This is a genomic window from Candidatus Nomurabacteria bacterium (assembly GCA_020847275.1).
In the GTDB taxonomy this organism is placed as follows: Bacteria; Patescibacteriota; Minisyncoccia; order Phycocordibacterales; family JACOZG01; genus JADLCI01.
In genome coordinates this window covers 1-54,825 of sequence record JADLCI010000006.1, presented here as the reverse complement: position 1 = coordinate 54,825, position 54,825 = coordinate 1, and the positions used below count along the sequence as shown (strand labels likewise).

Sequence of the window (54,825 nt, the reverse complement as noted above, 5' to 3'; positions counted from 1 at the left end):
CACCACATCTTCCAGCCAGTCAATTTTTAACTCCTGTCCCTCAGGATTAATGTAAACAGAAATCACATCTACCTGCCAATCAATTTTGTCGTCGTCGATATTTTTTTCCAACAAATAAGTCTCGATTACGCGTCGCAAACGAGCGCGTTTCCATGAATGCATATTATCTTCCGGCTCATAATCATCCTTATCTCCCCCCAAGCTTTCACGTGTAACACTGTTTCGTGAGACCGTTTTCACCTCCACAAAACGTAAATCGTTCCCCTTTTGAGCCACAATATCGATTTCACCCCATTTTTTCCAATAATTACGGCTAATTATCGTAAAATTATGTTTCTTAAGAAACAAACAAGCTAAATCCTCCCCTTTTTGACCAACCTCCAACTTAAAGGTCTGTCCTTTATGCACATTGTCCCCAAGGTTATCCACAGTTTTTGGCTTTTATGTCCTAAATACTTAGTGCTCTCGGAGGGATTCGAACCCCCAACGACGGTTCCGAAGACCGTTGTGATATCCATTTCACCACGAGAGCATTACAACGTTGAAACTTCAACATTTTATGATAACATAGAAAAGTTGCGGGTGTAGTTTAGTGGTAAAACACATCCTTGCCAAGGATGAGGCGGGAGTTCGATTCTCCCTACCCGCACAGATTGTTTCTATGTCTCACCAACTCAAGATCCCCGTGGAAGTTTCTAGAATAATCGACACCCTAAAACAAGGTGGTTTTTCTGCCTATCTGGTGGGAGGCTGTGTTCGAGATCTCTTACTAAATAGACCCCCCAAAGACTGGGATATCACCACTAGCGCCAAACCGGAGCAAATTGTGTCCCTATTTCCTAAAACCTTCTACGAGAACCACTTCGGCACGGTTACAGTTGTGGACGAGACGGCGGGGGTCGGGGAAGCACTGAAAAACATCGAGATTACGCCATTTCGTCTGGAGGGAGCATATTCTGATAAGCGCCACCCAGATAGTGTTAAATTTAGCGACAAACTGGAAGACGATCTGCAGCGACGCGACTTCACTATCAATGCACTTGCCCTTGACCCAACTAAAGGACAAGTTGTCGACCTTTTTGGAGGTGAAAGTGACCTAAAGAATCGGACAATCCGTTCTGTAGGACAAGCCGATGAACGTTTCACCGAAGACGCCCTAAGAATACTGCGTTGTGTCCGTCTAGCGGTGGAGCTCGGATTCACGATTGCCGATGAAACCACGAATAGCATAATAAAAAACGGGGCTTTAGTCCGTGAAATTGCGGCGGAAAGGATTCGTGACGAATTATGTCGGATAATTATGTCGGACAACCCCATGGTTGGCCTGGTTCTCTGCCATAAACTAATGATCCTAAAGCATTTTCTACCAGAGTTGGAGGAGGGGGTTCACGTGAAACAGAACGGTGAACACATTTACGATGTATGGGAACATACCCTCCGTGTCCTCCAACACTCCGCCGACAAGAAATACCCCCTAGAAATAAGGCTTTCCGCCCTGTTTCACGATATTGCGAAGCCACGAACACGCGCCTTTAACCAAGATAAGCAAAATTTCACCTTCTACGGCCATGAGGTTGTGGGGGCAAAAATGACAAAGATTATCCTGGCTAGGCTTAAGTTTTCACGTGAAACCAGCGATAGGGTAGTTAACCTGGTGAGAAACCATATGTTCTTCAGCGACACGGAGAAAATCACCTTGTCTGCAGTTCGTCGTATTATTGCTAAAGTTGGACGAGAAAACATCGACGATCTGCTAAAAGTCAGGATGTGTGACCGAATTGGTATGGGTCGCCCCAAGGAACAGCCCTACCGTCTACGCAAATATCAGTCAATGATCGACGAAGCATTACGCCAGCCAACCAGTGTTGGGATGCTAAAGGTAAGAGGAGACGATGTTATTCATGAAACGAAACTTCCGCCAGGACCCAAGATAGGCTTTATTCTTAGCGCTTTATTGGAAGAAGTGCTGGAAAACCCAGAAATAAACGAAAGGGAGTTGCTAATGAAACGTGCCCAAGAACTAGCGAATCTAGATGAAAAAACCCTAAAAGAGCTGGGTGACTCCGGTAAAGAAAAGATTGCTGAACTCGAAGAGGGAATCGTTGACGAAATTCGCAAAAAACATTTCGTAAAATAGTTTTTCCAAAAAACAAACCCCCGGCACGCAGCGCGGGGGTTGATTATCTCTCGGTCTCCAACGGGTGGAGAAAAAATGTCAGAGACAGGAGCTTCATCAGAAAGACCAAATCATCAACTGTCCTTTATGATAATCTAAAGGACATTCAAGGACAAGTGCCTGTCTGTGGATAACTAGGCGTGTATCCCTTGAACACAAAGTTCCCCACCACTCCTAAGCACGATCTTTGCCGTGAAAGCGTTTGTGGACTTCTCTGAGATGCTTGTCTGTAACATGAGTATAAATCTGGGTCGTGGCAATATTGGCATGACCAAGGAGAGCCTGCACCGAGCGAATATCTGCGCCGTTCTGGAGTAGGTCCGTGGCGAAACTATGGCGAATTATGTGTGGTGTCACCTTCTTAGAGATTCCAGCCTTAAGTGCATAGACCTTAATCAGTCGCTCCACACTGCGCGGAGTGAGTCGGTCACCGTCTTTATTTACAAACAAAGCCTCACCAGTAAGATCCTGCCTCTTTGCTAAATAATTCTGTAGCGCCCCACGGGCGGCAGGGGAGAGAAAGACCAGACGAACCTTCTCGCCCTTCCCCCGAACACTGAACTCGTCCTGTTTCAGATCAAAACTGTCTCGGTTGAGACCGCAAAGCTCTGATACACGCAGGCCGGTCGAGAAGAAGAGTTCCAAGATAGCCTTGTCTCGCAAACCTTTTTCATCCTTGTCACTCGGCGCATTTAGTAATCTCTCAAGCTCAACAGCACTGATTAAATCAAGCTCCCGAGCGCCGGTCTTGGCAAGCTCAATGCGATTGGGGGCAAGGGAATCCACTCCGCGCCAAGAAAGATGCTTAAGAAAGGTTCGTAGGGCAATCAAGTGATAATTTTGCGTATTTTTCTTGAGTCCGCGACGATTAAGAGCCAAGCGCCACTCGCGGATCCGTTCATCATCAATCTGTTTAATCGTGTTGATCTTGGAAAAAGTAAAAAAATCGGTGAGATAGCGGTCATAATTTTCTACCGTCTTCAAACTCCGCCCTTTTTCAATTTCCAGATGCTCTAGAAATCGCCGTCGCCAAACTTCAATCTCGCTAGACATCTCTATATTCTAACCCATATCAAATATTGTGCGACTATGATCGATGAAAGGACTGGTCTTGTTTTTTTAATTGATATATGCTATTCTTGGTTGCATATGCTGAAAAGTAAGAAAAAACAGGTTTTAATTAAGAAAAGCCGTGTCCATGAAAAAGATACCGGTTCCTCGGCCGTTCAAGTGGCTATTTTAAATGAGCGAATTGCTGAATTAACAAAACATTTGAAAAAGAACCAGAAAGATGAGCATTCCCGACGAGGTCTCTTGAAAATGGTGGCCAAGCGTCGCACCCACGAGAAGCATCTCGCCAAGCAGAAACCAGTTAAAGCGAAGTAAATGGCGATAATCAAACATAAGGGTCAGAGAGTCGGCGTTTTCATTGATACGCAGAACCTCTATCATTGCGCCAAGAACCTCTACGGCGCGCGAGTGAACTTCGACGCCATCATCAAGGAGGCGGTCTCTGGACGTGATTTAGTACGCGCGGTCGCCTATGTGGTCACGACAGAAAGCGGTGAAGAAAAGAGCTTTTTCGAGGCAATGGAAAAGATGGGGATTGAAATCAAGACCAAAGATTTACAGATCTTTTCTGGTGGCGCCAAGAAGGCTGACTGGGATGTTGGTCTTGCGGTGGACGCAGTGAAAATGGCGCCCCGAGTGGATGCTATTGTCCTGGCAACAGGCGATGGTGACTTCGTTCCTCTCGTAGAATATCTAAAGAACCACAGTGGAAACCAGGTGGAAGTAATGTCGTTCGGACGCAGCACTTCCGGTAAACTAAAAGAAATCGCCGATGACTTCATTGACCTCGGGTCTAACCCGCGGAAATATCTCCTGACGCCAAACAATCGCCGTCGCGCCAAACCTTTGTTATAATGGTTGGTAATGATTGACGACAAAACTCCTAAAGACAATTTAAACGAAAAGAGGACAGAGGCCCAAGCTGCAATGGCTGGTGCCGAATGGACAGCCAAACACGACCGAGAAGAACGTTTGAAGACGCTTCAAACTGAAACAGACTCATTGCGCCAAAAATTAACGGAGATAAATAAAGAGAAGGAACTCCTAGAACTAGACTGGATTGAATTGGACAATCAACGACGAGCATTGCGCACCATACTTAACCCGCTTCTTGACGAAGAAAAAAAAATCGAAAGCGAGGAAATCAGTCTAGAGTCCGAAGAAGCAAGAACTGGTTTAGCCGCCGACAAAAAAATAATAGAAAAGAAGCGCTGGGAAGTGCAAGACAAACGTAAGGAGATTGAGAAAAAAAAGTGGGATGAGGAAGAAAAGCTAGCGAAAATCGAAACAACTGTCCAAGCCAATACCGCAAAATATCGAACTCTTCTTGATGAAGAAGAGAAAATCGACCAAAAATTGCAGGAGTTAAAAATTGAACTAGCGACGATGCAAAATGGCTGAAAAAGACCCCAAAGAAGAGCGCCTGAGGGAGGCCAGGAGCGCTCTCGGTGGCGACAAAATCATCGAGCGGGAAAAGGTTGCAGAAAAACGCCGCCGGGAAGCGATCCTCGCGATGGAAGGGGAGAAGCATCGTGAACGACGCGAGCGAAGCGAGACAGAAAACATCGCTCGGCAAAATATTGCTCAAGCAAAAATTAAAAAAGCGGCAGCGGAAACGGCGGCAGTCCAAGCAGCTTCTGCTAGAGCTAAAGCTGAAAGGGCACAAGCAGAAGAAGACGCACTAGAACAATCCGTTAATCAACGAAACAAAATCAATCAATCAGAAGAATTAACAGAAAAACTGAAGGGGACAACGACAAAACTAAGTGGTTTCCGAACGATAAAAACAGATATGGCACGCGCCGTAAGAGAACGCGGCTTATCTTTGTCTAAAATTGCAACAATATCCGACCGACACAACGGAAAGGACACGCTAGTCAGTACTCGCGGTCGTCTTACCTGGTTGATTTGGCCCTTGATCTTCATCCTCATTGGAACGGCCGGCTACTTCGGTTGGCAATGGTGGCAAACTTCCGTGACGGCAACAAAAGAAACCCCACCCCCAATTTTGGAAAACAGCATCATGCGTGCCGATTTCATTCACCCAATTAGTCTTGATGCCCTGACAAGCGTGAGTCAGGCACGCGAAACTATTGACACAACAGCAAAGCAAAAAAACGAACAGAACGGATTAATTAATATCCAACTAACCAAACTGGGCGCCCCCATAATATTTGGAGATTTTCAAAAGTCACTTGGACTAAACCTACCAGAGGGTCTCACCAGACACCTACGTGATAACTTCTTCTTCGGCGTTTACGATAATGGCGAAACCAGAACCAGTTTTCTTATTCTTCAAACAAGTTTTTTCGACCAAGCGTGGTCGGCGATGTTTGATTGGGAGCGTTACATGGCAAGCGATTTGGGACCAGTTCTTGACAGCGTAAATGTCAATGAATCGATCTGGGTTGACCGTGTGCTCCGCAATAAAGATGCGCGAGAATTAGTGGACAAAACCGACAACTCCATTCTTATATACGGTTTTATAGACGAAAAAACAATCCTGATTACCAGAAATGAGAGTACTTTTGTAAAGGTTTTTGAACGGTTGATAGACCAAATATAGCCTGCTAGACTTAGGGTAAGATTATGTTTGATCTAAAATATTGGCAAGAAAAACTAACGGCTGAAAAAACTGACCTAGAAAGTCAGCTAAGTAAAGTCGGCAGAATTAACCCACAAAACAAGACCGACTGGGAAGTAAAACCGCTTGATGGCAGTGAGACGGCGTTTCGCGATGAAGTGGCAGATGATCTGGAGGAGATGGATGAGAGAGAAGAAATCGAGCGGGGTTTGGAAGAACGCCTACATCAGGTTCTTGAAGCGCTAGATAGAATCGCCAACAACAAATTCGGTATTTGCGAGGTAGGAGGAGAAGCAATTGAGGAAGAGCGCCTAATGACAAACCCAGCAGCCCGCACTTGCAAAGCACATATCGATGCTCGGTAAAGTTCACTCGGCCCAAATTGTGGGCTTGAAACCAGAAATCATTGATATAGAAGTGGACATTGCGAAAGGTCTTCACTCTTTTTCAATCGTCGGCTTACCAGATAAAGCGGTAGAGGAAGCGCGTGATCGAATCAGCGCCGCGATTAAAAATTCTGGTTTTCGTTCGCCGCAAAAGAACAACAAAAAAGTCATTGTCTCTCTCGCTCCAGCAGATATCAAGAAGGAAGGTCCGATCTTTGATCTAGCAATCGCACTGGCTTATCTCAAGGCGTCCGGGGAAATCAAATTTGATTCAGACAAACAACTTTTTCTCGGAGAACTTGGTCTGGATGGAACACTCCGACCCATACGCGGCTCCCTAATGATCGCCGAACACTCACGTAAAAAAGGTTTCACAGAAATTTACTTACCATTTAATAACGCCAGAGAAGCGGCGTTAATTCACGACCTTACTGTTTACGGCATCAGGACACTAAAGGAGTTGGTCCACCACCTCTCAACGGTCACAGACAATGAGGGTAAGGTCGCCCCGGTAGCTACAATCAAATCTTTCCCAACCACCATCGTGGAATTAGAGGAACCAGCTTACCTAAATGACTTAGCAGAAATTAAGGGCCAGGCCACAGCCAAACGTGGACTAGAAATTGCCGCCGCCGGTGGCCACAACCTAGCGATGAGCGGCCCGCCCGGCACAGGGAAAACGATGCTAGCCAAAGCATTTGCCAGCGTCTTGCCCGCACTTGATTTTGAAACAATGTTGGAAGCAACAGGTATCCATTCTTCGGCCGGAACACTTGGAGAAAAATTGATCACCCATCCGCCGTTTCGTTCACCCCACCACACCTCCAGTTATGTTTCGCTTGTCGGTGGTGGCAATATTCCGAAACCTGGAGAAATTACCCTTGCACACCGTGGAGTACTTTTCCTTGATGAGTTCCCAGAATTTGACAAGCGGGTTATTGAATCGCTCCGCCAACCACTAGAAGACCACATCATCCACGTCGCCCGCGCCCGCGGTTCAATGAGTTTCCCGGCCAACTTTATCCTCATCGCCGCGATGAATCCCTGTCCCTGCGGTAACCGTGGATTGAAAAACAAGGAATGCGTTTGTTCCCAGGCGGCACTCTGGCGTTATCAACGAAAAATTTCCGGCCCCATTGCCGACCGAATTGACCTCTGGCTTGACGTCGGGCAAGTAGATCACGCGAAACTGTCAGACACAACAACGAAAGAAGAATCTTCTTCCGTTGTTCGAGAACGGGTGCTCCACGCTCGAGAACTTCAAACAGCGAGATTTAAAAAGACGACCGGTAAACTAAAAACGAATAGCGACTTGGGCGTGAAAGAGCTGAAACAGTTCGCCCCACTCACGGAACCCGCCACCAAACTTCTTAATGACTCAGCAAAACATCTAGACTTATCCGCCCGCGCCTATCATCGTGTTATAAAACTTGCCCGTACCATCGCGGACCTTGCTGGCGACGAAAACATCTCGGAAAAACATTTACTGGAGGCCCTGCAATACCGACCCAAGGCACGGAGCGTCTAAAAACTAAATTATTTAAAACGGATTCTTCGCGCCACGAATCTCAAAGTGGAGATGGATACCCGTCGCCTTTCCGGTTGCACCCATGTAGCCGATCACTTGGCCCTGAACAACCTGCTGACCAACGAAAACAATTGTGTTCTGAAGATGTGAATACAAAGTCTGAGTTCCGTTTGGGTGCCCAATAACCACATAGTTGCCGTAACCACCGTTCCAGCCACCAGACTTAGCGACAAGCACCTTACCAGAAGCGGAGGCGAGAATCTCAGTACCAGCACTCGAAGCTAAGTCGACACCGTTGTAGCCGTGCAAGCCCTGCGTCTTCACACCGCCTGCGATTGGTCGGAGATAGTAGCCAGCATAACTTGGGCCACTTGCGCCCCTAACAAGGGTGGACGATTTTGGACTAGAAGTTTTGGCTGATGTCGGCTCTTCGCCACCAGGAATTAGCACAACTTGACCAATCGCCAGAGGGGCATCGGGAACAAGATCATTGAACTGAACGATTTCTTTCTCATCTCCATTAAATTTCTTAGCAATACTCGCGATTGTTTCGCCCTTCGTTACAACGTGCCTTAAACCATTTATTGGAAGAATGGTAAGTGTTTGACCCTCTCTAATCACAGCATTACTGGGTAAATCATTGGCCCACACAATCGTATTGACCGAAACGTTAAACATTTTAGCAATACCAGAAAGCGAGTCACCAGAACGTACAACATATAAGCTAATCTGATCACTTTGAGGTGTCTCCTCAATATCAGCAGAGGTACCGACAACACCAGAATCGGGGAGGAGAGCATCACCACTAATCGTGATATCCCCACCACCCATATAGTTGTTATTACCTGTCAAGGTAAGCGAGCTTGATAAACCAACATTTTGAGAATTAGACCCAAAGAAACCGGCGTAACTAGTGCGGTGACCGAAAGCGAAAATAAGGCTAGTTACAGCCAGAAATAAACCAAGAGAAAAAAGGAGTCTTTTTAGTTGGGGTAAAATAGGTCTAAGTTAAGCCAAATAAAGGGGTTTTGCGGTATAATAGCTATATTTTAAGCCGTTTTCTACAATTCAACCGTGACCATCATTCTAACGCAAAATAACCCCAATTTCAACTCCACAAGCCCCGCCTGTGGATATGTTAGAATGCCTAAATGTCACTAAATGAAGCACAAAAAACGGCGGTCGAACATTTAGTGGGCCCGCTTTTAATTGTCGCGGGTGCTGGAGCCGGCAAGACAAAAACAATAACCGAGAGAATAGGTCATCTCCTTACGAAAGGAGTGGCCCCAGATCGGATTTTGGCCATCACCTTTACCAACAAGGCGGCACGAGAACTGCGGGAAAGAGTGGGCAATGAACAAGTTTTCGTGAGCACCTTCCATGCGCTTGGCGTCCACATATTACGTGACAACGCCCAAAAACTGGGGCTTAACAGAAATTTTACCATTTTCGACAAAGATGACTCTTCCCGAGAGATAAAGTCAATTCTGCTGGAGCTCGGTTTCGACCCAAAATCGTTGGAGCCGAGACGAGTGCTTGGTGGGATCTCGCGCGCAAAGGGTGACGGCTTAAATCGGACCAGCTATCGCGCAAACACCCACAGTGGATTCTTCACCGACACGGTTTTAAGTGTGTGGCAAAAATATGAAGAAAACCTTCAGAAACAAAAGGCCCTAGACTTCGACGACTTGCTACTAAAAACGACAGAGTTACTGGAACGCGACCCAGACACCCTAAATCACTACCGAGAACGTTGGCACTACTTACACATTGACGAATATCAGGACACCAACCCGATTCAGTATCGCCTGGCTAGACTACTGACGGGGGAACGAAAAAATATCTGCGTGGTGGGAGACGTGGATCAATCAATTTATTCTTGGCGGGGAGCAGACTTCCGTAACCTACTACGTTTCGAGCAAGATTTTCCCGAAGCCAAGGTTGTTTTGCTAGAAGAAAATTATCGTTCCACCCAAAATATTCTCGCAGCGGCAAACGAGGTCATAAAACAAAATCGCGAGAGACATGACAAAAAGTTATTCACCAGAAATCTGGCCGGGGAAAAAATTAGCTTAACAATCACCCTAGACGAAAGAGAGGAGGCGCAACTAGTGGCAGAAAAATGCGCTGAATTAATACGAGCAGGAAAGAATCCAAACGAAATCGCCATACTTTATCGTGCTAATTTCCAATCTCGTGTTCTCGAAGAAGCCTTGCTACGATCTGATATCCCTTATCAGGTACTAGGAACAAAATTCTTGGAGAGACAAGAAATCAAAGATGTGCTGTCTTACCTTCGAGCCGCCTTAAACGAGGAAGATGTTGTGAGCATAAGGCGCGCCATCAATCTACCACCACGCGGTCTCGGCAAGGTGACTCTGGCAAAAATATTTTCTAATCAAGAAGCTGAATTATCGACAAAAGTTAGAGCAAAATTGGCGGAGTTTAGAAAAATTTTACAAACTATCCGCGAGGCGATACCCGCCCAAAAACCTTCTGACCTAATCAGAACAGTTATCGAACAGACCGGTCTGGCAAAAATGTGGCGCGAAGGTGGGCCAGAAGAAGGGGAGCGTTTGGAGAACGCCAAAGAACTTGCGACACTGGCCTTAAAGTACGACCACTTCCCCCCTCAACAAGGGATTGAAAAATTGTTGGACGACGCAACGCTAGCCTCTGACCAAGATAGCCTGGACGAAAAAGACCAGAAAAAAGTGGGGGTGAAATTAATGACGGTTCACGCCGCCAAAGGATTGGAATTCCAAACCGTTTTTATTATCGGACTAGAACAAGATCTTTTTCCCCACCGTGGTCGCGAAAATGAAAACGAAACCCGCGACACCGAAGAAGAAAGGCGACTCTTTTACGTCGCCCTCACACGCGCAAAAGAAAAACTGTCTCTCTCCTACGCACAACTTCGTACCATTTATGGTTCCCGTCAAGTTACCTTGCCTTCTGAATTCCTGAGTGATATTCCATCAGAGCTGTTAGAAACAGAAAACGAACCGACCAGCTTTATCGATTTTTGAAAGTCTATTTGCGGTATAATCTAGGAACAAATGCTAGCGAAAAAATCATTGGGCCAGAATTGGTTGCGTTCGGAAAGAGTCGCGCGCCAAATTATAGCAACGGCAAACTTGGGGCCAGGAGAAACAGTCTTGGAGATTGGTCCGGGTCAAGGTTTCCTCACTAAATTCTTACTAGAAACCGGCGCAAGGGTAATCGCGGTAGAAAAGGACGATCGGCTGATTGAGTTGTTACAAGGAAAATTCGCCGGAAAAAAACTGAACCTAATCCACGGCGATATTCTGGAGTTGGAAATTGATTTACCAAAAAGATACAAGCTGGTTGCCAACTTACCTTACTACATAACCGGACAAGCATTGCGACAATTTCTAGAGTCGGAGAACCAGCCAGAGAAAATGGTACTGATGCTACAAGACGAGGTCGCGAAGCGCATTGTCGCCAAAGACGGCAAGGAGAGCTTACTTTCAATCGCCGTCAAGGCTTTCGGTCAGCCAAAATATGTGGAGAAAGTTCTCGCAAAATGTTTCACCCCCATACCGAAAGTACATTCGGCAATCCTTTCCATCGAGAAGATAAGCAAAGACAACTTCATCAAAGTTGACGAAACAAAATTTTTCGAGATCGTGAAAAGGGGATTCGGGAGTAAACGCAAGATGTTGCGCAACCATTTAAATGTTTCACCGGTAATTTTTACAAAATGTGGTATCAGTGAAACAGGTCGAGCAGAAAACTTGACTCTAGAAAACTGGCTATGCCTCGCCGAGCAAGTTTAGCGGTAACGACTCTTGTGCCACTGATTCTCGCTGCTATCTTTTTTCACCATCCACCGCGACAAACGATAATACTGGACGGAAAGAAAATTGACTTGGAGTTGGCACAAACCCCGGAAGAAATGACGCGAGGCTTATCTGGTCGAGAGGGCTTACCGGAGGACTCTGGCATGCTTTTCGTTTACCCAGAAGATACCGTCCCAGCCTTCTGGATGAAGGACATGCGCTTCCCCATTGATATAATTTGGCTAGATAAAAACTGGATGGTGGTCGGTATAGAAAAAAATCTCTTACCCTCAACTTATCCGCAAACTTTCTCCCCACCCAAACCGATTCGTTATGTTTTGGAAAAAAACCCCAGTTAGAGGTCGGATGTTCCAACCTGGACAATTGTCCCGAAAGTCGGGGAAGGAAAACATTCAAAGAAAAGTTTTTTACAAACTCCTCCCGGAATCGCCGAGCCAACCACATTGGGACCGGGGCTGAAAATATTATAGTGTGAGTAAAGTTGCGAGGTCTCGTCAAACATAAATACGCCGGGACTCGGTGGACCAATTGTGACCGCCACCCCGTTGCAGCAATATTCCACTTCCTCAATCATCCCACCAAAAGTGAAGGGGGTAGCAGCATCAGTTTGTGGCGTCTGTTTTCCAAAGCCAAACCAAACCACACCCACAGATACAATGACCGCTCCGATGATTAGGAAAATAGATTTCATAATTGCAAAAAGAAACGCCCCGGTTCGGCCGTTAAACCATTCGCATTACGAACATAAAACCCAAAGGGCAGTCTCGGGAAACCGTGCTGTTTCAATAATGTTGTATTAGAAGGAAAACCGGGAACAGTAAAATCAAAAGTGATTGTTCTTCCGTCTGATGAAGGGCGAACTACTTCACCATAACCGGTGTAAACCGTGTTCCCGGTGGGCGTGAAGCCGGTGCCGGAAAGGGTAATTGTCTCATGTGGTCCACCAGCAGACGGGCTGACACCAGAAATCGTGGGCGGAACTAGTGGGGCAGGGGAAGATAGCGAGACGGTCGTTTGACTTGCTGGATTTGTGGCTAATTGTGAACCAGAAGCTAAGCCGGAAAGAGATGTCGGGGTTGGCCGACGAACAACAGCCGGCTGTTGATTAACAGCAGGCCTTAAACTAATCTTGCTAATTAGCTCAACTATGCGCTGAATAATCTCAACTAGCCTTGTTACCTCAAATGTGTTGACACTTTGAGATTGCGCTAAAGCGAGCGACGTATTACTAAACAAAATACCACCAAACAACAAAACGATAAGAAGTTTCTTCCTCATAAGTTTTACCCTAGAAGTATAACACGGTTATAGCATATAATTAGGGGGTGAAAAGAAAAATCTTGTGGATTCTCGTTCCGCCATTATTCATCATCGTCATTGTGTTTCTGTTGTGGTGGCGAGGCACAAGAATAATCGAGCAGGAAGAAGCAGAGAAACGTTTGGAAGAAACAGCCCTCGCAAGTGATGCCGATAATGACGGACTAACTGGTTGGGAAGAACGACTCTGGCAAACCGACCCAAACAACCCCGACACCGACGGTGATGGTACTAAAGATGGTGAGGAGGTGGTGCAGAATAGAAACCCCCGTCTCGCCGGGCCAAATGATCCCCTAAACCAGGTGGAAGATCGAGCAATTATCGTGGGCACTCAAGCACTGGTAGATAAACAAGCCCCCCTCGCCAAGCTCGACCCCAAAACACTTGAAAAAAATCAGTACAAATTTACGGATCTTAGACTGACAGATGAGGATACTGTTCAAACGGCCAATGTTTACCGAACAACAATTAAGAAAATCCTCCAAGATTACACCGACGGACTGGTGGGTAATGAAACCACGCTAATGTACAACTTGTTTCAGAATTCAGAAGACACAGGGTCATACGAGATTTTGAAAAGTGCAACTCAGAATATCCAAACCACGATTAGCCGACTCTTGGTTACGCCCGTACCAGTCTCCGCCTCACTTCTCCACCTTTCTCTCATAAACACCTTAGCCAATCTCGGCCAAATAATTTATAATATGGGACAAGTGGCGAGCGAACCGCTCCTCGCCGTGGAGAGTGCCGACCAGAGAACGATTCACTATGGCAAGGTAATTACCGTAATCAACGCTCTAGATCATTACTTCTCCATTTCCCCAAAAATCAAATGACCAAATTTCTCCTTAAAAAACTCCTCCCCATTTTCTTAATTGTCAGCCTAGTCTTACCTCAACTAGCAATGGCGCAAACCTCTAGTGGAGGATTCTGGAGTGCGTTCTATAAACAGTCCACTCAAGAGTTAAAGCAGGAACACAAAGAAGAGGAGGGGGACAAAGACCCCTGCAAACCCGACCAGCAGGGAATCAACTTTGGCAACAACCTTCGTAATGTAATCAGCCGAGGACTTCAGCAGACACTGTCTCAAACCATCGGAAACACGATTAGCAACAACCTCCACAATATTGTTCAACAACAATTAACCCAACAACTACCGAGAATCATTCAGGACGGCCTAAGTCGCCAACTGCCAGCCCTAATTCAACAACGGATGCGGTCGGCCAATGTGACCCAACCCACATCTGGCATGCTTCGTGATTCAATCAGACAACTGCTTCCGCAGATTATCCAAAACGAACTACCAAACGCCCTAGAGACGGGAATCAGCGAGCAACTACGAAATAATCTCACCCCCCAATTCGAGAATCAAATTTACGACGACGCCTCAGAGTCTTCGCCTTTGTTAGCCGCCGATGCTGGCTTCCAAGAAATGATTGGAAGAGTCTTCGGCCCCGGTGGCTCACTCTTTGAAACACTGAACAGTGTTCTTAGCGCCTTGCCACAAATAGTTACATCACAAATTCAAGACGGGGGAGGAATAAACACGACGGCAACCCTTAAGACACTAGCCAATGTTGCCATTCAAATGACGCAACAGCAAATTACCATCATGCTAAGCGACTTAGCTCAAAACATTCAGCGCGGCATCGCCAATGACGCAGCACACGGTATCTCGCAAAGTGGTGGGATAGACAAGCTGGTACAGCAAATGATGCCCACAATTATGCAGGTCGTCCTCCAGGGTGTCTCCGGTCCGGGGGGCCACGCCGGACTGATGGGTCAATTCAACAATACCAATTTCAATAACGCTATCAGTAATGCCAGCGACAGCTTCGACAACTTCAATTTCAATGATTGGGCAGGCAATAACATCACGGCGGCGATTGGTTTCGATCTGGCGCCAGTTTCACAGGCAATTGCCCAACCACTTGCTCTGGCCACTGTTTCCGGACTAGGGATATCTGGTTACGATAGCGCCATCGGTAATCTCGCCGCGATTGGTTATAACGGGCCAGTGACAATCGACACCTTGACCGCCGGCAGTCAGTTGACTCCGCTTGGAATTGACTATGCCCAGAGACTCGGCGGTTTCAGCGGGCAAATGGATGGTTCTGTGGCGCAGTCGCTCAATGCTGGGAACCTGGGTGAAGGCTTTCCTGATTACGAAACCTCTATTCTTGAGGGGGCACCATCAGCAATGGACAATATCGGGTCCGACGCCGCTGACGCGGTTGATTCCCAAACAATTGCCTCAAACTCCACTTTGGGTTGGGGCTCACTTGGTAATCAACTTGGGGTGGGGGTTGTAAGCGGTATTTCTGGCGGCATTGGTGGTCTCGTAGATGGCGTTCCTTATGTCGGGGGCCTACTTTCCCCAATTGCAGAAAATATGGTGAACCTCGCCCTCACCAACGCTTTCGGATTAGAAGAATTGGACCAATTTGGTCTCGCAACACGTGTTCCGGTCAGCGATGCCGCCCAACACAGCGCTACCATCCAGACGATGAAAAATCAGACTAAAACTCTCTTCAAGCCAGCCGCGGGAACAGAGGCGGGAATCAAGCAAAACAACGAACAAAATAAGGCAATTATTAAAACCCAGAATGAACAGAAACAGGTGGCCATCAAAGATTGTTTGAAAAACAAATCCTCACTCTTTACTTTAAAAAACTTAGAAACACTAGGACGCGTACTAAACCCTGCCGCTTGGGCCGGATCAATGGTACTTACCGCCGCCGCCCTTAAAAATTTCCAGAAATTCAAGGTTAATGCCATTCCCGACCGTTTCGGCGGAGGAGACAATAATCAAGGTCACTCAACGACAGCCGATATCAACCAAAACTGGAACGATGCCTCGGAGGAGGCGTTGCTCAAAGCCTCTTACTTGCTTAAACAAAGTGGCAATGAGCAAGATGCGAAAACTGCCCGTTTACTAGAAGCCCTCACACAACAAAACCGTCTACCGGCAGCCACCATGTCACAATCCGAGTGGAACAAATTCAATAGCAACACACCATCACTAAGTAAGCAAGAATTCTGGGATAATTGGCTCAAAGCAATAGATAATGACCCCACCACAAGAACACTAGAGGGTATTGAATACGCCCTAAGTAATGCTAGCCAACAGCGAGAGCAGGCAACAGTCCAGTATCTGGCGAATAACGGAGTAAATGACTTGGTTGAATGTAAGGAGTGGTCAAGCCAAGTAGAACTAAAGCCAACCTGCATCGGTGGCTGGCAGATCAAAACTCGGGGGTCAACAATTAGTCAGCGGGAAAACATCCTCGGCATCGTAGACATCTTGAAGCTGGTCATGGCCAGCAATTACAAGGAAGACTCGGTGGGGCCGCTCGGCAAGTTAATTGAAATGTTTAACGCTAATGGTGGTATTGATCCAAATAGTTTAGTCCTAGAAGGAGATAACCCCTGTCCGGGACTAGAACCATGTAATCCGAACCAGCAATACCAGCAAAGCGGTTACGATGTGACAAATTACAACTTGATTGACCAATATTCTTTCGGGTCCAACTTCACTAATTCACTCAATCAGGCAATAAACACCGGGGTCACCAATCTTGGTAATCAAGCAAGTGGTTGGACATCACAACAAATTGGATCACTTAGCGGCTACCTAGACTCTGGAATTCGCGGTCGCGGTTTTACTAATAGTAATTTCTCCAGCGCGGATAGCTGTAACTTCCAGTGCAGCAACCTTGTACACAATACCGTGGTTGATTCACTTAGTCGGGCCGGGCTGAGCCAAGAACAAAATATTATTCTTGAGATTAAGGCAAGGATTATTGAGCTTCTAATTAATCACGTGAGCGGCAGATAAAATGAAGAATTTCCTCAAAATTTTCATCGTAATCAGTTTCATTTTTCTAGCGGGTCACGCCAGCGCAATAGATATCCGGGGCTTTGATACGCCGGTCGGTCCGGAAAATTTGGTCGACTATTCAGACACTGCCCTGCGAGCCAGCCTAAGTCCAAATCAAAACGCCGAAGATCGAGGGGCAATCCTGTCGGAACTGGCCGTTAGAAATGATTTCAACGAAGGCCGAATAAATTCCTCTCAGGCGAGTGAGAGGAGACAACAATATACAGACGCTTTTTTCCACAGAAATGGGGCGGTATTCAACACCGGAAACTTGGACACCACAACGGGCCTTCCTCCTGGAAATTCTGGTAACACTGGCTCTGGTAATCCCCAGAATGGCGGCCTAGCGGGTGGAGAAGAACCGCTACCGGATTGTGGTTGGAACACCGGCTGTATAATACTCCGTGCTGTTGCCTGGCTACTTTGGTGGGTAGTTCGCCTGTTCGCCCTGCTAGTGATATTGGCCAACCAGATCTTCAATCTAGCAATTGATATCTCGGTGCGCGAATTTAATACTTACGCCGGGCTTGATGGCGTCAAAACGGCTTGGTCAATCTTCCGTGATTTGGTAAATATTTCTTTCATTTTCGTTTTGCTTTATGTCGCTATTGGCACCATCCTTCAGCTCAATTCCGTCCAAGGGAAACACCTTTTAAAAAATGTTATTATCGCCGCCCTTTTGGTTAATTTCAGCTTCTTCTTCACGGGCATAATCATCGACGCCAGCAATGTGGTGGCAAACCAGTTCTACTCCATGGCCGGCGGAGAAAATCCCACTGGCGTAAACGGCGCGCCAGATATCACCACCTCACTAATCGATGGGATGAGGAAAAGTTACTACGAAGATGTTCTGGCTTGGAATGGCAATGATAGTGACAGCACCCTACGACAATTCGGATCAATTCTAACTTCTTACGCTGGTCGAATTGTTCTGATGCTGATCACCGCGACGGTTCTCTTCGCTGGGGCGGTAATGTTCTTCATTCGCACAATTGTCCTCATCTTTGTGCTCGTACTATCACCCGTTGCTTTCCTTGGTTTCGCCATCGGGGGAGACGGTCTGGGAAAACTGGCTAAGAAATGGCAAAGCGCCCTGACAAACCAAGTCATTTTCGCCCCGGTCTATCTCTTGCTTATTCTTATGACGATAAAATTGGTTAACTCTGGTGATCTGGGCGCGGCGGCAAACTCGGGGCCGGTTGGCAGTCTGGTTGTCTTCGCTATCGTAAACGGCCTAATGCTTGGTTCATTGATCATTGCCAAAGAACTTGGCGTCGCTGGCGCCGCACTTGGCACCAAGTTGGGTGGAGGGATCACCGGCTTTGGCGCCAAGTTACTTGGTCGGCCAATCGGTGGAATTATTGGAAGCGGCTATAAAGCGATGGGCAAGAGAGTGGCCCCAGACGGCGGGATCCTAAAAAGAGGTGAGGAGGGTTTCAAGCGTCTCACTCTCCAGGCTAAAAAAATCCCTGGTGTTAAAGAATTTACTGAAACATTGTCTGAGGGTCGAGTAGTCAAACGCGCTGTTGAATCCGTGACCAAGGAACCTGGTCGCCTACTCAATGAGGGTGTGTCCAGCGCCACAGGAATCAAGATATTGGGGCAAACCAAAGACGACGAGAGGGAAGCCGCGAAATATGCCAAGGAAGAAAAGGAGCGTGCGAATGAAAGAAAGGACAAGGAGAAGGGAGTTGAACTTGAACAAATTGCTAACGACACCCCAGTAGAGACAACGACCAAACCGCTAACAGAAGCAGAGAAAAAAACTCAAGAAAAACACGAGATAGCGGTTCAGGAAGTAAGCAATAAAAATATCGTCAAAATCGACCCAGACACACTCGTAAAACTAGCCCACCTACTATCCGAATCGCAAATGACCGCACTATCCGACGGGAAAGACGGTATCGAGCCAAAGAAGTTTGCAAAAATTAAGGAAAAGAGGGAAGAATTATTACGTGAGTCAATAAAGGAGAACAGATCAACTATAATTGAGAGGGAGATTGATAAGATGTCGAACAAAACTCTGGCTAAATTCATCGCTGAACTGAACGAAAAGGATCAAGAACAATACGAAAAAACAATTCAAGCAATTGCTAACAATATTGACAGTAGAATTCTAGGGGAGCTATCTAAGGTGGGTGGCGCCAAGAGAACTCGTCTCGCCCAAATTGCCAGGAGAATGTCCGACCAAGAAACAGTACCTGGAGCGGGCGGTGGTCGAAACCCAACAAATTTACCACCTGAAGAAAACCCAAACCCCGGGAGAATTATCATTCCATAAAAAATGAAAACTTACACGCAAGAAGAGTTAGATAAGCAGTTTGACCAGGCGCCAGCCATCGTGCGCGAGGCTTTGTTTTCCAAAGAAACGTCAGATAGGATCAAACTAATAGGAGACAGACATAAACTACACATTGACCAGATCGGCTCCTTGTCTGACGAGATTGGCCTCGTAATGCTCGGCCTTGAGCCCTCAAATATCTTTGTCTCTAACATCGAGACCCGGCTTGGAATAGAACGTTCACTAGCCGAACAGATTGCCACCAATGTAAACAAAGAAATTTTTCTGAAGATCCGCGAATCCTTAAAACAAATGGAGGAAAACAAGAATACCCCAAAACAAGATGAGCTCTTGCGCGAAATAGAAAACCAGACGGCTTTACCAAAGATTAGTGAGGAAAAACGAACTATTTTTGAACGAAAACTGACGGAAAACTTTCTAACTGGTTCGCCAGATACCCCCACAACCGCCAACAACCCAACACCCATTAAAAAGATTGACCCCTATCTCGAACGACCAGAATAAATATGCTCAACTTTCAGGTCCCACAATTTATTGAGATTGAAGATAAGATTTTCGGACCCCTAACCTTTCGTCAATTCGTCTATGTTGCCGGTGGAGCGGGATTCTCCTTCATGTTTTGGGTTTATCTACCCTATCACTGGCTTGCGGTAATTTTCATTCTTCCGGTATTTGGTCTCGCCTTAGCCCTCGCCTTTTATAAAGTAAATAACCGCTCTTTTATTCTGGTTCTGGAAGCGGTGTTCCGTTATCTTCTTACCCATAAGCTTTATATCTGGAAACACAGCGACCCAACCAAGACAAGCTCCGTGTCCGGGAATAACCAAAAAGCAGACCGCCCGAAAGCGCTGGTAATGCCCAAACTCTCCGAAAGTCGCCTGAAAGATTTGTCCTGGAGTCTGGACATTCGAGAAAAGGTCCAATAATTCTGTTACAATTAAACTATGGCCACGGCAATAAAAAGTGATGGCCGCGCTTCGCAAGATTTCCTACCGATCAAAGAGATTCGTGATGGCGTGGTGATTCTCAAAAACGATTCCCTTCGTGTGGTGTTGATGGTTTCCTCCATCAACTTTGCATTAAAGGGAGAGGACGAACAGACAGCCATTCTTCTCCAGTTCCAAAATTTCCTTAATTCGCTCGATTTCCATGTTCAACTATTTGTTGAATCACGTCGACTTGATATCAAACCGTACATCCGCACCCTAGAAGAACGCTTGGTCTCCCAAAGCAATGACCTGCTGAAAATCCAAACCCGGGAATACATCGATTTCATCAGAAAATTTACCGAATCGACAGATATTATGTCTAAGAGCTTCTTCGTGGTCATCCCTTATTCACCGCCAGTTAATCTGGGACAATCGGGCGGAAGCTTCTTGGCAAGAATTCCAGGTTTTGGTGGGGGACCAAAGCCAGCCCATCATGAATTAAATGAGTTTGAGGAGCACCGTACCCAGCTAGAACAACGCGCAGCCGTGGTAGAACAGGGTTTCGGTCGAATTGGCTTACGCGTAGTCCAACTAGGGACAGAGGAGCTGGTCGAGCTTTATTTCAAAATTTTCAACCCCGGCGAGAGCGATATTCCGAGTATTAATTAACAACCATGACACCATTTGGATTTGGAAAAAAAGAAGAGAAACCTACACCAATGATGGCCCCGGTTTTTCCACAAGACATCTACCAGATGGGGGTGCTCGGCTTGCGTGATATTCTCGCCCCAAGCGCACTCAAGGTAACGCCCCGCCTACTTAACCTGGGAGACAAAGTGGCTCGCACCTTTTATGTCATTTCCTACCCACGTTTTCTTTCTGGAGACTGGTTCTCACCGCTCATAAACTTAGACAAGGTCTTTGATATATCAATTCTGATTCATCCCATTGATACCTCCATCGCCTTACGCCAGTTGGAGAAAAAAGTGGCCGAGGTTCAAAGTCAGATCAGCATTAAGGAAGACCGCGGGCTAGTTCGTGACCCCGTTCTCGATACCGCTTATGCCGACATCGAGACCCTACGTGATTCACTTCAACAAGCCCGCGAAAAGATTTTTGATGTTGGTGTCTATATCACAATCTATGGTGAAACAGAAGATGAGTTAAATAAAACAGAAACCGAAATAAAAGGCATCCTGGACGCCAAGTTGGTTTACCTAAAACCAGCCCTTTTCCAGCAAGCGGAGGGCTTCAAAAGTGTGATCCCCACCGCCGAAGACCTGCTCGCGGTAAACTACAAGCTTAATTCCTCTCCACTTTCCTCGCTCTTCCCTTTTGTCTCGTTCGATTTAACTTCAAATAAAGGAATTCTATATGGAATAAACCGCCACAACTCATCCCTAATCCTGTTTGATCGCTTCTCGCTAGAAAACTATAACTCCGTCACTTTTGCCAAATCTGGCTCTGGAAAATCCTACGCAACTAAGTTGGAAATCTTACGTTCACTAATGTTCGACACAGATGTGCTGGTCATTGACCCAGAGAGGGAATACGAATTCCTAGCTGAAGCCGTCGGTGGACGCTACTTCAACATTTCCCTCACCTCTGAACACCACATCAACCCTTTTGATTTGCCCTTCCCGCGAGAAGACGAGTCGCCGGCTGATGTCTTGCGTTCAAATATTATCAACCTCGTTGGCTTATTCAGATTAATGCTTGGCGGCCTAACCCCTGAAGAAGATGCGATCATGGACAATGCCATCACTGAGACCTATGCCTTGAAGGACATCACAGCCGACGGCGACTTTACCAACAAACCAGCTCCACTTCTCTCTGACTTAGAATTAGTTCTGGTCGGAATGGATGGCGGAGAAGCTCTCGCTCAGCGCCTACTCAAGTACACCCGTGGAACCTGGGCCGGCTTTATCAATAAACCCACGAATGTTGATATTAATAAAAAGTTCGTCGTCTTCTCCGTTCGCGACATGGAAGATGAGCTTAAACCGGTGGCAATGTATATTGTCATGCACAATATCTGGAACGCCATTCGACGCAATATGAAAAAACGCCTGCTCGTCATTGATGAAGCTTGGTGGATGATGAAATCCAAGGACACGGCATCATTCTTATTTTCATTGGTTAAAAGAGGTAGAAAGTATTACTTGGGTGTCGCCACCATCACTCAAGACGTCGGCGACTTCTTGAAAAGTGAGTATGGCACACCAATTATTACCAACTCTTCTATCCAGCTTCTACTGAAACAATCGCCAGCGGCAATTGACCTGGTCCAGCAAACATTCCAACTAACCGACGGTGAGAAGTATCTGTTACTGGAGTCGGCAGTAGGGGAAGGAATCTTTTTCGCGGGATTAAAACATGTGGCTATCAAAATAATCGCCTCCTACACAGAGGATCAAATTATCACTTCCGACCCCTCTCAGATTCTTGCAATAAAACAGGCGAAATTAGACAAAGAAAAACTAGATGGCTGAAGAAAAGAAAACACGAATTAGTCTCGCGTCAATGATTTTCATGCCAGCCTTAGCTTTCGTGTTTGATATTTTTAGTTTAATACCATTAATTAATCTCATCGTTGCTCCAATCACCTGGATTATTTTCACTATTTGGTTTTTCCTCGAAGGAGTTAACCCTTTCAGCGGACGCCGCGCTGCCGTAGCGATAGGTAGTTTTGTTATTGGTTTGATACCCGTACTAAGTATGTTGCCAGAGACTACTATTGGCGTTGTAAGTATTATTTTTATGGTAAAATCAGAAGATGCTCTGGGAATTAAGGTGCCCCTGACAAAATGAAATATTTTATTCTAATTCTCCTAACCTTAGCTCTGCTGACTAGCTCAACTCAAGCTCAAACCAAACCGAGTGTAAATTTGATCTGGTCTGCCGACACCCATAGTCCGCCATTCTACGCTGGGCACAGTATCGCTACACCACAAAGCAAGATCAAAGTACTTGCCCTCGTTGATAGTTGGGCTCAAGCTCCATCCAACCTAGAGTATACCTGGAAGCGCAACGGGCAACTCCTGTTAAAATCGTCTGGGTTCGGTCAAAATATTTTGACCTTCAGTGCTGGAAAAGCGGGGGAAACAGAACGGATAAACGTGGCCGTTAGCGACCCCGCCCAAACCACAAGACAAGAACAAACCATCACGATTCCGGTCACTAATCCTAGTATCAGTATTTACCGAAACGAATCACTAACTGGGATTAACTACGCACAAGCAATCGACGACAATCTAATCCTCGGCCAACCAGAAATTAACCTGTTTGCCGAACCATATTTCTTTCCCAAAACCGACGTGACTAGCGGTAAAATTGATTACCGTTGGCGTCTAAACGACCAAAGGGTCGTGCCTGATCCGCTAGACAGTCGTCTCATCACCTTCGCGGCGCCATCTGGCACTACAGGACAAAACACCATCACCATTAATGCGGAGAGCTTAAACACGGTCTTTCAGTCCGCCAAAAAACAGTTTCAGATCACCTTCGGCGGTACTCAAAATTTTAATTTTTAAAAATCAGTATGGCAGAAAAACAAGTCAATCTATTGGAACCACTAGGAATCGGGCAGGATGCTGTTAGAACAGTTTCGGCTAATGGTGTCGGTGATTACGTCACAACGGCTTTCTCGATTTTTCTCGGTGCTTCTGTCGCGCTAGCCATCGTTGTGATTGCTTGGGGTGGTTTAGAGTATATGTTAAGCAAAATTCCTGGAGCAAAAACGGAGGGAAAAGAGAGGATAAAAAACGCCCTATGGGGACTCTTACTTGCGCTGGCCGCCTGGTTAATTCTAGAAACAATCAACCCCCAGATTAACACTTTTGGCATTTTCGGCGGTCAATAAACATGGCAAGAAAAAAATTAACAATCATTATCGGGGCAGTCATCGTTCTAGTACTTATTGTTGTTCTGGTAACTACGAAAAATAACGAAAAAACAGCCGAACCAGAATTGGATCAAGTCACCGTAAACGATCTCTTTCCCAGTGGAGAAATGAGACCAGGTTTACTGAACGAACAAGGAGTTAGTAGCACGACCATAGCAACCAATATTGATAATGTAGAAAATCTGGCCACCATTGATCGTTCTGGACGATTCTTCCAAGTGACCACGAGACCGATTGGTGGTTTGGTCCGTCTAGGAACCGGTACATCTAGCACCGTCATTGTGGTTGAAAAAGCGACTGGTCATCTCTATCGTGTTTCAACTAATGCCGTCAGTCTTGAACGAATCTCCAACACCACGATCCCAAAAATTTACCGTCTGATTGGTGGGCAAACGGGAACAAGTACTCAAATCATTTTCCAGTATCTCAAGGGAAACCGTATCCAAACTTTCTCTGGGAATCTTGAGCTCACCAGCGCGACAAACGAAGATGGCTTTCTAAATCAGAGTAGGGAATTGGAACCTCTATCGGGGGGCTTCCTCGCTCAAGATATTGAAGATATAGTCACCTCACCTAAGCAAAATAAACTATTCTGGCTAGAAACTGTAAACAAAGAAATGTTGGGCTATCTTGCCAACACAAACGGCGACAAAAAAGAATTAATTTTTCGCTCTCCCTATCCCGAGTGGCGAGCGTCTTGGGCCACCTCTTCCGTTCTTGCCATTCAGACTCGTTCGGCGCAAAGCGTTGATGGCTCGCTCTATTTCATTGATATCGAAACAAAAAAATGGGAACCAATAATTACTGGTGTTCCCGGTCTTACTACACTTGTTAGCCCCAGCCTGAAACACATCATCTATAGTGGTGATAGTGATCGCGGGCTCGTCTTCGGTTTCTACGACGCGAAAAAACATCTGTTTAATCGTCTAAACCTCCAAACTTGGGCCGACAAGTGTGTGTGGAACCAGTCTGGAATAATTGCCTATTGCGCCGCACCAAGCACCTTACCACCCGGACACCAATATCCTGATGATTGGTATCGCGGAGAGGTAAGACTAGCAGACAACATCTGGAAACTTGACGCCTCGAACAACCAGACTGAAATAATCTTCAGCCCCGCAACGGCGAACCTCGGTGAAAAAATTGATGCCAACAACCTACTATTATCGCCGGATGAACGGATACTCTACCTCACCAATCGTAACGACAACAATCTTTGGGCACTTAACCTGGAAACAGGATTCTAGTTCAGAGCCTTTTTCTCTTTCAATTTTTGGTTTACAAAAATCTCGTGACCGATAGCGAACAGGTTACTGGTAAACCAATAGAGCGATATAGCCGCAGGAAGAGAAAAGCCGATAAACATTACCATCACTGGCATAAAATACTGCATTTGAAGGTTGAGTCCCCGTGTGAAATCTGAAGCGAGAGAGTTTTTAGCATTTTTTTCACCAGTAGCAGACTGCGGAGGTAAGACTAGCTTCATTTGGAAAAATTGAGAAAGGCCAACGAGTATCGCTAGAATATAACTTTTAGTGGTGATATCCAGTAGACCAAGGAAGAGCGTGTTGGAGACGGCGGGGGGCGTTACAAATGAGTAGAACCACTCAGGTCTAAGGGTAAAGCTATCTTTAAAAACCCAAAAAAGTGCCAAAAGAACCGGCAACTGTATAAGTAAAATAATGAAACCAGAAAGGGGGTTAACACCGTGCTCGCGGTAAAGAGCCATTAGTTGTTTAGCCTGTTCACTCTTGTCATCGGCATATTTCTCCTTTAATTTTTGCAACTCTGGTTCAAGTTTTTTAAGGGCCGCCTGGGTCTTACTCATTCTGTGTTGAAGCGGAAAAAGGATAACCTTAACAATCAGGGTTAGGATGACGATTGCAAGACCAATATCTCCACCAGGCAGGATACTGCTTAGCCAAATTAGGGCATTATAGAGCGGGAGAAAGAAAACCAAATGAAAAAAATTACCAATCATGACTCTTTTTTAATAAAATCCTTAAGTAAGTCCACAAAACTTTTTTTTAATTCTGCGAATGACCAGTTTACTGTCGCCGAACCACAGAACACAACTATGTGAAAACCAAGTAAAATACGTGGGGCCAAAGACCGAATGACTGAACGGATGCGACGCTTAATCAAATGGCGATCAACTGATTGTTTCATCTCCTTGGCGGGAACTACTATGGCAAAACGGCTAGGGGAGTGACCCACCTTTAAAACCCGCAAACCAAGATCTCGGTTGCCAAACCGGCGACCCCTTGCAACCACTAATTCAATCTCAGGACGATCCAACCGGAGGAAACGAGCGAGCATTTAAACTGTCAATTTATGACGTCCCTTCCGACGACGAGCAACCAGCACCCGCCGGCCAGTTTTGGAACGACTCCGGGTCAAAAAACCGTGTGTAGTCTTACGTTTCCGCTTTTTAGGTTGGTATGTTTGAGACATGGGAGGAGTCTACCATAGTTCATTATAGTAATCCACTGATTATTCACAGATTCGGCTAGTTGGATACTTGGAAAACGAGGCATATAATTCACCTGCGATGTCTGACCACAAAACTCTTTGGGAAAATGCCCTAGTAGATATTGAAATCGAGGTCTCGCGCGCCAATTTCGGAACATGGTTTCGCAACACCAGAATTGTAAAAGACGAGGACGGAGTAATTTTCCTCGGCGTTCCAAACGCTTTTGTGAAAGACTGGCTCTTTAAGAAATATCACAAATCAATTCTCCGCTCTCTCCGACAACTGATGCCAGAGATACGAGCTGTGGAATACACCATCTCCAAGAACGAAAAACCTGAAAACATTAACCTACCCAGTACGGCACCAGCTATTAGTCCACAAATGGATTTGGCTGAAATGTACACAAACCGCGAAGATAACCTTAACCCGAAATATGTCTTTGATTCTTTTATTGTTGGCCCATTCAATGAACTGGCACACGCTGCTACCCAGGCAGTTGTAAAAAAACTGGGGCAAATTTATAACCCCCTCTTTATTTATGGTGGAACGGGACTTGGCAAAACCCACTTGATCCAGTCGGTAGGAAATTATGTCAAAAAAAACAACCCCGGCAAAAAGATTTTCTATGTTACTTCCGAACAGTTCACGGTTGATTACGTGAGCTCAATGCAACATAACCGGATCAACACTTTCAAAGAAAAATATCGAAAATATGACATCCTGATAATGGACGATGTCCAATTCTTTGCCAAGAAAGAAAAGACTCAGGAGGAGCTGTTTCATTTATTTAACCACCTTCACGACAACAATAAACAAATTATTTTTTCCTCTGACAAGGCACCCAAATACATCCCCGACCTTGAGGAACGCCTACGCTCTCGTTTTGAGGGGGGAATGATTGTTGATGTCAGTAAACCAGACTATGAATCACGTCTAGCAATCCTGAACAATAAGATCCACCAAAATCAACTTACTCTAGCACCAGAATCACTAGAGTACATTGCCGAGGTGATTCAAGATAATATCCGCGAACTGGAGGGCTGTCTTAATACCGTTATCTGCCAAAGCCAGCTTAAAAACAGACCGCTAAGTCTGAGTGAAATCAAAACTCTAATTAAAAATAATGTTAAACCAAAGAAAATGGTTTCCGTTAAAGATGTGGCTGACATTGTTGCCAACTTCTACCATATCAACGAGAAAAATCTCTATGAGAAAACAAGGAAGAAAGAGGTAGTAAAACCGCGGCAGGTGATTATGTATCTACTTCGTGAAGACTTCAACACCTCCTATCCCTACATCGGCCAAAAGTTAGGCGGTAGAGATCACACCACAGTCATCCACGCCTACGAGAAAATCAAAAAAGACATCACCAACAACGAGCCCCTAGCTCAGGAAATTGAGCAGATTAGAAACCTAATACTCCAGGGATAACCAGTTGATAAAAAATGGATAACCTCTGGAATAAAATAGGATAAAAATCAAAATGAGAAAGATATTAAAAATAATCCCCAGCCTAAAACACTACCCCGAAGAGACAAACTACCTTATCCCCAGTCATAATTATAATAATGTATTTAGATAAAGATTAATTAAATATTATGAAACTAGAATGCCAACGGGAAAGTTTAAAACAAGCTGTCGGTCTTACGGAAAAAGTGACGAGTAAGAGTTCATCCTTACCTGTTCTTGGTTTTATTCTGTTATCCGCTGAAGGTAAAAATTTGATTATCCGTGGTACGAATCTTGATCTTGGTTGTGAGTGGAAATTACCAGCGAAAGTTATATCCCCCGGGGCGGTTCTTATCTCTGGGGCAGTCTTCTATAACCTGCTTTCTAATATAAACAATGTAGAAAAACTAACTCTAGAAGTGGTGAATAAGAATTTAGTTGTCTCGGTTGGGTCCAGTTCCACCTTAATTAAGGTTCAATCAACCGAAGACTTTCCGACCCTACCTGAATTAGAAGAAACAATGGAGTTAACTCTCCCAATAATTGATTTTGTTTCTGGAGCTAGGGCGGTTGGTTATGCCGCTGCTTTGACCGATATTAAACCGGAAATAGCTAGTTTATATTTCTATACCGACGAATCAAATGCCTATTTTGTGGCAACAGACTCTTTTCGTTTAGCAGAAAAGAAAGTTGATTTAAAGACAGAGGGAGATCAGGTAGTAAAATTAATTATTCCCGTTAGGAATGTGACGGAAATTTTACGGTTACTGGAATCGACTACTGGTACAGCGGTCTGGAAATTTAATCGGCATCAATTAACAGTTATCACTGATCGCCTCCGTTTAACTTCACGTTTGATCGAGGGAGTTTTTCCTGACTACCGTCAAATAATGCCGCTAAACTCAATTAGCCAAGTTGTGTTAAGTCGAGTAGAACTTTTGAATGCCCTCAAACTCTCTCAAATTTTCACCGATCGTCTCAATCATGTGACACTTAAACTTCGACCAGAAGATAGTGTTCTAGAATTAACAAGCCAAAATGGTGATGTGGGGGAAAATACCAGTCTTGTGCCGGCGACGATCAATGGCGAGGAGTTAATTATCAATCTTAATCTGCGTTATTTACTGGACGGTTTGCAATCAATTTCTGATGAAAAGGTTTCACTCCAATTTAACGGTCGGACTAAACCGATTTTACTTACTAGCACTAGTGACGATAGTTTTCGTTACCTAATAATGCCACTTAATCGATAATGAAAGGACTCGGTATTTTTCTGATAAAGTTTCGGGGTATTCTACCAGCGAATCAATTAGTGAAACAGGCGGTACAGGATGTCTTGCACAGGTTGATTGGGGTTGAAGTGGGTCTGGAAATGATAAAAGTTGAAAAGCGCTCACTTTACCTAATGGTTTCTCCGGTAGTAAAAAATCTAGTTTTTCTTAAACGGGAACAAATAGCCGCCGAAATTGCTAAGTTGTTGGGAGAACTGAAAGAGAGAGTGGTGCTTTGATTTCACTACGGTTGCCGACACTGTCGTGAGCCACGATCCTTAGCTCGTTGACTGGCTTGAGAGGAGAGGTATATTTGGGGATAAATGTAAAATCAAATGGGGCCCGTTCACTTTGACCAAGATATTGATCGTTCAAGAAAAATTCCAATTTTCCGATGGGGAAGTGCCCAACATAAGAACCGCGTATGGTAACTTGCTGTTCGGGGGCATAGATTTCTGATGGTGATGGATTAAGAATTTTAATTTTAGGTTCAAATTCTGGTCGGTGAATATCATCTATCGCCGTGGGGATGGCTGAATCTGTTTGTTCGACGATTCCTTTCTCCGAGACCCAACGACGAACTGGTTCTTCCCAAAGGGGAAATTGAGGATCATCTTCTCTGTCTAGCCAATAAAGAATGGAGTGAACTTGTGTCAGGACATGTTCTTCGCGCAGTTCAACTGGCGTATATTCGGTGGCAATTTTGCCCGAAATTTTATCGGTGAAATAGCCGTGGCTACCCTGCCAGAAACCCCGCATTAACGGTAGAGATTCAGTGCTTGCTGGTTCTGGGTCAGGAAAATTTTCTACAGTGGATTTTTCCAGAGCTACATCCATGAAGTTGCGCCACATTGGCACGATAATTAGTCCGGCAACCTTCTTCTCCATTGGGGTATTGTCGTTGTTGCCGGCCCAAGCTCCCACAACTAGACTGGGGGTGTAGCCCACAATCCACGCGTCTTTATAGTCATTCGTTGTACCAGTTTTTGACGCTACTTCGCGGTTCGGAAAAAAGAGTGGAGAGTTAGCGCCGTAGGATGGAATCTTTGCCTTATTATCAGAGAGAACATCTGAGATCAGGCGAGCAATATTTGGTTCAAGTACCTCTCGGGGATGAGGAGTGAATTCTTCCAGAATTCTTCCCGTGTCGTCCTCCACTTTTAGAATGGAGGTGTAGGGTAAACGATTTCCATCGTTTGCGAAAACGCCGTAGGCGCTGGTTAATTCAAGCGGGGAGACTTCGCCACCACCAAGCACAAGTGTTAGTCCGTATTGGTTGGCATTGCCGAGACTGGTGATTCCCATATTCTTCGCAAGAGCTAGGGTGTCGTTAATGCCGGCAAGGTACAAGGTTTTTATTGAGGGGATGTTGATTGATTGGGCTAGAGCTTCGCGCATGCTCATCGGCCCGCGGAACTTGTTATCGTAGTTTACTGGTTTATAACAATTACCACCGTTTTGACAGGCCGTATCAAATTGGGTTTCTAAATCGAAGAGCATCGTTTCGGGGGTGAAGTTTTTCTTGAATGCTTCAGCGTAGGCAAAAGGTTTAAAGGCAGAACCAGGCTGACGGTGAGCGAGAATAATATTGAAGTTACCTTCGTCTTCCGTATTGAAATAGTCTTTAGAACCGACCATCACTAGCACTTGTCCAGTCTTTGGATCAATGGCCACTAGGCCAGCGTTCTTGGCGTTAAACTTTTTTGCATTTTCTTCGGCGGTTTCTGCTACGATTTTTTCGGCAGCCGCTTGTAGTGGCCAGTCGAGCGTGGTGGTTACTTTCAGGCCACGAGAATTTAGGGCCTCAATGCCGTATTTGTTCTCCAGATAATCGCGCACCCAGATCACGAAATGAGGTGCCTTTATCCCACGTTCCGTTGATGACGAGAAGGTAACCTTCTCGGCCAGAGCTTGGCGATGTTCTGCTTCGGTGATAAATCCAAGTTCGGCTAGCCGCGCCAGGACAACATCTTTCCTCTCATCGAGCTTGTCTCTATTCTGACCATACGGTGAATAGAAAGTTGGCGCTTTAGGAATAGCGGCAAGGTAAGCTGCCTCGGCCAAGTTCACATCCAGTGCACTTTTACCGAAGTAAGTTTGGGCGGCTTCTTCCACGCCGTAGATATTGCCGCCGTAGGGAATTTCGTTGAGGTAATGGCCAAGAATTTCATCCTTGCTCATCTTTTTTTCCAGCCGGATAGACAAGACTAGCTCTTTAATTTTTCGTGACCAGCTCTTATCTTGCGTTAGGAGCGAGTTTTTCACCAATTGCTGGGTAATCGTTGATCCGCCTTGCTGTTTTGTCCCAGCGCCCAAATTGGCGAGCAGGGCGCGGAAGATGGCACTGACCTGAATGCCCCCATGTTGATAGAACTGGTCGTCCTCGATGGCGATTGTGGCGTTCTTCACATTCTTCGAGATCTGTTCCAGAGGAACAACGCGTCGTTTCACGGTGTCGTGGATGTCGTAGAGCAAAACTTCACCTGTTCGGTCGTAGATTTTCGTAGATTTGGCCACGATTCGTTCGGAAAAAGCTTCGAAAGAAGGGATTTCTAGATTGGTGGTCCAAAGTAGAAGAACGCCACCGCCGAGGAAGCAGAAAATCAGAAAGAGGAGAATTAACTTAAAAATTAACGATTTGATTTGTTGATTATAACATAGATTCTGGGGAATTTTTGATAAAAAAAGCCCCCGCGAAAAAATTTTCGCGGGGGCTCAAGTATTCAAGAGGTACGAACCCTCAAGGTTGCAAGGATCACTTGAACTTCCGGGCAGAGGACAGGCCGATGCCGTCGAAGCGATAGGCGCCCCAATAGTGGCTGACGAGGAGGCCATCGACATTGAAGTGGCCGACGTAGACGCGACGACCGTTCGAGCCGAGACTGGACGTCCAAACATAGATGTTTTCGAGGAGTCGGACGCCACGAACCTCTAAATAGGTCGTGATGAACCAGCTCATCTCAGCGGCATTCGGCACCTTCTCAAGTGCCAACAGAAGCTTGTTCTGCTCGGTCCAGTTTTTGCTGGTCGAGTTTGCGACTGGAGTTTTCTTGATGGCGAGCCATCCGAACCCTGTCTTGTCTTCGCGAGCGAATTTCTGGTCGGAATACCACCCGCCCGTCTTCGAGTGGAAGTGAGCAAACTGGATCTCCCGAATGTCGAGGGTCGAGCAATCCTGAGGTGGTGTGGGGATGACGGCGTAACCTTTCTCCTTGCACCACATGAGTACCTCTTTCGATGGTAGACTTTCGACGAGTGCCGCGACCCTTTCGTCGGTATAAAAGATGCTCGAGCGAGCCTTTGTGATTTCCTCTGGCGTGATGAAATCTGCGCCAAGGATTGACTGAGCCAAAGATATAGTCCGTATCCTTCGCCGAGAAGCGGATGTGATCGGTTTCGTCGTAATTGTTGTCACTCCTTGTTTGGGGGCCGGATTCGCTCCAGCGACAAGCGACTGGTCTCGGAATGAGACGAGCCATTTAAGGCCGTGTTTAAGCCACAAATGGCTCGTCTCATCTAACAGTACCTCCTTTCAAAGGACTGCCGCTATTATAGTAAATAGGCGAGATTTATCAATTATGCAAACAATGCTCTAAAGTAAACTTATTTCTGATGAGGAAAATCTTGTGATAAAATAGGCAAAATGAATTCGGAGCTACTTACTCGTGGCGTTTCTCACACGTTCCCTTCTTCTGAAGCACTGAAGAAGGAGTTGAGTGGTGGCCGAAAATTGCGGATTTATTGGGGCGTTGACCCAACGGGGCCGACACTTCACCTTGGTCATGTTTCTGTTTTACTTAAACTGCGCGATTGGCAGGGAGAGGGCCATCAGATCGTAGTTCTGTTTGGTGATTTCACGGCGCGTATCGGCGACCCCACAGACAAGAAGGCGGTACGGAAAACTTTATCACCCGAGGAGATAGAGAATAATTTGAAGTTGTACCGCGAACAGATCGGTAAGATTCTAGATTTAGATAAAATAGAATTTCGTCACAATAGTGAATGGCTTGCTAAGCTCTCGTTTGCGGAGGTTCTAGAGCTAGCCTCGCAAGTAACCCTTGCTCAGACCATTAAGCGGGATATGTTTCAGAAACGGATTGCGGAGAATAAGGATCTTTTTTTGCACGAATTTCTCTACCCGCTAATGCAGGGTTATGATTCGGTGGCGTTGGAAGTTGATATGGAAATCGGTGGTAATGACCAGATTTTCAACATGCTGGTTGGTCGCGATCTTCTGAAGAAGATGCGGGGCAAGGAGAAGTTTGTGGTGGCCACCAAACTATTGACCGATTCTGCGGGTTTAAAAATGGGAAAGACAGAGGGGAATATGGTTTCTTTCACCGACACGCCCAGTGATGCTTATGGAAAGATAATGAGTTGGTCCGATGATTTAGTTGCCCCGGGCTTGGAACTTCTAACTCGTCTTACGGATTCGCAAATAAAACATATTTTATCTGGACATCCCAAGGAAGCTAAGATGGAGTTAGCGCGGGAGGTGGTGTCTCTGATTTACGATGAGTCAGAAGCGGATCGGGCCCAGGAAAATTTTATCAATACTTTTCAAAGGGGGGAGGAACCGGAAGAGTGGGAAGAGATCAATGCAAGTTATGGCGAGAAACTGTCAGAAATTTTATCGCGTGCTGGCGCGGTGAAGTCTAAATCTGATTTTCGTCGTCTGGTGGAGGAGGGGGCGGTGACAGAGTGGCCAAATAAAAATCTGACCGTTGTCGATCAGATTTTTACTGCCGAGATTAAACTAAAGGTAGGAAAACGGCGCTTCTTACATGTCGTCAGCCGTTAGATCGTCGCCATCATCACCCAAGTCTTCTCCTCCCAGATTTCCATCCCCAGTTTCCTCCAATTCTTCTTCCTCTCCCCCCATTTCCATATTGTCAAATTCTTCCATAAATATTTTATCTTACTTTATAACGCCTCATTTTTAGCACCAAGGGAAATGTTTGGCAAGACTAATTAAGTGAAACTGTGGATAAAGCTGTAAGGGCAATAGCAATGGCGTCGAATTCATCATCGTGTTTTATCGTTTTGTCGATCTTTAGAAGCTTCGGTAACATGGCGATTATTTGCGCTTTGTCGGCCCGGCCATAACCAGTGGTGGTAAGTTTCACACTGGCTGGCGATATTTCGTAAACCCGTAAATGATGTTTCGCGGCTAAATAGAGAATCAAGCCCCTTGTTTCGGCCACAAGCATCGCCGTTTTTTTATTCTTGGCGAAGAAGAGAGTTTCTAGTGCTAGTAGCTCCGGCCGGAATTCAATGATAATTTTTTCCAGGGCATTTCCTAATTCCAATAACCTTTCTGCAAAAATAAGTTTTTTGTCGGTGGTGAGGCAGTCGGAGAAACTTAGTTCGCTGGCGGATTTTTTTCTTTCTAAAATGGCAATGCCGAGCCGATCGTAACCAGGGTCAATTCCTAGGATTTTCATAAAGGAGATAGGTTAGTTGTTACCTTCTTAATTCCTTGACCACTTTCTAGTGCAAGGATTAGTCCGGTCAGTTGTTCTTGGTCACTTCTTTCCACTTTTTTAGGATTTACCACTCGCCATTCGTCGTCAATTTTTTGGAAAGCCCAAAGTACAGATCCCGGTATGGCAATCTTACCTCCGTGAAGAGAGAGTAGATGTTTGATTTCTTGTGCGGTGCGGTTATTATTGTCGGTCGTGCCCTCAATAATTAAAGCCACTCCGCCTGGGCCATAGGCTTCGTAGATTACCTTAGTTAACTGGCTGTCTTTGTCTTCCGTCGCCCCCCTGATTGCTCGTTCGATATTGTTGTTTGGCATATTGGCGGCACGAGCCTTCAGAATGGCGGCTCGTAATCCTGGCGCGTCTTTATCTCCCCCCGCCTTCCTTGATTCTAGGGAAATGTTTTTACTTAACACACCAAAGAGTTTGCTCCTTTTAGCGTCTTCAGCACCCTTTTGCCGTTTAATTTGGGTCCATTTATTGTGGCCAGCCATGCTTCTGTTTCAGTGTACAAATCAGAGGTTAATTAAACAAATTTGACAATTTTATAAAGTATGCTAGACTCTCCGTCTAAACCCAGTGTTGGGTGGTTTTTGGTCTTTAACAAGAAAGGAGTTATAGATACGCGGAAGGACATTGGGGGATGAGCGTTTGATTTGTTTATGGGGGCAGGGGATCGTAAAAAAGAAAGCAGGGAAGAAAATGAAGAAGTTTTTGGTGATGATTGTTCTACTTGTTTTGATTGGTCTCGTTACAACTCCGGCGCAAGCCGCCAGCGTCCATCAGTCGCTGACCCTCGGTGGTTTCCAGGTTTCACTCAGCGGTCAGGAAGGAGGAGGTCAGGACGGTGATGGCGTTTGGCTATCTGCCCAAGTGGCATCATCAATCCACCTGGTGGATTACGTTTCCGCTACGTTTTATCACCCAAGCGAGGGTGATGAAAACGAGTGGGGCTGGACGGCTTCTTTTGGAGGAATCAAGAACAGTAGCCTTGTTCTGAGTCCTATCTGGAGTTCGTCCGGTCTTTCTGTCGGTGGCGTTTCCTTGAGCCAAATTACTCAGCTGTCTTCGGAGAGTGGGTATGACCGGGGGTGGGCTTCTGTTACTGTCGATCCTTCTCGTCTGGATTTCGCATATATGAACTATGCGGAATGGTATGACGAATATATCGATGGTGTTCGTTGGAATGCCTACTTCATTTTCCGTGGCAATTTTGGCGACGGAGAACTGGGGGAAGCCCGCGGACGTGGGTATTTCGGTCTCACCCCAGAACCGGCGACGATGGCGTTGCTTGGTCCGGCTGTCCTGTTTTTTGCCAGGCGCCGTCGTTGACTCCTTTCGGTGTTTAGTAAAGCAACCCCCCACTGTGGTAATAACCGCAGTGGGGGGTTTTGTTTTAACTTTTTACAAGAGCTTCCCTTGCCTGTTTTCTGGCCAGTCAAAGCCCAGATGATCGTAGGCGTGGCGAGTTGCTTGACGGCCGCGAGGAGTTCGTTCCAGCATTCCAAGTTGAATCAGATAGGGTTCGTGAACCTCTTCGATAGTCGCGTCTTCTTCGTGCGTTGCGGTAGCGATAGTTGAAACACCAACTGGCCCACCGTTAAATTTTTCGATAATTGTGGCCAGAATCTTCCGATCGTTTTCCGATAATCCTAGTTCATCAATTCCCATCAGTGTTAGGGCTTCACGGGCGACCTGTTTGCTGATTGATTGTCCGCGCAATTGAGCTAGATCGCGGCAACGTTTTAAGAATTGATTGGCAATTCGTGGGGTAAAACGCGAACGTCTAGCAATCTCCAGCGCTGCCTCGTCGTCTAGTTTCATACCCAGAATCTCGGCCGATCGTTTGATGATATCCCGGATTTCGTTTTCGGAATAAAAATCTAGGCGAAACGTGCCCCCACCGAAACGTGAACGAAGTGGTGCCGAGAGCAGTGCTGGGCGAGTCGTAGCAGCGACAAGGGTAAACGGCGGTAAGTCTAATTGAATGACTCTCGCTCCCGGCCCCTTACCGATGACGATATTTAGTTTTCCAGATTCCATTGCCGGGTAAAGAATTTCTTCAATCATCTTGTTGAGACGGTGTACTTCGTCGATGAAGAGCATGTCGCCCGCGGCAAGATTGGTGAGGATGGAAGCAAGATCACCCACGCGCTCAATCGCTGGACCGGAGGTGATTTTAAGTTGGGCGCCAATTTCTTTAGCGATTAAATGAGCAAGAGTGGTTTTACCTAGCCCAGGTGGACCGTAGAAGAGTAGATGTTCTGGTGGTTGGGAGCGTTCTTTGGCCGCCGCAAGGAGGATTTGCAGGTTATCTTTGATGTGTTTCTGTCCAATATAGTCGCTCCAAGTGCTTGGTCGGAGAGCGCTATCAAGAAACCAATCTTGTCCACCGTTTTCTTTGCCTATTGACATTTAAATTGTTTTATGCTAGCATGGCCGTGGTTCGTTAGTTTGACACTAATCCAGACCATAAACCTCTAAGCAACTAAGCTCTTCCGGGTTTAAACGGGTTTTTCCAGGAGGACGAGACAGTTTCATAACTTCGGTTGTTTTGCTTTCTCTATCCTTTCGGTTTTACCTCACTTCGGCGTTTACGTCGAAGGTTTGCTTAGAGGTTTATGTTCTTGATTGTCGGTGAACTAGATAACTTCTTCATTTACATCTACCACTCGCGCCAGCTCCTCTAATGAGGTCGCTCCCGCAAGGACCTTTAAGACACCGTCCTGACGCATATCTAGAATTCCCTGCGGTCGAGCAGCGATTTTTATCTCGCGTTCATTCGGATTACTTACTAGGAGGGGAGCCACTCGTTCGTCAATTAGAATTGCTTCGAAGACCCCTTGTCGCCCCTTGTAACCAATATGATTGCACGCGGCACAGCCACCTTCCTTTGCTCGCCACAACCGGTTTGCTGTGGGGAGGGGAATTTCTGGCCGTTTTTCCTTAATCGATTCGAGGACGGCGAGCAGTAGCTTCGTTTCGGTGGGAGTGGGAGTGCTTTCTTCTTTGCACGCTGGACAGAGGTTTCGAACCAGGCGTTGTGCCATTGAGATATTAAGCGCGGAGTCAATAATTTTAGGGTTCACATCTAGGTCAATCAATCTTGGAATTGTGCCAGCCGCATTGTTGGTGTGGAGGGTGGAGAAGACGAGGTGTCCAGTTAGGGAAGCGTTAATGGCAATTTTTGCCGTTTCTTTGTCTCTGATTTCTCCAACCATTATGATGTCTGGGTCTTGACGAAGGGCGCTACGGAGCCCGGTTAGGAAAGTATAATTTTTATCTGGATTAACTTGGGTTTGGCTGATTCCAGGTAGGTGATATTCAATCGGATCTTCAATGGTAATGGTTTTGTTTTCACCGGTAGAAATTTTTCGAAGGAAGGAGTAAAGGGTAGTTGTTTTACCAGAACCAGTCGGCCCGGTTAGGAGGATCATACCGTTTGGTTTAGTGATTTCTCTCTCGACGATTTTAAACAGGGCTGGCTCAATGCCCAAAGTTTCAAAAGTGACATTAATCGTTTCTGGATTAAGTAAACGTAGTACGATTGATTCACCGTAGGCGCCAGGCAAAATTGAAGTACGGATTTCAATATCAGTACCATCGAGCCGGATACTCAGACGACCGTCTTGGGCGGATTTCTGGACATTTAGTTTCAGTCCCGAAAGGAGCTTCACACGCGAGACAATTTGGGCGTAAAGTTTTTGAGGGAGGAAGCTAATATCGTGGAGCACGCCGTCTAAACGGAAACGTAAGCGCACACGATCGGCCTCCGGTTCAAGATGGATATCGGAGGCGAGAGTTACAATGCCACCGGCAAGAATTACTTCTAACAAGTTAGAGATACCACCAGCGGCGAGAGCAGATAAGCCCTCAGATGAGAATAAACGATTCAAACTATCGATGTCGCTGATTTGTTTGGTGAAGTTGGCGATAGCCTCATTTGAAATGTCGATTACGCCAGCCTCTGTCCGCGTTGAGCGAGATATCTCGCTGTAGCGGGACCAAGCGCGATCCAGACTCGCTTGGGAGGCTAGATAGAGATTGAGATGGTAGCCTTTATCACGTAATTCACTGAGGGTATTTTTTGTTTCTATCCTTTCGGGAGAGATTGTAACGAGGAAAATATTCTTACCGTTAATTTTAAAAGCCGCCAGAGCACTTTTCCGGGCTTCACTTTCGGGTATTAGACGCAGGGCATCAGTATTGATGGGGAATTTAGATAGGTCAATGTACGGTAGCTGATATTTTCCTGATAGCATTTCTGCGAGCGCCTCTGCTTCGTGACTGTGAAGTTCTTCCAGTTTCTTTGTTTCCCCAGTGTCTCTGAAGGTGATCATTTATTTCTCCATCCTAGCTTTTTTAGGTTGTATAAACAAGGCAAAACTCGGATAGTTGACATTTAAATCCGTATATGCTATACTTGGAATAGTCAAGTAGAACAATGGCTTTTGGGCTAAGACCCAGAAAGGAAAACAAGCCATGAAAAGATCTTTTACAGTTTGTTGTTTATTTGTGCTTTCCCTCGCAACCGCGCCGGCCCTGGCCGGCCACCGCTCGAATTGTGGTTCAGGATATCGCTATGGGGGTAATTATTGGGGGGGTGTTCGACCATCGTTCCTTTCTTCGGGCTGTCGTTCACCCTACTACGTTGGGGGCGGCGGTTACTGGGGTGGCTACTATCGGCAGCCAACCTACACCTACCAACCTCCAGTTTATTACGGTGGCAGTTCCTCGGTTGTGGTGATTCGCCAACCAAAATTGCGACCGGATATATCGATCGTGAATTGGGACGAAAACCAGCTTGAGGAACTGGCTCGCAGTAAGTTTGTTTTCTCTCGAGGACTGAGTGAGGTTAACCGAGTCAGACTTCAGATTGTGTCCCGTGATTACCATGGCGACACGGGCGCTCTCAAGAAGGTGAAACTTGAGGTACGCTGGATCATCTTCAAGCACCTGGAGAAGCACGATGAGGAAGTGGAGAAGCACGACACCGTCAAACTTAAGTTTGATGAGTATGGACGCTTCACGGAGTTCGACGACTGAGAGTTTTCCGTGATTCTGAAACGAGCCCCCGACAATCATGTCGGGGGCTATTTTTATGTTAAAATCGGTTGGTGGAAATTTTGAGTAAAAGCGTTAAGGAGACCGCAGAAGTGGCACGAGATTTCCTGGATAAGCTGAAGCCAGAAAATCAGATGGCTACGATTATCGGCCTAAGTGGCGAACTTGGTTCTGGTAAAACAACTTTCGTCCAGAATTTGGCACATGAGCTTGGTTTAACTGGGGTAATAACCAGTCCAACTTTTGTGATCGAAAAGATTTATCGGTTGACTGGTCAAAAATTTCAGAAGCTCGTTCATATTGATGCCTACCGATTGGAAAATGGGAGCGAGTTGTCAAAATTGGGTTTTCAAGAATTGACCAGAGACCCTAGTAACTTAATTCTAATCGAGTGGGCTGAACGTGTAGCTGATATTTTGAACGGAACGAGGACAATTTATTTTAAATTCATCGATGAAAACACCCGTCAAATTAATATTGCTTGACGCTCACGCGATTCTTCATCGCGCCTATCACGCTTTGCCGGATTTTAAAAATAGTGCCGGAGAACCAACTGGCGGACTTTATGGTATCGCCGCGATGTTGATTAAAATTGTGAATGATTTAAAGCCTGATTACCTGATTGCTTGCTATGATCGCGCCGAGGCCACTTTCCGGAAGCAAGTTTATGATCAATATAAAGCGGGGCGCGTGAAGGCCGATACAGAATTGGTGAAGCAGATGGAGACTTCACGGGATTTGTTCACTACATTTGGTATTCCTGTATACGACTTGGCGGGCTTTGAAGCCGACGATATCATTGGCACGATTGTAGAGGAGATGAGAGGTCAAAAAAATTTACAAGTGGTGATTGCTTCTGGTGATATGGACACATTGCAACTTGTGGATGATAAAAAAGTTTTAGTTTACACACTTAAAAAGGGAATCAACGATACTATCCTGTATGACGAGGAAAAAGTGAAAGAGCGGTTTGGGTTCGGCCCAGAATTACTCCCCGACTGGAAGGGCTTGCGTGGCGACCCCTCTGACAATATTATCGGAATTAACGGGATTGGAGAAAAGACGGCGACCATTCTGATTACGAAGTTTGGCACAGTGGAAGAAATTTACAAAAGACTGAGAGCAAAAGATGGTGAGAAAAAGTTTAAGGAAGCAGGTTTAACCGAAAGGGTAATTAAATTGTTGCGTGAGGGGGAAGAGGAGGCTGTTTTTTCTAAAACGTTGGCGACCATTCGGCGGGATGCAAAAATTAAATTTTCTATACCTGAAAAAACCTGGAAAGAAAATCTAGATTTGGCAAAAGTTGATGCCCTATTTGCAAAACTGGAGTTCAGGACACTTGGCACGCGCGTTCGAGCTGCTTTGGGTGAGAAGTTGGTGGTCATTAATAAAGAAAAAGAAACAGAAAAAAAGGAACTGGGCCGTGATTTGGCGATTGCCGTCTGGCTACTGGATTCAGAGAAAACAACCGCAACGACGGAGGATTTAGAAAAACTTGGTGGTGCGAAAAAGGTTCTAGAGGAAATCAAGCGGAATAATTTGGAAAAAGTTTATCGGGAAATTGAATTGCCTCTTATACCGATAGTTAAACACGCTAAGGAACGGGGGATTCTCGTGGACAGGGTTTATCTCGGTAATCTCTCCGTGGGTTATCATGCGGAGCTGACCAAGCTGGAGGGCAAGATTTATCAAGCAGTAGGTGAGAAGTTTAATCTTAATTCACCGAAACAGTTAGCAGAAATTTTGTTTGACAAACTGCTTCTTAAAACCGGCAAGAAGACGGCTGGTGGCGCACGCTCGACCAAAGAATCAGAACTGTTGAAATTACAGAGTGAGCATCCGGTGATTACCGATATCCTCGCCTACCGAGAATTGCAGAAGTTATTGTCTACCTATATTGATAGTTTGCCAAAACTGGTAGATGAGAATAGCCGCCTGCACAGCACGCTTAATCAGACTGGTTCGACAACCGGAAGGATGTCTTCCACTGATCCCAACTTGCAAAACATTCCAGCGAGCGAGACTCATGGTCAGGCTATTCGGCGCGCTTTTCTCGCGTCGCCCGGGTATACTTGGTGCGCATTAGACTATTCACAAATTGAAATGCGTGTCCTTGCTGCTCTTTCTGGTGATCAGGAATTACAGAAAATTTTTGCAACTGGTGAGGATGTCCATACTTCTGTGGCGCAGAAGGTTTTCAAGGTTTCAGCGAATGAGGTGACAAAAGAAATGCGTCGCCATGCCAAGGTGATTAACTTCGGGATTATTTATGGCATGGGCGTGAACGCCTTGCGGGCCAATCTGGGGACAGATCGCGCCACGGCTCAAAAATTCTATGATGATTATTTTGCCGCCTTTCCCACGATTAGAAACTATTTCGAGTCAGTGAAAACTTTTGCAAGAAAAAATGGTTACACTGAAACTTTTTTTGGTCGGAGACGATATTTTCCCAGTATTAAGTCGCGTTTACCGTTCCTGCGGGCGATGAGTGAGAGAATGGCCGTCAACGCTCCGCTTCAGGGTACGGCCGCGGATATTGTGAAGATGGCAATGAAACAGATAGACGAATTGATTGAAAAAGGGGGTTGGAGGGAAAGTGTTCACCTCTTGCTTCAGGTTCACGATGAACTGATTTATGAAATAAAAAATGAAAAAGTGGACGAGGTCTTACCAATAATTAAACAGACAATGGAAGGGGCGGCCAATATTGGTGTTCCGCTGGTCGTCAATGCTAAGTCTGGACCAAACTGGGCGGAGGCGGAATAGGTTTGAGGACATAACAGTATTGACTTACAATTCAAGCGGCTTTCCAGTAGTTATAAACAGTGACAGGGACGGCGACGTGTTGTTAGTATATAAGTGAACAAGAAATACCGCCCCCGTCAGACGAAAGCGGTATTTCAATGGATTCCGAACTAGACCTCCTTAGCTTTTAAAAGCTTCGGGGGCTTTTTCGGTCTTTCTTTGTCAACATCGAAGCAGAACGCCTTGCGTCCTACTTCAGATGCGAATAACACGCGTCCATTACGCAAGGTAATGAATGGCCTGCAAATAGTCATTTGACTAAAATTAGGTCTTAATAATCAGCAGTTTTCTCTGCGCCCTAGTCGACCGGTGCTTGCCTAACTTTCGCGAAAGTTGGGGTGTACTGCGAAACAAAAAACACCAACAAAACTTTGCACAGCACTGGACAAGGTAGCCTTTCGGCTAACTCATCCCAGTGGTAAGCCGAGACTTAATGACGAATCATCTTGTCCCAGTACCGTGCGAAACTTTCTTGGTGTTCTTACGGCTACTGAATTGCTGTGCCCCCTTGTGTGCCTGGTTTACCAAACCAAACGGAGAAAAAACCTAATTTTCAAAATTCACTCCTAACATTATAACAAAGTGGTTTTCCTGACACAAGCAAACGCAATGTTTTTTACTGGGGATAAAGTATAACTCGTTCCCAATTCCTCCCCACCGTAAGGTCTGGTATAATCTAGTCTATGCTAGTAACCGTTTCATCTAACTGGGACATTATCATCAAGCTGGTCCTAGCCGTGGTTCTGGGTGGGGCACTTGGGATTGAGAGGACGCTGGCGGGTAAAACAGCCGGTATGCGTACTTACGCCCTCGTCTCTCTTGGCTCGGCTCTCTTTATCATCGTTTCCACCTTAGTCGCCCAACAGTACATTGCCCAAGGAATTCGCAGTTTTGATCCGCTCCGTGTTGCCTCGCAGATTGTGGTTGGTATCGGATTTCTCGGTGCGGGTTCCATTATTTTCCGTGATGGAGCGCGCAAATTGAGTGGTTTAACCACGGCAGCCGGGATCTGGGTTTCGTCCGGAATTGGCATGGCGATTGGTTTCGGTTTTTTCACTCTTGGTCTTCTTGTGAGTATTCTCACTCTGCTTATTTTTACCGTTTTTTGGTCACTAGAGCAGAAGCTTACATCTGGTGGTATCGGTTATGACGAAAACGGAAAGTCTTAAACAAATCCGTGACGAGATTCTAACTTTAAAAGATTCGCCACTGTATACCTTTCGAATTTCTAATAAAAATTTACCAGTGATTGGCGAGGGTAGTCACGAAGCACAGATTATGTTTGTAGGTGAAGCTCCAGGGCGTAACGAAGCGGCAACGGGGAAACCTTTCTGCGGTGCGTCAGGTAAATTACTCGATGAACTTCTGGCCAGTGTAAATATTCCGAGAGCCTCAGTTTATGTTACGAATATTGTGAAAGATCGTCCACCGGAAAATCGGGACCCAACTCCGGGGGAGATAGAAGTTTACGGGCCTTTTTTGGACAGACAAATTGAAATCATTCGACCCAAAATAATCGCTACGCTGGGACGTTTCTCAATGCAATATATTATGACCAGGTTTGGCCTTGGGGACGTTTTACGCAGTATTGGTCAGATGCACGGCCAGCTTTTTGAGACAGAAATTACTTATGGTAAAGTGAGAATTCTACCGCTCTATCATCCGGCCGCCGCCATTTACAATCGATCATTATTGGATACTTTGAAGGAGGACTTTAGCAAACTGAAAGTCCTATAAGATGAAAACTTTTATTTCTTGGAATGTGAATGGTGTTCGGGCCGCGGAGCGGAAGGGATTTTTATCATGGTTGGAGGGGTGTGGTGCACAGATTGTGGCAATTCAAGAAACGAAAGTCAGCGATCATTCCGTGCTAAGCTCAGCCCTTCTTGAGCCGGATAATTATGTAAGCTTCTGGCATGGGGCGAGCGAGAAGAAAGGTTATAGTGGGGTGGCCTGTTTTGTGAAGAAGAATTTCTTGCCGAAAAAAATCAAAACGGATTTCGGAAAGAGTAGTTTATTGAGCAAAGAGGGTCGGGTAATAGAATTAGAATATGATGACTTTGTTTTTCTTAATATTTATTTCCCAAACGGTGGTGCCAGCGACGAGCGGTTAGATTTTAAATTGCGGTTTTATGGCGAGTTTTTAAATTATATTAAAAAGCTGAAGAAACCGGTCATTTTCTGTGGTGATGTGAATACGGCTCACGGTGAAATAGATTTGGCTCGACCAAAAGAGAATGTGAATAATTCGGGCTTTATGTTAATCGAGCGAGAATGGTTGGATAAATTATCTACCGCTGGTTTTACCGATACATTTCGACACTTTTACCCGAAGAAGTTGGAGCAGTATACCTGGTGGGATCAGAAAACTCGGGCGCGTGATCGTAATGTTGGCTGGCGGATCGATTATTTTTATGCCAGTAAAGATTTGGAAAATAAGCTTGGCGGGGCATTTATTTTAAGTGATGTTTTGGGTTCGGATCATTGTCCGGTTGGTTTAGAAATTGACTTGTAATTCATGCTCTATCTTTTCAGTGATCAAAACAAACTGGAGCGTGCACTGCAGCAGTTTAAGAAAAAAAATCCGACAGGCACACTTAATAAGTTTGATAATGAGAATTGGCTGGTGGAGAAGGGTAAGTTTGAGGAATTACTCGCGTCGGGGATAAGTTTATTCGGAGAGAAGAATATAATTATCTTACGTGACATTGAGGAATTAACTGATTCAGAAAGAGAGAGGATTGAAAAAAGTGAGACGATTGTTTTATGGCTTCGACAAGAAGTTGAGAAAAGTGTCGATTTTGACTTCTTTGCCCTCTCTAACTCTCTAGTTAAACGCGATCGAGCCCGGTTGTGGTTGGGTTACCAGAAGGCGCTCGCTTTTGGCGTATCGGCAGAAGAAGTTTTCTGGCGTTCGCTCTGGTGGCAAGTGCGGAAATTGCGAGATAGCGGGCTTTCTTCTAGACTAGTTCGACTTTGGCATGACACCAAACGTGAAGAGGGTCGCGATTTTTCCTTGGAGCTAGAACTCTTTTTACTCACAGTTTGATTTGTTGTAATATTTCGTAGTGATGAATGTTATCAATAGTGTGAGGTCGAACGATTACCAATCAGACGAAGCGTTGTTGGCTCGCTCTATCGGCGAGCCGCAATGTTTCGCCGAACTGGTGGCCCGTTATGAGCCAGCTTTCTTCCGTAAGGGTCGGAATATTATCAAGGATGAAGATGTTCTCACTGATGCGGTGCAGGATGCTTTGGTCAAGATTTATCTAAACGCCAGAAAATTTCAAGCGAGACCAGGAGCATCTTTCCGTTCTTGGGCTTATCGCATTTTTCTCAATACCTGTTTCACAGTTTATCGTAGGGAAAAAAGAGAGAAGGAATTTTTTTCTACTCTTGATCCAGAGTTGCTGGCCCTTGCTCCCGATGAGAAAATTTTATCACACGAGTCACGCTGGGCCTTCAATGACCTCCTCGTCTTAATTTCACGTTTACCGAAAATTTTACGTCGTGTGGCTGAGCTTCATTTGGTCGAGGGTTATTCGCAAGAGGAGGTGGCGAGATTGGAGGGGGCTTCTATTGGTACCATTCGTACTCGTCTTCATCGAGCTCGCAAGCTTCTCCAGACCTATGTCCCAGTCACTTAATTTTAATCAGGTTAATCAGGCCGAAATTATGGCCCGGATACTTTTCTTACATCGATTGAAAGGGGTGTTTCTCTCTGTATGGGTAAGACTCGCTGTTTTTGTCGGTCTTGTCGGGGTAGTTTCACTGATGGTATCTATTCGTAATGTTTTCGCCAACGCCGTCCTCACGGGGGGCCTTTTCAGCGGTTCTCGCTATATTGTGTCGTCCGTTCTTGAAACGGAATATCTGGTTCAATTTTTGTTGGCTGGGCTATTCTTTTTCAGTCTTTTGCTTGCCCGAGATATTTTTAATAACATCAAGCTTCGTAGACATTTCACTACTGTTTGAGTATAGTAAGCCCTGTTGCTCCGTTAGCTCAGTTGGTAGAGCAGTTGCCTTTTAAGCAAACGGTCGCAGGTTCGATTCCTGCACGGAGCACATGCTTTTTAAAAAGCTAGAGGGGTAGATCAAAGGCAAAGAGGCCTGGGCCGGTTAAAACCAGTGAGAGTAAAACGGTAATCATCAAAAGGCGGGCGGTGACGAGGATTTGTTTATCTGGTCTTGCTGTAATTAGAATAGCGAGAACAAGCGCGACGGGTTGGGTAAAGAGACCAATGAGAAGCAAAAAGGCGAGCGCTATTTCGATTGCGCCAGCCCAACGGCGTTTTCCCTCGTTCATTTGGGTCGACTGATGGCCGTGCTGGATAAGAATTAGACTGGCCACTAGACGCAAGATAGTGGGAGCCGCCAGACTACCAGTTAACAGAGCAGGAAATATGCTTAACATTGTTCTCATTTTACACAATATTCGAAGTGCTCACAATGTGGGTTCGATTTTCCGAACCGCGGAAGGGGCGGGGCTTAAGAAGGTTTATCTCACTGGCTATACACCAATGCCTAAAGATAAGTTTGAGCGGGTAAATAAAGAAATTGCCAAAACGGCACTGGGCGCAGAGAAAATTATGGAATGGAGAAAGTTTGATAATTTGGAAACCCTAATTTCAAAACTGAAAAAAGAAAATTTTGAGATTGTCGCGCTGGAACAAGACAGGAGAGCGGTTGATTACAGGAAGGCAAAATTTGATGGTGATATTGCTCTGATTCTCGGCAACGAAGTTGGCGGGGTTGATCCAGAAATTATCCAACTTTGTGACCATGTTATTGAGATTCCGATGAGGGGAGAGAAAGAGTCGTTGAACGTGGGCGTGGCGGCAGGGATTGCGATTTTCAGACTTCTAAACGTTTAGTCATTTTACATACGACCCAAGAACATGGCTCTAAACATAGCTTTTTTGGCATGAGAAACCGCAAAACAATAAAATCCCTTGACAATTTCTGTGAGTTTGTTATCCTTGTGGACAGATGGAGTGAACTTTGGACAACCGAGTCACACAACTATTCAATCGTGTTCTTCGGAGCATGCGCTCAGTTGCGGGTTGACAGTGAGTGTCCAAACAGACTCAATCGGCTGGGGAGAAATCCCCAGCTTTTTTATTTCTGGCAATTCTTGCAGAAATGCGTGCCCCTGCCAGCAAGTTTTATTTTTGTGATTGCCGTTTTCTTACAGCGCTTACACCCTTCACCTTTTCGGCCGTAAACTTTGAGATAGGGGACGAAACCGCCCTTGGTTCCGTCGCTTCGTACGTAATTTTTTGCCGAAGTTCCCTTTTTACTAACGGAAAGCTTAAGGATCTTTACGATTCCGGAGTGTAGGTTTTTTCGTTCCACTGGAGTTAAACTTTTGACAATTCTGGTTGGAAGAATTTTGGCCGAGAAACAACTTTCATCCACGTAGATATTTCCCAAACCAGCGATGAGACTCTGGTCTAGGAGGAATTGCTTTATTTTCCGATTCGGATACTTTTTCAGTAAACTTTGGAAGTGCGATAGGGTGAAGTCTCTGCTAAGTGGCTCTACGCCATGTTTGTTTAAAATGTTTTCTGTTTCCGATTCATTTAGCAATTTTATCCAACCAAATTTACGTAAATCGTTGAAATACAGCTTTGATTTATCGGTGAATTCAAAAATAGCGCGAGTATATTTGAATGGGTTTTCCTGTGGGTGGCCACCAAGTATGACTTGGCCCTTCTTGGGGACAAAAATAAGTTGACCAGTCATCTTGAGATGGATAAGCAGCTTTCGTTTATCAGAAAGAGTAATAATCAATATCTTGGCCCGCCGGTCTAGGCCGAGTATTTTTTTGTTCTCTAATTGACGAGAAAAGACAGTTGTCGACTTGATTCTCTTGCCGGCAATTATCGCGAGCTCGCGTCTAAGCGTCTCAACTTCTGGTAGTTCGGGCATCTCTTAATTTTTCAAGTTCTTCGTGGGCGACCGTGGCGTCATCCCACGGTGTTTTTTTACCATTTGCGCCCATAATGTAGGGGTCGGTGCCTTTACCAGTGATAATTATCACGTCACCTGGTTGGGCAATTCTCACCGCTTCACGAATTGCTTCACGACGGTCCATTATTACTTTGTAATTATTTGACTTGATGCCCGAGGCAACCTGTTTCACGATTTCCTCTGGGTTTTCGTCGTAGGGATCCTCATCGGTCAGAAAGATTCGGTCACAATTTTCGCTAGCGATCTGGCCCATCAGTGGCCGCTTCCAATGGTCGCGGCCACCACCAGTGCCACCGAGGACGCAGATTTTTCTTTTGTTGTTCAGTGCCTTGTAGGCCGCACGAAGTGAATCCGGCGTGTGGGCATAATCAACAATGACATCAAATTCCTGTCGCCCGACCGGTTCCATTCGACCACGAATCCCAGCGAAATTATTTAGAGTCTCTTGGATGATTTCTGGTCCCACACCCTGTGTCTCTGCCAAGCGGGCGGCAGCTAGAACATTATAAAGGTTGAATTCTCCGGGCAGTCTGGTGTGCAGCTTTAGCGTTTCGTTGTCACTTAGTTTATACACAACTTTCTGGGCATCTTTACCTGCGGCTTGGAGGAATTTCGTATGTTCTTTGTCGTCCCCGTTGACGACGATAAATCGGGGGGATTTTTTTGATCGAGATAGTTGGTGGGCTATTGCCAACTTAGCCTTTAGGTAGTTTTCATAAGAACCGTGAGACTCGATGTGCTCTGGGGCGATGTTTGTGAACACAAGGGCATCTAGCTCGATAAACTTATGTCGAAATTGCTTGGCCCCCTCGCTTGTCATCTCAACAACTGCATAGTCACAACCAGCGTTCACACCGCGACGCAGTATCTTCTGTAAGAATAAACGTCCGGGCATCGTCATCTTCCGTCGATTATTTACGGATTCTTCACCAACCTTAAAACGTAAGGTGGAAGAAATTACCGTCTGATAGCCGGCTTCTTCTAGGATGGCGTTGATAATTTCTACTGTACTAGTTTTTCCTTTTGTTCCGGTTACGGCGATCACCTTAATTTTCCGTGATGGAAATTGATAAATAAGCGCTCCGGCGAGCGCGAGACTGTAGTGGTAAATTTTTTTTAATTTTTCGAACATTTATTTACCCAATTTTTTCAGGGCTTGTTTTACTTTCTCACCGGTGTCAATAATAGTGTCGGGGACATTTTTTAATGCCTCACGCGCTTCTCGAAGCGAGTAACCAAGAGCTTGGAGGGCTTCGATTGCCTCGCTTTCACCGCGTAGTTCAGAGTCGCTTAAACCCGCGATACTGCCCAACTTATCTTTCAACTCCAACACAATTTTCTCTGCACTTTTCTTGCCGATCCCAGAAACCTTCGTCAGGTAACCGGCATCGCCGGAGGTAATCGCTTTTTCTAAAGTTTCTGGCGGGGCGAGAGAGAGGATGGTGATTGCACTTTTCGGACCAATTCCTGAGACGGAAATCAACAGCTCAAAAAATTCCAACTCCCGCCGTTCGAGAAAACCATATAGATCCAAAGCGTTTTCCCTAACCGCTAAATAAGTCCAGAATTTAACACCGCTTTGTTCTTTTTCCACCCGCTTCAGTGTTTCTGAGGAAAGATTAACGTGGTAGCCTACACCGGCCACTTCCAGAATCACAAACCGGTCGCCCCTGTGTGACACTTGCCCAGTCAGTTGCCCAATCATCCCGTCAATATAGCAAAAATTTGCCTTTTTTCCCATTTCGTCTATACTTGCCTTACTCAACTAGATTATGGCAATCATCAAGTCAGCCAAGAAGGCAATTCGTAGTTCGGCGCGCAAGCGCGTGTTCAATCTCCGTCGCCAGAAGACGATGCGTGATGCGGTGAAGATTTTTATCAAAGCTCCGTCGGATAAGCTCCTTCCTGCCGCATACCAAGCAATTGATAAGGCAATGAAGCGGGGGATAATTAAGAAGAGCAACGCCGCGAGAAAGAAAGCAAGATTGGCGAGGTTGTTGAGGGTTGCCAAGTAACTTCTACTTTCGAGCAAAATTAACCCCCCAACACAATCGTGTTGGGGGGTTGTTCGTGAATTACCACTCGGACGTGATTTTTCGTAGACCCGGCCTCCCACCCATGTCGAGAGAATGACGACGAAAGACAATCACGGAATTGACGAGCGCGTTGGTTTCCAGAACCACAACCTTGTTGCTCCATTTTGGAGGAAAGACATCGTCTCGAATGACGCAGCAATAACCGCGCGCTTGAAGTTCTTTACCCCACCTCAGAGCCTCTGCTTGTGGATTTTTCGTTACGATCGATATACCGTTCTTCTTCTGTAGCTCAATTGGCACTGATTCATCAAACCAGACAAAAACTGTGGTGCCGTCATTGAGGACCGTCTGGTTAGTTTTTCCAGGAGAGAAAGTAAAGTTCTCCCTTAGCCCAAGCGGCTTTAGTAGGGCGAGCAGTACCTTGGTGGCACGCTCGTTTGGAACGACAAAGCATCGGTGGCCCCAATCAATGATTGGGATCTTGTTTCTGCAGAATTGCCCGATGTAGAAGCCGGAAACCAAGCCAATTACAAGAATACCGACACACGGCCATACAATTTCCCATGCAGACACTGGAATCTCCTTGAGGAAGGGTAATTTTTGCCAAAATCACAATGATCTGACTATTGATATAACTATCAGAAAAACAAGAAAAGTCAAGTGTGCGCGGGAGAGGATTTGAACCTCCATGCCCTTGCGGGCGCTACCACCTCAAGGTAGTGCGTCTGCCAGTTTCGCCACCCGCGCAGGTTTCAATTATAACAAATTAAGCCGCAACGACTGTTTCTTCCGTTGGTGCCTCTTTCTTTACCGCCTCTTCTGGCTTGACGATCACATAGTTGCGCATTTGACGGCGGATTTCCTTGGCCGCTTTCTCGCGTACGTAATAGAGTTTAGATCGACGAACGCGAGCTTTTTTCACAACCTCAATTCGATCAATATTCGGTGAATAGAGTGGGAAGACTTTCTCTACGCCAATGCCACCCACGACGCGACGCACGGTGAATGTTGCCCCCGGCTCCTGGCCGTGTTTGCGAGAAAGGATTAGACCCTCGAAAGCCTGTAAGCGAGTTTTTCCCTTTTCCTGAATCTTTTGCCAGACACGAACGGTATAGCCTGAACGGAGATCTAGTTTTGCTCTTTTTTCGTTAATCATTAGGGTTACAATCTAGCACGGTCACCCCAATTCGGCAAGCGCTTTCTTGAAGTCGCCGGGGAGAGGAGCGGTAAATTCTTTTTCTCCACCGTCTGGTAAAACGAATCTTAATTTATGGGCGTGAAGCATTTGGCGTTTGGTGGGGGTATCACCCTTTCGAGCGGGGGCGTAGAGCTTGTCACCAAGAATCGGATAACCAAGATGCTGCAGATGAACGCGAATCTGGTGCGTTCGCCCAGTCTGGGGCCGCACCTCGAGGTAAGTGTGGTTTTTAAAATTTTCCAGAATCTGGTAATGGGTGATGGCTTCGCGCTTCTCGCCCGTAGCTTGACCGCCCGCGACTCTCTTCCTGGCGTCGCGAGGGTGACGACCGATAGGTGCGCTTACCGTGCCTGTTGGCCTCCCGGACTCTGGTTTAAGTACACCGCTTGCGATGGCGCGGTAAGTTTTTTTCACTCTTCGTTCCTTAAACTGTTCTTTGATCCATTCATAGGTTTTCTCATTTTTCGCCAGAATGATTAGCCCACTTGTATCTTTGTCCAGTCGGTGTGCAAGTTGAATTTTGCGATATTTTTTCTTCAACTCTGTCTCCAGGTCATATACCTCCAAACCAGCCGGTTTGTTTACAATCAAAATGTTTTTATCCTCGTAAATCATTGCTATTTTCACGTCGTCATCATAGCATAGTAAGGAGTGCGGGCGATTAGCTCAGTGGTAGAGCAGCGCTTTTACACAGCGAAGGTCAGGGGTTCAAATCCCTTATCGCCCACAATGCCCTCGTAGTTCAATGGATAGAACTCCGGACTTCTAAGCCGGATATGTAGGTTCGATTCCTGCCGAGGGCACAGACTGGTAATAATTTAGACAAAAAGAAAGGGCGACCTTGGCTATTGCCTTGGTCGCCCTGTTCGGAGCTCCTTCCGACTCACCGTGTTTTGTAAATCACGTTGTAGTCTTTGGGAACGGGCATTTCGCCGCATGACGTTTTGATGTTCTTACCCGAAGACACAACCGCATGTGCTTCAGCAATCGCGGCATTTTTAGTGGTTGCTTCGAGCGGAATTTCTTCGTGCTCTGTGGTTCCACCGCGAGGCTCGAAGTCATTGTGCCATGTGAAGGAGATATACCACTTGCCGCGTGATTTGTTCATGACGTCATCCTTTCAGATGTTTTTGATCGCTTCAGTCAAAGATTTGTGATCCTTGGCCCAACTGATGGGTTTTGCCTTTTCGAACTGTTCGTAGAATTCCTCTGGCAAGTCCCCGTGATTCTGGGCGATGGCCACCATCCTACCGATGATAATCATGAGCGCCCTCGCTCGACTCGCGTCATCCGGAGTCTCCATGATACCGTGCGTTTGGGATCCTTCCTCAAATCTCGCGCGACCTTCTCGGATGTCCGAGAGGTAGTAGATGGAGACTCGGACATTTTCTTGCTTGTAGTACCTCGGGGTCTCCACGATTCCCTCGATTTCCCATAGGGTCGCCGCCGGATTACGCCGACGAGCCGAAGTAATCTGAACAGTGAGTTCATACGTATTGTGGGTGTGAACCCATTGAGGCGTGTGAAACTTCAGCGTCCGCATTCCCATATCTGTGTCGAACAGAGAAAGCATGAGATCGAGCTTCGACGGCCCGCCATCGACTAGGAATTCTTCATTCTCGCGTGTCATACGACACTCCTTTCAATGTACTCATACGTTAGTGGGGGAACGTATACACCCTATCCTAGTCATACGACTAAGAACTGTGGCAGGTTATCACATTATGTTAACTCTGTCAAGTATTAGGCAGGGGGTCACGTGTTTTTGTAAATATCCACAAGGAATCACTAGATCGATGGGTCAGAAATTTTGGGCGGTGATTGGAGTAAGGATTCGAACTTGGTTCCTCTTGCGTCAATCTCATTCGCGTATTTATGTAATTCCTCGGCGGTTAATCTGGGTGTAGAACTGGCGGTGTCCGCCACCGGCGTTTGGCTTTCTGGTAGAGTCTTGATTAGATTGTTGAGGTAGAAGTAAATAAGGAAAATAGCGATTATTGTCAGTGCGGTAATAACCAGCAAGATGAGCCAGTCACGTTGGGGCCTGAAAGAGTTGAGTTTCCAGTTGATTTTTTTCATTTTTTTGTTTGGGAATTAAGTAATTCGATTGTGAAATGGGCGCGCCAGGTGGGTAAACTTTTTTTGTTTTCTGTCACACTATTGCGGTTGAAGGCGATCTGGTCAATTCTGATTTGGAACGGGAGAGACTCAAGAAGAAGGGTAAAATGGGCTAGCGATTGGTAGCTACCGTTAAGATCAAAATCTAGATTGATATTCGGGTTGTTTTCGTTGGCGTCGTCTACTCGCGCGAGATTGATCTCTGCGCCAGTTTCGGTTGCTAAATTTTCCAATTGTTCAATAAAGTCTGGTAAGTCTTCGGCGGTAATAATGGCGAGGGAAATTATTTTTCGATCAGCAGCCGTTTTCTCAAGAAGGCGCGTCGATTGTTCTTGGGAAGCTAAACTTAGGTTGTTTTCATTAAGCTCGGCGTAGCTTTGTTTCAATTTATTAAACTCCTGCTTACCGAAGAAAAAAGACGCGGCAATTGTTAAGATCACAACAAGATTGATAATTAGAAGACTATTTTTCATCTGGGTTGATGGTTAGTTCGATTGTGAAATCGAGATCACGATTCTTAATAAGATTAGAAATAGGTGATTCAACAGTACTAAAGATTTTATCCTGTTTTAGGGTGGTGACAAAATCAATTAAAGCTTGTCTCTGACTGGCGCGACCAGCGATTGAGACGTGAGCCGGGCCACTGGTGTTGTCGGCAAACCACTGCCAATCGGTGATTATGAGTCCAGATGTCCGATTGGGAAAAACGGCCTCCCACCAAGCGGTAGCTGAGGATTTTTTTACATTCCGTGCAATTACTAAGGTGCGGGTGGCCTCCTTAAGCGCTAGATCGTTATCGTTCGTCTCTTTACTCGGGGTCTGCGCTATCAATGCGCTCACCTCTTTCTTGGTTGCTTGCAGACGGGAGAAGAGGATCACGAGTAAGAGTAAGGCTATTCCAAAACCAATTAGAGCGAGAGTGCTGGCTACTCTACGTCGGCGATGACGGTATTCTTTAAGGAGTTCTTGTTGACGTTCAGGGGTTAGTAAGTTAATCATTTTATTTTGATCGCAAGGCGAGTCCTACCGCGGTGGCATAGCGGAGTGATTGGCG

The 54,825-nt window shown here is 45.8% G+C and carries 63 protein-coding genes and 6 tRNA genes (1 of these 69 only partly in view); 41 read left to right on the top strand and 28 right to left on the bottom strand.

Annotation, left to right across the window (positions count from 1 at the left end):
• Window positions 1-429: the 5' portion of a YraN family protein gene (locus tag IT398_01315; protein MCC6290691.1), read on the bottom strand. 6 nt of this gene lie to the left of the window's left edge; 429 of the gene's 435 nt are visible here — the first part of the coding sequence; it begins with the start codon at window positions 427-429; the stop codon falls past the left edge of the window.
• Between the two features lie 31 nt (window positions 430-460).
• A tRNA-Arg gene (locus IT398_01310) sits at window positions 461-532 on the bottom strand.
• A gap of 46 nt (window positions 533-578) precedes the next feature.
• Here IT398_01310 and IT398_01305 point away from each other — a divergent pair.
• Window positions 579-649, top strand: a tRNA-Gly gene (locus IT398_01305).
• A 12-nt stretch (window positions 650-661) separates the two neighbouring features.
• Window positions 662-2,137: an HD domain-containing protein gene (locus tag IT398_01300; protein ID MCC6290690.1), complete on the top strand. Its 1,476-nt coding sequence runs from the start codon at window positions 662-664 to the stop codon at window positions 2,135-2,137.
• A gap of 213 nt (window positions 2,138-2,350) precedes the next feature.
• Here IT398_01300 and IT398_01295 read toward each other — a convergent pair whose 3' ends face one another.
• Window positions 2,351-3,229 (bottom strand): tyrosine-type recombinase/integrase, encoded by an 879-nt coding sequence (locus tag IT398_01295; GenBank protein MCC6290689.1) that lies wholly within the window; start codon window positions 3,227-3,229, stop codon window positions 2,351-2,353.
• A 96-nt stretch (window positions 3,230-3,325) separates the two neighbouring features.
• Here IT398_01295 and rpsO point away from each other — a divergent pair, with 96 nt between their 5' ends.
• Genes rpsO through IT398_01265 form a run of 6 tightly spaced genes read left to right on the top strand, consistent with a single transcriptional unit; the run spans window position 3,326 to window position 7,745 of the window.
• Window positions 3,326-3,562 carry a 30S ribosomal protein S15 gene (rpsO, locus tag IT398_01290; GenBank protein ID MCC6290688.1) on the top strand — a complete coding sequence of 79 codons (237 nt, stop codon included), beginning with the start codon at window positions 3,326-3,328 and terminating at the stop codon, window positions 3,560-3,562.
• A complete protein-coding gene (locus IT398_01285; protein ID MCC6290687.1) occupies window positions 3,563-4,102 on the top strand; it encodes an NYN domain-containing protein in 540 nt (179 codons plus the stop codon).
• Window positions 4,103-4,111: 9 nt separating this feature from the next.
• Window positions 4,112-4,648, top strand: coding sequence for a hypothetical protein (locus tag IT398_01280; protein MCC6290686.1), 537 nt, complete (start codon window positions 4,112-4,114; stop codon window positions 4,646-4,648).
• Window positions 4,641-5,813 carry a hypothetical protein gene (locus tag IT398_01275; GenBank protein ID MCC6290685.1) on the top strand — a complete coding sequence of 391 codons (1,173 nt, stop codon included), beginning with the start codon at window positions 4,641-4,643 and terminating at the stop codon, window positions 5,811-5,813. Before IT398_01280 ends, IT398_01275 begins: the two co-directional genes overlap by 8 nt.
• 23 nt (window positions 5,814-5,836) lie before the next feature.
• Window positions 5,837-6,196 carry a TraR/DksA C4-type zinc finger protein gene (locus tag IT398_01270; GenBank protein MCC6290684.1) on the top strand — a complete coding sequence of 120 codons (360 nt, stop codon included), beginning with the start codon at window positions 5,837-5,839 and terminating at the stop codon, window positions 6,194-6,196.
• Window positions 6,186-7,745 carry a YifB family Mg chelatase-like AAA ATPase gene (locus IT398_01265; GenBank protein MCC6290683.1) on the top strand — a complete coding sequence of 520 codons (1,560 nt, stop codon included), beginning with the start codon at window positions 6,186-6,188 and terminating at the stop codon, window positions 7,743-7,745. Before IT398_01270 ends, IT398_01265 begins: the two co-directional genes overlap by 11 nt.
• A gap of 12 nt (window positions 7,746-7,757) precedes the next feature.
• On the opposite strand, the gene IT398_01260 is transcribed toward IT398_01265, so the two are convergent.
• Complete coding sequence (locus IT398_01260) at window positions 7,758-8,576, bottom strand: M23 family metallopeptidase (GenBank protein ID MCC6290682.1); 819 nt, start codon at window positions 8,574-8,576, stop codon at window positions 7,758-7,760.
• A 320-nt stretch (window positions 8,577-8,896) separates the two neighbouring features.
• Between IT398_01260 and IT398_01255 the strand changes: the two genes are divergently transcribed.
• Genes IT398_01255 through IT398_01245 form a run of 3 tightly spaced genes read left to right on the top strand, consistent with a single transcriptional unit; the run spans window position 8,897 to window position 11,907 of the window.
• On the top strand, window positions 8,897-10,774 hold the full coding sequence (locus IT398_01255; GenBank protein ID MCC6290681.1) for a UvrD-helicase domain-containing protein: 1,878 nt from the start codon (window positions 8,897-8,899) through the stop codon (window positions 10,772-10,774).
• 30 nt (window positions 10,775-10,804) lie between these two features.
• Window positions 10,805-11,545, top strand: a complete 741-nt coding sequence (gene rsmA, locus IT398_01250; protein ID MCC6290680.1) for a ribosomal RNA small subunit methyltransferase A — start codon at window positions 10,805-10,807, stop codon at window positions 11,543-11,545.
• Entirely contained in the window at window positions 11,524-11,907 is a 384-nt protein-coding gene (locus IT398_01245; GenBank protein MCC6290679.1) for a DUF192 domain-containing protein, read from the top strand. The genes rsmA and IT398_01245 overlap by 22 nt, the downstream gene beginning before the upstream one ends.
• Here IT398_01245 and IT398_01240 read toward each other — a convergent pair.
• On the bottom strand, window positions 11,904-12,260 hold the full coding sequence (locus IT398_01240) for a hypothetical protein (GenBank protein MCC6290678.1): 357 nt from the start codon (window positions 12,258-12,260) through the stop codon (window positions 11,904-11,906). The two genes, IT398_01245 and IT398_01240, sit on opposite strands and share 4 nt — an antisense overlap.
• Window positions 12,257-12,847 (bottom strand): hypothetical protein, encoded by a 591-nt coding sequence (locus IT398_01235; protein ID MCC6290677.1) that lies wholly within the window; start codon window positions 12,845-12,847, stop codon window positions 12,257-12,259. Before IT398_01235 ends, IT398_01240 begins: the two co-directional genes overlap by 4 nt.
• 47 nt (window positions 12,848-12,894) lie before the next feature.
• Between IT398_01235 and IT398_01230 the strand changes: the two genes are divergently transcribed.
• Genes IT398_01230 through IT398_01180 form a run of 11 tightly spaced genes read left to right on the top strand, consistent with a single transcriptional unit; the run spans window position 12,895 to window position 25,148 of the window.
• Window positions 12,895-13,722 carry a hypothetical protein gene (locus IT398_01230; GenBank protein MCC6290676.1) on the top strand — a complete coding sequence of 276 codons (828 nt, stop codon included), beginning with the start codon at window positions 12,895-12,897 and terminating at the stop codon, window positions 13,720-13,722.
• Entirely contained in the window at window positions 13,719-16,724 is a 3,006-nt protein-coding gene (locus IT398_01225; protein MCC6290675.1) for a hypothetical protein, read from the top strand. Before IT398_01230 ends, IT398_01225 begins: the two co-directional genes overlap by 4 nt.
• Before the next feature lies 1 nt (window position 16,725).
• The gene (locus IT398_01220) at window positions 16,726-19,047 is read left to right on the top strand and encodes a hypothetical protein (GenBank protein MCC6290674.1); all 2,322 of its coding nucleotides are present in this window, start codon (window positions 16,726-16,728) and stop codon (window positions 19,045-19,047) included.
• A 3-nt stretch (window positions 19,048-19,050) separates the two neighbouring features.
• Window positions 19,051-19,572 carry a hypothetical protein gene (locus IT398_01215; GenBank protein MCC6290673.1) on the top strand — a complete coding sequence of 174 codons (522 nt, stop codon included), beginning with the start codon at window positions 19,051-19,053 and terminating at the stop codon, window positions 19,570-19,572.
• A 2-nt stretch (window positions 19,573-19,574) separates the two neighbouring features.
• Window positions 19,575-19,994, top strand: a complete 420-nt coding sequence (locus tag IT398_01210) for a PrgI family protein (GenBank protein ID MCC6290672.1) — start codon at window positions 19,575-19,577, stop codon at window positions 19,992-19,994.
• An 18-nt stretch (window positions 19,995-20,012) separates the two neighbouring features.
• Complete coding sequence (locus IT398_01205; GenBank protein MCC6290671.1) at window positions 20,013-20,666, top strand: hypothetical protein; 654 nt, start codon at window positions 20,013-20,015, stop codon at window positions 20,664-20,666.
• Window positions 20,667-20,716: 50 nt separating this feature from the next.
• On the top strand, window positions 20,717-22,489 hold the full coding sequence (locus tag IT398_01200; protein ID MCC6290670.1) for a conjugal transfer protein TraC: 1,773 nt from the start codon (window positions 20,717-20,719) through the stop codon (window positions 22,487-22,489).
• Window positions 22,482-22,808, top strand: coding sequence for a hypothetical protein (locus IT398_01195; GenBank protein ID MCC6290669.1), 327 nt, complete (start codon window positions 22,482-22,484; stop codon window positions 22,806-22,808). Before IT398_01200 ends, IT398_01195 begins: the two co-directional genes overlap by 8 nt.
• Window positions 22,805-23,530 carry a hypothetical protein gene (locus tag IT398_01190; protein MCC6290668.1) on the top strand — a complete coding sequence of 242 codons (726 nt, stop codon included), beginning with the start codon at window positions 22,805-22,807 and terminating at the stop codon, window positions 23,528-23,530. Before IT398_01195 ends, IT398_01190 begins: the two co-directional genes overlap by 4 nt.
• Window positions 23,531-23,538: 8 nt before the next feature.
• A complete protein-coding gene (locus IT398_01185; protein MCC6290667.1) occupies window positions 23,539-23,859 on the top strand; it encodes a hypothetical protein in 321 nt (106 codons plus the stop codon).
• A gap of 2 nt (window positions 23,860-23,861) precedes the next feature.
• On the top strand, window positions 23,862-25,148 hold the full coding sequence (locus IT398_01180) for a hypothetical protein (protein MCC6290666.1): 1,287 nt from the start codon (window positions 23,862-23,864) through the stop codon (window positions 25,146-25,148).
• Here the strand turns inward: IT398_01180 and IT398_01175 are convergent.
• The 3 genes from IT398_01175 to rpmH are packed head-to-tail and all read right to left on the bottom strand — an operon-like array spanning window position 25,145 to window position 26,355.
• Window positions 25,145-25,882 (bottom strand): YidC/Oxa1 family membrane protein insertase, encoded by a 738-nt coding sequence (locus IT398_01175; protein ID MCC6290665.1) that lies wholly within the window; start codon window positions 25,880-25,882, stop codon window positions 25,145-25,147. The two genes, IT398_01180 and IT398_01175, sit on opposite strands and share 4 nt — an antisense overlap.
• Window positions 25,879-26,220, bottom strand: a complete 342-nt coding sequence (gene rnpA, locus IT398_01170; GenBank protein MCC6290664.1) for a ribonuclease P protein component — start codon at window positions 26,218-26,220, stop codon at window positions 25,879-25,881. Before rnpA ends, IT398_01175 begins: the two co-directional genes overlap by 4 nt.
• Window positions 26,221-26,355 (bottom strand): 50S ribosomal protein L34, encoded by a 135-nt coding sequence (gene rpmH, locus IT398_01165; protein ID MCC6290663.1) that lies wholly within the window; start codon window positions 26,353-26,355, stop codon window positions 26,221-26,223.
• Window positions 26,356-26,452: 97 nt separating this feature from the next.
• On the opposite strand from rpmH, the gene dnaA reads away from it, so the two are divergent.
• The 3 genes from dnaA (at window position 26,453) to IT398_01150 (ending at window position 29,333) form a co-directional block, all read left to right on the top strand.
• Window positions 26,453-27,805: a chromosomal replication initiator protein DnaA gene (dnaA, locus tag IT398_01160; protein MCC6290662.1), complete on the top strand. Its 1,353-nt coding sequence runs from the start codon at window positions 26,453-26,455 to the stop codon at window positions 27,803-27,805.
• A gap of 167 nt (window positions 27,806-27,972) precedes the next feature.
• Complete coding sequence (gene dnaN / locus IT398_01155; GenBank protein MCC6290661.1) at window positions 27,973-29,076, top strand: DNA polymerase III subunit beta; 1,104 nt, start codon at window positions 27,973-27,975, stop codon at window positions 29,074-29,076.
• Window positions 29,076-29,333: a hypothetical protein gene (locus IT398_01150; GenBank protein MCC6290660.1), complete on the top strand. Its 258-nt coding sequence runs from the start codon at window positions 29,076-29,078 to the stop codon at window positions 29,331-29,333. Before dnaN ends, IT398_01150 begins: the two co-directional genes overlap by 1 nt.
• On the opposite strand, the gene IT398_01145 is transcribed toward IT398_01150, so the two are convergent.
• Together IT398_01145 and IT398_01140 are read right to left on the bottom strand one after the other, a co-directional pair.
• Window positions 29,293-31,611, bottom strand: a complete 2,319-nt coding sequence (locus IT398_01145) for a PBP1A family penicillin-binding protein (protein MCC6290659.1) — start codon at window positions 31,609-31,611, stop codon at window positions 29,293-29,295. The genes IT398_01150 and IT398_01145 overlap by 41 nt on opposite strands.
• A gap of 238 nt (window positions 31,612-31,849) precedes the next feature.
• Window positions 31,850-32,446, bottom strand: coding sequence for a hypothetical protein (locus tag IT398_01140; GenBank protein MCC6290658.1), 597 nt, complete (start codon window positions 32,444-32,446; stop codon window positions 31,850-31,852).
• A gap of 291 nt (window positions 32,447-32,737) precedes the next feature.
• Here IT398_01140 and tyrS point away from each other — a divergent pair, with 291 nt between their 5' ends.
• Entirely contained in the window at window positions 32,738-33,895 is a 1,158-nt protein-coding gene (gene tyrS, locus IT398_01135) for a tyrosine--tRNA ligase (GenBank protein MCC6290657.1), read from the top strand.
• Window positions 33,896-34,061: 166 nt separating this feature from the next.
• Here tyrS and ruvC read toward each other — a convergent pair whose 3' ends face one another.
• Window positions 34,062-34,538 carry a crossover junction endodeoxyribonuclease RuvC gene (gene ruvC / locus IT398_01130; GenBank protein MCC6290656.1) on the bottom strand — a complete coding sequence of 159 codons (477 nt, stop codon included), beginning with the start codon at window positions 34,536-34,538 and terminating at the stop codon, window positions 34,062-34,064.
• The gene (locus IT398_01125; protein ID MCC6290655.1) at window positions 34,535-35,071 is read right to left on the bottom strand and encodes a YebC/PmpR family DNA-binding transcriptional regulator; all 537 of its coding nucleotides are present in this window, start codon (window positions 35,069-35,071) and stop codon (window positions 34,535-34,537) included. The genes ruvC and IT398_01125 overlap by 4 nt, the downstream gene beginning before the upstream one ends.
• Before the next feature lie 208 nt (window positions 35,072-35,279).
• Here IT398_01125 and IT398_01120 point away from each other — a divergent pair, with 208 nt between their 5' ends.
• On the top strand, window positions 35,280-35,909 hold the full coding sequence (locus IT398_01120) for a PEP-CTERM sorting domain-containing protein (GenBank protein MCC6290654.1): 630 nt from the start codon (window positions 35,280-35,282) through the stop codon (window positions 35,907-35,909).
• 72 nt (window positions 35,910-35,981) lie between these two features.
• Here the strand turns inward: IT398_01120 and ruvB are convergent, their stop codons facing one another.
• A complete protein-coding gene (gene ruvB / locus IT398_01115; GenBank protein MCC6290653.1) occupies window positions 35,982-36,992 on the bottom strand; it encodes a Holliday junction branch migration DNA helicase RuvB in 1,011 nt (336 codons plus the stop codon).
• A 227-nt stretch (window positions 36,993-37,219) separates the two neighbouring features.
• A complete protein-coding gene (locus IT398_01110) occupies window positions 37,220-38,917 on the bottom strand; it encodes a type II/IV secretion system protein (GenBank protein MCC6290652.1) in 1,698 nt (565 codons plus the stop codon).
• A 142-nt stretch (window positions 38,918-39,059) separates the two neighbouring features.
• On the opposite strand from IT398_01110, the gene IT398_01105 reads away from it, so the two are divergent.
• From IT398_01105 to IT398_01060, 10 genes are all read left to right on the top strand, one after another.
• A complete protein-coding gene (locus IT398_01105) occupies window positions 39,060-39,623 on the top strand; it encodes a hypothetical protein (protein ID MCC6290651.1) in 564 nt (187 codons plus the stop codon).
• Window positions 39,624-39,694: 71 nt separating this feature from the next.
• Entirely contained in the window at window positions 39,695-40,126 is a 432-nt protein-coding gene (tsaE, locus tag IT398_01100; protein MCC6290650.1) for a tRNA (adenosine(37)-N6)-threonylcarbamoyltransferase complex ATPase subunit type 1 TsaE, read from the top strand.
• On the top strand, window positions 40,095-42,407 hold the full coding sequence (locus IT398_01095) for a hypothetical protein (GenBank protein MCC6290649.1): 2,313 nt from the start codon (window positions 40,095-40,097) through the stop codon (window positions 42,405-42,407). Before tsaE ends, IT398_01095 begins: the two co-directional genes overlap by 32 nt.
• A gap of 722 nt (window positions 42,408-43,129) precedes the next feature.
• Window positions 43,130-43,615, top strand: coding sequence for an MgtC/SapB family protein (locus IT398_01090; protein MCC6290648.1), 486 nt, complete (start codon window positions 43,130-43,132; stop codon window positions 43,613-43,615).
• Window positions 43,593-44,183: a uracil-DNA glycosylase gene (locus IT398_01085; GenBank protein ID MCC6290647.1), complete on the top strand. Its 591-nt coding sequence runs from the start codon at window positions 43,593-43,595 to the stop codon at window positions 44,181-44,183. The genes IT398_01090 and IT398_01085 overlap by 23 nt, the downstream gene beginning before the upstream one ends.
• 1 nt (window position 44,184) lies before the next feature.
• Window positions 44,185-44,961 carry an exodeoxyribonuclease III gene (gene xth, locus IT398_01080; GenBank protein ID MCC6290646.1) on the top strand — a complete coding sequence of 259 codons (777 nt, stop codon included), beginning with the start codon at window positions 44,185-44,187 and terminating at the stop codon, window positions 44,959-44,961.
• A 3-nt stretch (window positions 44,962-44,964) separates the two neighbouring features.
• On the top strand, window positions 44,965-45,495 hold the full coding sequence (locus IT398_01075) for a hypothetical protein (protein ID MCC6290645.1): 531 nt from the start codon (window positions 44,965-44,967) through the stop codon (window positions 45,493-45,495).
• A 22-nt stretch (window positions 45,496-45,517) separates the two neighbouring features.
• Entirely contained in the window at window positions 45,518-46,093 is a 576-nt protein-coding gene (locus tag IT398_01070) for an RNA polymerase sigma factor (protein ID MCC6290644.1), read from the top strand.
• Entirely contained in the window at window positions 46,077-46,421 is a 345-nt protein-coding gene (locus IT398_01065; GenBank protein ID MCC6290643.1) for a hypothetical protein, read from the top strand. The genes IT398_01070 and IT398_01065 overlap by 17 nt, the downstream gene beginning before the upstream one ends.
• 17 nt (window positions 46,422-46,438) lie before the next feature.
• Window positions 46,439-46,511, top strand: a tRNA-Lys gene (locus IT398_01060).
• A gap of 16 nt (window positions 46,512-46,527) precedes the next feature.
• On the opposite strand, the gene IT398_01055 is transcribed toward IT398_01060, so the two are convergent.
• Window positions 46,528-46,860, bottom strand: coding sequence for a hypothetical protein (locus IT398_01055; GenBank protein MCC6290642.1), 333 nt, complete (start codon window positions 46,858-46,860; stop codon window positions 46,528-46,530).
• On the opposite strand from IT398_01055, the gene IT398_01050 reads away from it, so the two are divergent.
• Window positions 46,850-47,320: an RNA methyltransferase gene (locus tag IT398_01050; protein ID MCC6290641.1), complete on the top strand. Its 471-nt coding sequence runs from the start codon at window positions 46,850-46,852 to the stop codon at window positions 47,318-47,320. The two genes, IT398_01055 and IT398_01050, sit on opposite strands and share 11 nt — an antisense overlap.
• A gap of 244 nt (window positions 47,321-47,564) precedes the next feature.
• On the opposite strand, the gene mutM is transcribed toward IT398_01050, so the two are convergent.
• The 3 genes from mutM to ruvA are packed head-to-tail and all read right to left on the bottom strand — an operon-like array spanning window position 47,565 to window position 50,124.
• Window positions 47,565-48,377: a DNA-formamidopyrimidine glycosylase gene (gene mutM / locus IT398_01045; protein ID MCC6290640.1), complete on the bottom strand. Its 813-nt coding sequence runs from the start codon at window positions 48,375-48,377 to the stop codon at window positions 47,565-47,567.
• Window positions 48,355-49,551: a UDP-N-acetylmuramoyl-L-alanyl-D-glutamate--2,6-diaminopimelate ligase gene (locus IT398_01040; protein ID MCC6290639.1), complete on the bottom strand. Its 1,197-nt coding sequence runs from the start codon at window positions 49,549-49,551 to the stop codon at window positions 48,355-48,357. The genes mutM and IT398_01040 overlap by 23 nt, the downstream gene beginning before the upstream one ends.
• Window positions 49,552-50,124, bottom strand: a complete 573-nt coding sequence (gene ruvA, locus IT398_01035) for a Holliday junction branch migration protein RuvA (GenBank protein MCC6290638.1) — start codon at window positions 50,122-50,124, stop codon at window positions 49,552-49,554.
• Window positions 50,125-50,191: 67 nt separating this feature from the next.
• On the opposite strand from ruvA, the gene IT398_01030 reads away from it, so the two are divergent.
• Complete coding sequence (locus IT398_01030) at window positions 50,192-50,434, top strand: 30S ribosomal protein S20 (protein ID MCC6290637.1); 243 nt, start codon at window positions 50,192-50,194, stop codon at window positions 50,432-50,434.
• 60 nt (window positions 50,435-50,494) lie between these two features.
• Here the strand turns inward: IT398_01030 and IT398_01025 are convergent, their stop codons facing one another.
• From IT398_01025 to IT398_01010, 4 genes are all read right to left on the bottom strand, one after another.
• Entirely contained in the window at window positions 50,495-51,028 is a 534-nt protein-coding gene (locus tag IT398_01025; protein ID MCC6290636.1) for a hypothetical protein, read from the bottom strand.
• 90 nt (window positions 51,029-51,118) lie between these two features.
• A tRNA-Leu gene (locus tag IT398_01020) sits at window positions 51,119-51,202 on the bottom strand.
• Window positions 51,203-51,221: 19 nt separating this feature from the next.
• Window positions 51,222-51,611 (bottom strand): 50S ribosomal protein L19, encoded by a 390-nt coding sequence (rplS, locus tag IT398_01015; protein ID MCC6290635.1) that lies wholly within the window; start codon window positions 51,609-51,611, stop codon window positions 51,222-51,224.
• 21 nt (window positions 51,612-51,632) lie between these two features.
• Window positions 51,633-52,280 (bottom strand): RluA family pseudouridine synthase, encoded by a 648-nt coding sequence (locus IT398_01010; protein ID MCC6290634.1) that lies wholly within the window; start codon window positions 52,278-52,280, stop codon window positions 51,633-51,635.
• 28 nt (window positions 52,281-52,308) lie between these two features.
• On the opposite strand from IT398_01010, the gene IT398_01005 reads away from it, so the two are divergent.
• Both IT398_01005 and IT398_01000 read left to right on the top strand, forming a co-directional pair.
• Window positions 52,309-52,380 (top strand) — tRNA-Val (locus IT398_01005).
• A gap of 4 nt (window positions 52,381-52,384) precedes the next feature.
• A tRNA-Arg gene (locus IT398_01000) sits at window positions 52,385-52,456 on the top strand.
• Between the two features lie 80 nt (window positions 52,457-52,536).
• Here the strand turns inward: IT398_01000 and IT398_00995 are convergent.
• The 5 genes from IT398_00995 to IT398_00975 all read right to left on the bottom strand — a co-directional run bounded on the left by IT398_00995 (window position 52,537) and on the right by IT398_00975 (window position 54,770).
• Window positions 52,537-52,761, bottom strand: coding sequence for a hypothetical protein (locus IT398_00995; protein ID MCC6290633.1), 225 nt, complete (start codon window positions 52,759-52,761; stop codon window positions 52,537-52,539).
• Window positions 52,762-52,773: 12 nt separating this feature from the next.
• Complete coding sequence (locus tag IT398_00990; protein MCC6290632.1) at window positions 52,774-53,283, bottom strand: hypothetical protein; 510 nt, start codon at window positions 53,281-53,283, stop codon at window positions 52,774-52,776.
• Between the two features lie 158 nt (window positions 53,284-53,441).
• Window positions 53,442-53,732: a hypothetical protein gene (locus IT398_00985; GenBank protein MCC6290631.1), complete on the bottom strand. Its 291-nt coding sequence runs from the start codon at window positions 53,730-53,732 to the stop codon at window positions 53,442-53,444.
• The gene (locus tag IT398_00980) at window positions 53,729-54,244 is read right to left on the bottom strand and encodes a hypothetical protein (protein MCC6290630.1); all 516 of its coding nucleotides are present in this window, start codon (window positions 54,242-54,244) and stop codon (window positions 53,729-53,731) included. The genes IT398_00985 and IT398_00980 overlap by 4 nt, the downstream gene beginning before the upstream one ends.
• Window positions 54,234-54,770, bottom strand: a complete 537-nt coding sequence (locus tag IT398_00975) for a hypothetical protein (protein MCC6290629.1) — start codon at window positions 54,768-54,770, stop codon at window positions 54,234-54,236. The genes IT398_00980 and IT398_00975 overlap by 11 nt, the downstream gene beginning before the upstream one ends.
• Window positions 54,771-54,825 lie beyond the last annotated feature (55 nt).

What these genes read in the sequence shown, in the direction of transcription:
- IT398_01240 (MCC6290678.1), bottom strand. Translation starts at nt 12,260, where the DNA reads ATGAAATCTATTTTCCTAATCATCGGAGCGGTCATTGTATCTGTGGGT.
- IT398_01300 (MCC6290690.1), top strand. Translation starts at nt 662, where the DNA reads ATGTCTCACCAACTCAAGATCCCCGTGGAAGTTTCTAGAATAATCGAC.
- IT398_00995 (MCC6290633.1), bottom strand. Translation starts at nt 52,761, where the DNA reads ATGAACAAATCACGCGGCAAGTGGTATATCTCCTTCACATGGCACAAT.
- rpmH (MCC6290663.1), bottom strand. Translation starts at nt 26,355, where the DNA reads ATGTCTCAAACATACCAACCTAAAAAGCGGAAACGTAAGACTACACAC.
- IT398_01205 (MCC6290671.1), top strand. Translation starts at nt 20,013, where the DNA reads ATGGCCACGGCAATAAAAAGTGATGGCCGCGCTTCGCAAGATTTCCTA.
- dnaN (MCC6290661.1), top strand. Translation starts at nt 27,973, where the DNA reads ATGAAACTAGAATGCCAACGGGAAAGTTTAAAACAAGCTGTCGGTCTT.
- IT398_01210 (MCC6290672.1), top strand. Translation starts at nt 19,575, where the DNA reads ATGCTCAACTTTCAGGTCCCACAATTTATTGAGATTGAAGATAAGATT.
- IT398_00985 (MCC6290631.1), bottom strand. Translation starts at nt 53,732, where the DNA reads ATGAAAAAAATCAACTGGAAACTCAACTCTTTCAGGCCCCAACGTGAC.
- mutM (MCC6290640.1), bottom strand. Translation starts at nt 48,377, where the DNA reads ATGCCCGAACTACCAGAAGTTGAGACGCTTAGACGCGAGCTCGCGATA.
- IT398_01125 (MCC6290655.1), bottom strand. Translation starts at nt 35,071, where the DNA reads ATGGCTGGCCACAATAAATGGACCCAAATTAAACGGCAAAAGGGTGCT.
- IT398_01075 (MCC6290645.1), top strand. Translation starts at nt 44,965, where the DNA reads ATGCTCTATCTTTTCAGTGATCAAAACAAACTGGAGCGTGCACTGCAG.
- IT398_01265 (MCC6290683.1), top strand. Translation starts at nt 6,186, where the DNA reads ATGCTCGGTAAAGTTCACTCGGCCCAAATTGTGGGCTTGAAACCAGAA.
- IT398_00990 (MCC6290632.1), bottom strand. Translation starts at nt 53,283, where the DNA reads ATGACACGCGAGAATGAAGAATTCCTAGTCGATGGCGGGCCGTCGAAG.
- dnaA (MCC6290662.1), top strand. Translation starts at nt 26,453, where the DNA reads ATGTCTGACCACAAAACTCTTTGGGAAAATGCCCTAGTAGATATTGAA.
- rpsO (MCC6290688.1), top strand. Translation starts at nt 3,326, where the DNA reads ATGCTGAAAAGTAAGAAAAAACAGGTTTTAATTAAGAAAAGCCGTGTC.
- IT398_01220 (MCC6290674.1), top strand. Translation starts at nt 16,726, where the DNA reads ATGAAGAATTTCCTCAAAATTTTCATCGTAATCAGTTTCATTTTTCTA.
- IT398_01295 (MCC6290689.1), bottom strand. Translation starts at nt 3,229, where the DNA reads ATGTCTAGCGAGATTGAAGTTTGGCGACGGCGATTTCTAGAGCATCTG.
- IT398_01270 (MCC6290684.1), top strand. Translation starts at nt 5,837, where the DNA reads ATGTTTGATCTAAAATATTGGCAAGAAAAACTAACGGCTGAAAAAACT.
- IT398_01090 (MCC6290648.1), top strand. Translation starts at nt 43,130, where the DNA reads ATGCTAGTAACCGTTTCATCTAACTGGGACATTATCATCAAGCTGGTC.
- xth (MCC6290646.1), top strand. Translation starts at nt 44,185, where the DNA reads ATGAAAACTTTTATTTCTTGGAATGTGAATGGTGTTCGGGCCGCGGAG.
- IT398_01040 (MCC6290639.1), bottom strand. Translation starts at nt 49,551, where the DNA reads ATGTTCGAAAAATTAAAAAAAATTTACCACTACAGTCTCGCGCTCGCC.
- IT398_01235 (MCC6290677.1), bottom strand. Translation starts at nt 12,847, where the DNA reads ATGAGGAAGAAACTTCTTATCGTTTTGTTGTTTGGTGGTATTTTGTTT.
- tyrS (MCC6290657.1), top strand. Translation starts at nt 32,738, where the DNA reads ATGAATTCGGAGCTACTTACTCGTGGCGTTTCTCACACGTTCCCTTCT.
- IT398_01285 (MCC6290687.1), top strand. Translation starts at nt 3,563, where the DNA reads ATGGCGATAATCAAACATAAGGGTCAGAGAGTCGGCGTTTTCATTGAT.
- ruvA (MCC6290638.1), bottom strand. Translation starts at nt 50,124, where the DNA reads ATGATTGGGCAACTGACTGGGCAAGTGTCACACAGGGGCGACCGGTTT.
- IT398_01215 (MCC6290673.1), top strand. Translation starts at nt 19,051, where the DNA reads ATGAAAACTTACACGCAAGAAGAGTTAGATAAGCAGTTTGACCAGGCG.
- IT398_01070 (MCC6290644.1), top strand. Translation starts at nt 45,518, where the DNA reads ATGAATGTTATCAATAGTGTGAGGTCGAACGATTACCAATCAGACGAA.
- IT398_01175 (MCC6290665.1), bottom strand. Translation starts at nt 25,882, where the DNA reads ATGATTGGTAATTTTTTTCATTTGGTTTTCTTTCTCCCGCTCTATAAT.
- IT398_01195 (MCC6290669.1), top strand. Translation starts at nt 22,482, where the DNA reads ATGGCTGAAGAAAAGAAAACACGAATTAGTCTCGCGTCAATGATTTTC.
- IT398_01255 (MCC6290681.1), top strand. Translation starts at nt 8,897, where the DNA reads ATGTCACTAAATGAAGCACAAAAAACGGCGGTCGAACATTTAGTGGGC.
- IT398_01030 (MCC6290637.1), top strand. Translation starts at nt 50,192, where the DNA reads ATGGCAATCATCAAGTCAGCCAAGAAGGCAATTCGTAGTTCGGCGCGC.
- IT398_01180 (MCC6290666.1), top strand. Translation starts at nt 23,862, where the DNA reads ATGGCAAGAAAAAAATTAACAATCATTATCGGGGCAGTCATCGTTCTA.
- IT398_01225 (MCC6290675.1), top strand. Translation starts at nt 13,719, where the DNA reads ATGACCAAATTTCTCCTTAAAAAACTCCTCCCCATTTTCTTAATTGTC.
- IT398_01105 (MCC6290651.1), top strand. Translation starts at nt 39,060, where the DNA reads ATGAAAAGATCTTTTACAGTTTGTTGTTTATTTGTGCTTTCCCTCGCA.
- IT398_01085 (MCC6290647.1), top strand. Translation starts at nt 43,593, where the DNA reads ATGACGAAAACGGAAAGTCTTAAACAAATCCGTGACGAGATTCTAACT.
- IT398_01275 (MCC6290685.1), top strand. Translation starts at nt 4,641, where the DNA reads ATGGCTGAAAAAGACCCCAAAGAAGAGCGCCTGAGGGAGGCCAGGAGC.
- IT398_01260 (MCC6290682.1), bottom strand. Translation starts at nt 8,576, where the DNA reads ATGGGTGGTGGGGATATCACGATTAGTGGTGATGCTCTCCTCCCCGAT.
- IT398_01120 (MCC6290654.1), top strand. Translation starts at nt 35,280, where the DNA reads ATGAAGAAGTTTTTGGTGATGATTGTTCTACTTGTTTTGATTGGTCTC.
- IT398_00975 (MCC6290629.1), bottom strand. Translation starts at nt 54,770, where the DNA reads ATGATTAACTTACTAACCCCTGAACGTCAACAAGAACTCCTTAAAGAA.
- IT398_01185 (MCC6290667.1), top strand. Translation starts at nt 23,539, where the DNA reads ATGGCAGAAAAACAAGTCAATCTATTGGAACCACTAGGAATCGGGCAG.
- IT398_01245 (MCC6290679.1), top strand. Translation starts at nt 11,524, where the DNA reads ATGCCTCGCCGAGCAAGTTTAGCGGTAACGACTCTTGTGCCACTGATT.
- rsmA (MCC6290680.1), top strand. Translation starts at nt 10,805, where the DNA reads ATGCTAGCGAAAAAATCATTGGGCCAGAATTGGTTGCGTTCGGAAAGA.
- IT398_01190 (MCC6290668.1), top strand. Translation starts at nt 22,805, where the DNA reads ATGAAATATTTTATTCTAATTCTCCTAACCTTAGCTCTGCTGACTAGC.
- rplS (MCC6290635.1), bottom strand. Translation starts at nt 51,611, where the DNA reads ATGATTAACGAAAAAAGAGCAAAACTAGATCTCCGTTCAGGCTATACC.
- IT398_01200 (MCC6290670.1), top strand. Translation starts at nt 20,717, where the DNA reads ATGATGGCCCCGGTTTTTCCACAAGACATCTACCAGATGGGGGTGCTC.
- IT398_01280 (MCC6290686.1), top strand. Translation starts at nt 4,112, where the DNA reads ATGATTGACGACAAAACTCCTAAAGACAATTTAAACGAAAAGAGGACA.
- IT398_01150 (MCC6290660.1), top strand. Translation starts at nt 29,076, where the DNA reads ATGAAAGGACTCGGTATTTTTCTGATAAAGTTTCGGGGTATTCTACCA.
- rnpA (MCC6290664.1), bottom strand. Translation starts at nt 26,220, where the DNA reads ATGCTCGCTCGTTTCCTCCGGTTGGATCGTCCTGAGATTGAATTAGTG.
- IT398_01050 (MCC6290641.1), top strand. Translation starts at nt 46,850, where the DNA reads ATGCTTAACATTGTTCTCATTTTACACAATATTCGAAGTGCTCACAAT.
- ruvB (MCC6290653.1), bottom strand. Translation starts at nt 36,992, where the DNA reads ATGTCAATAGGCAAAGAAAACGGTGGACAAGATTGGTTTCTTGATAGC.
- IT398_01095 (MCC6290649.1), top strand. Translation starts at nt 40,095, where the DNA reads ATGAAAACACCCGTCAAATTAATATTGCTTGACGCTCACGCGATTCTT.
- IT398_01065 (MCC6290643.1), top strand. Translation starts at nt 46,077, where the DNA reads ATGTCCCAGTCACTTAATTTTAATCAGGTTAATCAGGCCGAAATTATG.
- IT398_00980 (MCC6290630.1), bottom strand. Translation starts at nt 54,244, where the DNA reads ATGAAAAATAGTCTTCTAATTATCAATCTTGTTGTGATCTTAACAATT.
- IT398_01055 (MCC6290642.1), bottom strand. Translation starts at nt 46,860, where the DNA reads ATGTTAAGCATATTTCCTGCTCTGTTAACTGGTAGTCTGGCGGCTCCC.
- IT398_01110 (MCC6290652.1), bottom strand. Translation starts at nt 38,917, where the DNA reads ATGATCACCTTCAGAGACACTGGGGAAACAAAGAAACTGGAAGAACTT.
- ruvC (MCC6290656.1), bottom strand. Translation starts at nt 34,538, where the DNA reads ATGAAAATCCTAGGAATTGACCCTGGTTACGATCGGCTCGGCATTGCC.